Source organism: Corynebacterium glaucum (assembly GCF_030408855.1).
Taxonomy (GTDB): Bacteria; Actinomycetota; Actinomycetes; order Mycobacteriales; family Mycobacteriaceae; genus Corynebacterium; species Corynebacterium glaucum.
The window spans coordinates 114,257-170,630 of record NZ_CP047358.1 but is presented as its reverse complement, the minus strand read 5'-3'; the positions used below and the strand labels follow the sequence as shown (position 1 = coordinate 170,630).

51 protein-coding genes, 3 tRNA genes and 1 other RNA gene (2 of these 55 cut by a window edge) are annotated in these 56,374 nt (G+C 65.3%); 31 read left to right on the top strand and 24 right to left on the bottom strand.

Features of this window, described 5'->3' with window-relative positions; genetic code table 11:
- The 3 genes in view from CGLAUT_RS00810 to CGLAUT_RS00800 are tightly spaced (at most 39 nt apart) and all read right to left on the bottom strand, a layout consistent with a single transcriptional unit that may run on beyond the window.
- Positions 1–307, bottom strand: the 5' portion of a protein-coding gene (locus tag CGLAUT_RS00810; RefSeq protein WP_095659053.1) for a RidA family protein. It extends 164 nt beyond the left edge of the window; the window shows 307 of its 471 coding nt (coding positions 1–307); the start codon lies at positions 305–307; its stop codon lies off the left edge, out of view.
- A 3-nt stretch (positions 308–310) separates the two neighbouring features.
- The gene (gene sp36 / locus CGLAUT_RS00805) at positions 311–466 is read right to left on the bottom strand and encodes a Sp36 family protein (protein WP_095659052.1); all 156 of its coding nucleotides are present in this window, start codon (positions 464–466) and stop codon (positions 311–313) included.
- A gap of 39 nt (positions 467–505) precedes the next feature.
- Complete coding sequence (locus CGLAUT_RS00800) at positions 506–862, bottom strand: WhiB family transcriptional regulator (protein WP_095659051.1); 357 nt, start codon at positions 860–862, stop codon at positions 506–508.
- A gap of 216 nt (positions 863–1,078) precedes the next feature.
- Between CGLAUT_RS00800 and CGLAUT_RS00795 the strand changes: the two genes are divergently transcribed.
- On the top strand, positions 1,079–3,496 hold the full coding sequence (locus CGLAUT_RS00795) for a transglycosylase domain-containing protein (protein WP_290185702.1): 2,418 nt from the start codon (positions 1,079–1,081) through the stop codon (positions 3,494–3,496).
- 8 nt (positions 3,497–3,504) lie between these two features.
- Here the strand turns inward: CGLAUT_RS00795 and CGLAUT_RS00790 are convergent, their stop codons facing one another.
- Positions 3,505–3,957, bottom strand: coding sequence for a GatB/YqeY domain-containing protein (locus tag CGLAUT_RS00790; protein ID WP_290185701.1), 453 nt, complete (start codon positions 3,955–3,957; stop codon positions 3,505–3,507).
- Positions 3,958–3,993: 36 nt separating this feature from the next.
- Between CGLAUT_RS00790 and CGLAUT_RS00785 the strand changes: the two genes are divergently transcribed.
- Positions 3,994–4,884, top strand: coding sequence for a metallophosphoesterase (locus CGLAUT_RS00785; protein ID WP_290185699.1), 891 nt, complete (start codon positions 3,994–3,996; stop codon positions 4,882–4,884).
- A gap of 58 nt (positions 4,885–4,942) precedes the next feature.
- Positions 4,943–5,019: transfer RNA gene (locus CGLAUT_RS00780), tRNA-Pro, on the top strand.
- A gap of 77 nt (positions 5,020–5,096) precedes the next feature.
- Here the strand turns inward: CGLAUT_RS00780 and CGLAUT_RS00775 are convergent.
- On the bottom strand, positions 5,097–8,348 hold the full coding sequence (locus CGLAUT_RS00775) for an alkaline phosphatase (protein WP_290185697.1): 3,252 nt from the start codon (positions 8,346–8,348) through the stop codon (positions 5,097–5,099).
- 175 nt (positions 8,349–8,523) lie between these two features.
- Positions 8,524–9,120, bottom strand: a complete 597-nt coding sequence (locus CGLAUT_RS00770) for a YdhK family protein (protein ID WP_232507135.1) — start codon at positions 9,118–9,120, stop codon at positions 8,524–8,526.
- 153 nt (positions 9,121–9,273) lie between these two features.
- On the opposite strand from CGLAUT_RS00770, the gene CGLAUT_RS00765 reads away from it, so the two are divergent.
- Positions 9,274–10,080: a hypothetical protein gene (locus tag CGLAUT_RS00765; RefSeq protein ID WP_095659045.1), complete on the top strand. Its 807-nt coding sequence runs from the start codon at positions 9,274–9,276 to the stop codon at positions 10,078–10,080.
- Positions 10,081–10,551: 471 nt separating this feature from the next.
- Here the strand turns inward: CGLAUT_RS00765 and CGLAUT_RS00760 are convergent, their stop codons facing one another.
- Positions 10,552–11,988, bottom strand: coding sequence for a hypothetical protein (locus tag CGLAUT_RS00760; RefSeq protein ID WP_095659044.1), 1,437 nt, complete (start codon positions 11,986–11,988; stop codon positions 10,552–10,554).
- A gap of 129 nt (positions 11,989–12,117) precedes the next feature.
- On the opposite strand from CGLAUT_RS00760, the gene CGLAUT_RS00755 reads away from it, so the two are divergent.
- Genes CGLAUT_RS00755 through CGLAUT_RS00730 form a run of 6 tightly spaced genes read left to right on the top strand, consistent with a single transcriptional unit; the run spans position 12,118 to position 18,058 of the window.
- On the top strand, positions 12,118–15,042 hold the full coding sequence (locus CGLAUT_RS00755) for a DUF4040 family protein (RefSeq protein WP_290185694.1): 2,925 nt from the start codon (positions 12,118–12,120) through the stop codon (positions 15,040–15,042).
- A 7-nt stretch (positions 15,043–15,049) separates the two neighbouring features.
- On the top strand, positions 15,050–15,466 hold the full coding sequence (locus CGLAUT_RS00750; protein ID WP_290185692.1) for a cation:proton antiporter subunit C: 417 nt from the start codon (positions 15,050–15,052) through the stop codon (positions 15,464–15,466).
- Complete coding sequence (locus tag CGLAUT_RS00745) at positions 15,466–17,007, top strand: monovalent cation/H+ antiporter subunit D family protein (RefSeq protein WP_290185690.1); 1,542 nt, start codon at positions 15,466–15,468, stop codon at positions 17,005–17,007. Before CGLAUT_RS00750 ends, CGLAUT_RS00745 begins: the two co-directional genes overlap by 1 nt.
- The gene (locus CGLAUT_RS00740) at positions 17,007–17,441 is read left to right on the top strand and encodes a monovalent cation/H+ antiporter subunit E (protein ID WP_290185689.1); all 435 of its coding nucleotides are present in this window, start codon (positions 17,007–17,009) and stop codon (positions 17,439–17,441) included. The genes CGLAUT_RS00745 and CGLAUT_RS00740 overlap by 1 nt, the downstream gene beginning before the upstream one ends.
- Before the next feature lie 3 nt (positions 17,442–17,444).
- The gene (locus CGLAUT_RS00735) at positions 17,445–17,711 is read left to right on the top strand and encodes a cation:proton antiporter (protein ID WP_290185687.1); all 267 of its coding nucleotides are present in this window, start codon (positions 17,445–17,447) and stop codon (positions 17,709–17,711) included.
- Entirely contained in the window at positions 17,711–18,058 is a 348-nt protein-coding gene (locus CGLAUT_RS00730) for a Na+/H+ antiporter subunit G (protein ID WP_290185685.1), read from the top strand. The genes CGLAUT_RS00735 and CGLAUT_RS00730 overlap by 1 nt, the downstream gene beginning before the upstream one ends.
- Before the next feature lie 18 nt (positions 18,059–18,076).
- Here CGLAUT_RS00730 and CGLAUT_RS00725 read toward each other — a convergent pair whose 3' ends face one another.
- A complete protein-coding gene (locus CGLAUT_RS00725; protein ID WP_425551727.1) occupies positions 18,077–19,678 on the bottom strand; it encodes a catalase in 1,602 nt (533 codons plus the stop codon).
- Between the two features lie 104 nt (positions 19,679–19,782).
- Between CGLAUT_RS00725 and CGLAUT_RS00720 the strand changes: the two genes are divergently transcribed.
- Together CGLAUT_RS00720 and CGLAUT_RS00715 are read left to right on the top strand one after the other, a co-directional pair.
- The gene (locus CGLAUT_RS00720; protein WP_095659037.1) at positions 19,783–20,337 is read left to right on the top strand and encodes an RNA polymerase sigma factor; all 555 of its coding nucleotides are present in this window, start codon (positions 19,783–19,785) and stop codon (positions 20,335–20,337) included.
- Between the two features lie 97 nt (positions 20,338–20,434).
- Positions 20,435–21,937, top strand: coding sequence for a hypothetical protein (locus CGLAUT_RS00715; RefSeq protein WP_198304960.1), 1,503 nt, complete (start codon positions 20,435–20,437; stop codon positions 21,935–21,937).
- A 17-nt stretch (positions 21,938–21,954) separates the two neighbouring features.
- Here the strand turns inward: CGLAUT_RS00715 and CGLAUT_RS00710 are convergent, their stop codons facing one another.
- Positions 21,955–22,986, bottom strand: coding sequence for an aspartate-semialdehyde dehydrogenase (locus CGLAUT_RS00710; RefSeq protein WP_095659036.1), 1,032 nt, complete (start codon positions 22,984–22,986; stop codon positions 21,955–21,957).
- A 13-nt stretch (positions 22,987–22,999) separates the two neighbouring features.
- Positions 23,000–24,265 carry an aspartate kinase gene (locus CGLAUT_RS00705; protein WP_290185680.1) on the bottom strand — a complete coding sequence of 422 codons (1,266 nt, stop codon included), beginning with the start codon at positions 24,263–24,265 and terminating at the stop codon, positions 23,000–23,002.
- Positions 24,266–24,357: 92 nt separating this feature from the next.
- Between CGLAUT_RS00705 and CGLAUT_RS00700 the strand changes: the two genes are divergently transcribed.
- The 12 genes from CGLAUT_RS00700 to CGLAUT_RS00645 all read left to right on the top strand — a co-directional run bounded on the left by CGLAUT_RS00700 (position 24,358) and on the right by CGLAUT_RS00645 (position 37,763).
- Entirely contained in the window at positions 24,358–25,206 is an 849-nt protein-coding gene (locus CGLAUT_RS00700; RefSeq protein ID WP_095659034.1) for a DMT family transporter, read from the top strand.
- 69 nt (positions 25,207–25,275) lie between these two features.
- The gene (locus CGLAUT_RS00695; protein ID WP_095659033.1) at positions 25,276–26,247 is read left to right on the top strand and encodes an ABC transporter ATP-binding protein; all 972 of its coding nucleotides are present in this window, start codon (positions 25,276–25,278) and stop codon (positions 26,245–26,247) included.
- Complete coding sequence (locus CGLAUT_RS00690) at positions 26,244–27,071, top strand: ABC transporter permease (RefSeq protein ID WP_095659032.1); 828 nt, start codon at positions 26,244–26,246, stop codon at positions 27,069–27,071. Before CGLAUT_RS00695 ends, CGLAUT_RS00690 begins: the two co-directional genes overlap by 4 nt.
- Positions 27,072–27,092: 21 nt before the next feature.
- Positions 27,093–28,298: a sensor histidine kinase gene (locus CGLAUT_RS00685; RefSeq protein ID WP_095659031.1), complete on the top strand. Its 1,206-nt coding sequence runs from the start codon at positions 27,093–27,095 to the stop codon at positions 28,296–28,298.
- Complete coding sequence (locus CGLAUT_RS00680; RefSeq protein WP_095659030.1) at positions 28,295–28,945, top strand: response regulator transcription factor; 651 nt, start codon at positions 28,295–28,297, stop codon at positions 28,943–28,945. Before CGLAUT_RS00685 ends, CGLAUT_RS00680 begins: the two co-directional genes overlap by 4 nt.
- Before the next feature lie 89 nt (positions 28,946–29,034).
- Complete coding sequence (locus CGLAUT_RS00675; protein ID WP_095659029.1) at positions 29,035–30,141, top strand: HNH endonuclease signature motif containing protein; 1,107 nt, start codon at positions 29,035–29,037, stop codon at positions 30,139–30,141.
- 347 nt (positions 30,142–30,488) lie between these two features.
- Positions 30,489–32,330 (top strand): 2-isopropylmalate synthase, encoded by a 1,842-nt coding sequence (leuA, locus tag CGLAUT_RS00670; RefSeq protein WP_290185672.1) that lies wholly within the window; start codon positions 30,489–30,491, stop codon positions 32,328–32,330.
- A gap of 183 nt (positions 32,331–32,513) precedes the next feature.
- Positions 32,514–33,758, top strand: coding sequence for a hypothetical protein (locus CGLAUT_RS00665; protein ID WP_290185669.1), 1,245 nt, complete (start codon positions 32,514–32,516; stop codon positions 33,756–33,758).
- Between the two features lie 49 nt (positions 33,759–33,807).
- The gene (locus tag CGLAUT_RS00660) at positions 33,808–34,872 is read left to right on the top strand and encodes a DNA polymerase III subunit epsilon (protein WP_290185667.1); all 1,065 of its coding nucleotides are present in this window, start codon (positions 33,808–33,810) and stop codon (positions 34,870–34,872) included.
- 10 nt (positions 34,873–34,882) lie between these two features.
- Positions 34,883–36,163: a Mur ligase family protein gene (locus tag CGLAUT_RS00655; protein WP_290185665.1), complete on the top strand. Its 1,281-nt coding sequence runs from the start codon at positions 34,883–34,885 to the stop codon at positions 36,161–36,163.
- The gene (locus CGLAUT_RS00650) at positions 36,156–36,962 is read left to right on the top strand and encodes a type 1 glutamine amidotransferase (RefSeq protein WP_095659025.1); all 807 of its coding nucleotides are present in this window, start codon (positions 36,156–36,158) and stop codon (positions 36,960–36,962) included. The genes CGLAUT_RS00655 and CGLAUT_RS00650 overlap by 8 nt, the downstream gene beginning before the upstream one ends.
- 69 nt (positions 36,963–37,031) lie before the next feature.
- A complete protein-coding gene (locus CGLAUT_RS00645) occupies positions 37,032–37,763 on the top strand; it encodes a cyclase family protein (RefSeq protein ID WP_095659024.1) in 732 nt (243 codons plus the stop codon).
- On the opposite strand, the gene recR is transcribed toward CGLAUT_RS00645, so the two are convergent.
- From recR to ffs, 6 genes are all read right to left on the bottom strand, one after another.
- Positions 37,760–38,386 (bottom strand): recombination mediator RecR, encoded by a 627-nt coding sequence (recR, locus tag CGLAUT_RS00640; RefSeq protein ID WP_095659023.1) that lies wholly within the window; start codon positions 38,384–38,386, stop codon positions 37,760–37,762. The two genes, CGLAUT_RS00645 and recR, sit on opposite strands and share 4 nt — an antisense overlap.
- A 105-nt stretch (positions 38,387–38,491) precedes the next feature.
- Positions 38,492–38,851: a YbaB/EbfC family nucleoid-associated protein gene (locus tag CGLAUT_RS00635; RefSeq protein WP_095659022.1), complete on the bottom strand. Its 360-nt coding sequence runs from the start codon at positions 38,849–38,851 to the stop codon at positions 38,492–38,494.
- Between the two features lie 59 nt (positions 38,852–38,910).
- Positions 38,911–41,589, bottom strand: a complete 2,679-nt coding sequence (locus tag CGLAUT_RS00630; protein WP_290185662.1) for a DNA polymerase III subunit gamma and tau — start codon at positions 41,587–41,589, stop codon at positions 38,911–38,913.
- A gap of 3 nt (positions 41,590–41,592) precedes the next feature.
- Positions 41,593–42,135: a hypothetical protein gene (locus tag CGLAUT_RS00625; RefSeq protein ID WP_290185660.1), complete on the bottom strand. Its 543-nt coding sequence runs from the start codon at positions 42,133–42,135 to the stop codon at positions 41,593–41,595.
- Complete coding sequence (locus tag CGLAUT_RS00620) at positions 42,132–43,391, bottom strand: aspartate aminotransferase type Ic (protein WP_425551729.1); 1,260 nt, start codon at positions 43,389–43,391, stop codon at positions 42,132–42,134. Before CGLAUT_RS00620 ends, CGLAUT_RS00625 begins: the two co-directional genes overlap by 4 nt.
- Before the next feature lie 42 nt (positions 43,392–43,433).
- An RNA gene (ffs, locus tag CGLAUT_RS00615) (signal recognition particle sRNA small type) lies at positions 43,434–43,532 on the bottom strand.
- A 212-nt stretch (positions 43,533–43,744) separates the two neighbouring features.
- On the opposite strand from ffs, the gene CGLAUT_RS00610 reads away from it, so the two are divergent.
- The 5 genes from CGLAUT_RS00610 to CGLAUT_RS00590 all read left to right on the top strand — a co-directional run bounded on the left by CGLAUT_RS00610 (position 43,745) and on the right by CGLAUT_RS00590 (position 48,173).
- Positions 43,745–43,830 (top strand) — tRNA-Ser (locus CGLAUT_RS00610).
- Between the two features lie 93 nt (positions 43,831–43,923).
- Positions 43,924–45,315: a DUF6882 domain-containing protein gene (locus CGLAUT_RS00605; protein ID WP_290185656.1), complete on the top strand. Its 1,392-nt coding sequence runs from the start codon at positions 43,924–43,926 to the stop codon at positions 45,313–45,315.
- 11 nt (positions 45,316–45,326) lie between these two features.
- On the top strand, positions 45,327–45,824 hold the full coding sequence (locus CGLAUT_RS00600) for a ferritin (RefSeq protein WP_425551728.1): 498 nt from the start codon (positions 45,327–45,329) through the stop codon (positions 45,822–45,824).
- A 4-nt stretch (positions 45,825–45,828) separates the two neighbouring features.
- The gene (locus CGLAUT_RS00595) at positions 45,829–46,347 is read left to right on the top strand and encodes a hypothetical protein (protein ID WP_290185654.1); all 519 of its coding nucleotides are present in this window, start codon (positions 45,829–45,831) and stop codon (positions 46,345–46,347) included.
- Between the two features lie 107 nt (positions 46,348–46,454).
- Positions 46,455–48,173: an alkaline phosphatase D family protein gene (locus tag CGLAUT_RS00590; RefSeq protein WP_290185652.1), complete on the top strand. Its 1,719-nt coding sequence runs from the start codon at positions 46,455–46,457 to the stop codon at positions 48,171–48,173.
- Here the strand turns inward: CGLAUT_RS00590 and gluQRS are convergent.
- A complete protein-coding gene (gene gluQRS / locus CGLAUT_RS00585) occupies positions 48,170–49,117 on the bottom strand; it encodes a tRNA glutamyl-Q(34) synthetase GluQRS (RefSeq protein WP_290185650.1) in 948 nt (315 codons plus the stop codon). The two genes, CGLAUT_RS00590 and gluQRS, sit on opposite strands and share 4 nt — an antisense overlap.
- A 55-nt stretch (positions 49,118–49,172) precedes the next feature.
- Between gluQRS and CGLAUT_RS00580 the strand changes: the two genes are divergently transcribed.
- On the top strand, positions 49,173–49,841 hold the full coding sequence (locus CGLAUT_RS00580) for a queuosine precursor transporter (RefSeq protein WP_290185648.1): 669 nt from the start codon (positions 49,173–49,175) through the stop codon (positions 49,839–49,841).
- A gap of 46 nt (positions 49,842–49,887) precedes the next feature.
- On the opposite strand, the gene tgt is transcribed toward CGLAUT_RS00580, so the two are convergent.
- The 6 genes from tgt to CGLAUT_RS00550 all read right to left on the bottom strand — a co-directional run bounded on the left by tgt (position 49,888) and on the right by CGLAUT_RS00550 (position 55,140).
- On the bottom strand, positions 49,888–51,165 hold the full coding sequence (tgt, locus tag CGLAUT_RS00575; RefSeq protein WP_290185646.1) for a tRNA guanosine(34) transglycosylase Tgt: 1,278 nt from the start codon (positions 51,163–51,165) through the stop codon (positions 49,888–49,890).
- A complete protein-coding gene (locus CGLAUT_RS00570; protein WP_290185644.1) occupies positions 51,162–53,606 on the bottom strand; it encodes an MMPL family transporter in 2,445 nt (814 codons plus the stop codon). The genes tgt and CGLAUT_RS00570 overlap by 4 nt, the downstream gene beginning before the upstream one ends.
- Before the next feature lie 130 nt (positions 53,607–53,736).
- Positions 53,737–53,824 (bottom strand) — tRNA-Ser (locus tag CGLAUT_RS00565).
- A gap of 38 nt (positions 53,825–53,862) precedes the next feature.
- On the bottom strand, positions 53,863–54,087 hold the full coding sequence (locus CGLAUT_RS00560; protein WP_290185642.1) for a CsbD family protein: 225 nt from the start codon (positions 54,085–54,087) through the stop codon (positions 53,863–53,865).
- Positions 54,088–54,167: 80 nt separating this feature from the next.
- Positions 54,168–54,599, bottom strand: coding sequence for a nucleoside deaminase (locus CGLAUT_RS00555; RefSeq protein WP_095659009.1), 432 nt, complete (start codon positions 54,597–54,599; stop codon positions 54,168–54,170).
- Between the two features lie 58 nt (positions 54,600–54,657).
- Entirely contained in the window at positions 54,658–55,140 is a 483-nt protein-coding gene (locus CGLAUT_RS00550; RefSeq protein ID WP_095660953.1) for a tRNA adenosine deaminase-associated protein, read from the bottom strand.
- A gap of 56 nt (positions 55,141–55,196) precedes the next feature.
- On the opposite strand from CGLAUT_RS00550, the gene CGLAUT_RS00545 reads away from it, so the two are divergent.
- Complete coding sequence (locus CGLAUT_RS00545; protein ID WP_290185639.1) at positions 55,197–56,252, top strand: prephenate dehydrogenase; 1,056 nt, start codon at positions 55,197–55,199, stop codon at positions 56,250–56,252.
- Positions 56,253–56,270: 18 nt separating this feature from the next.
- Here the strand turns inward: CGLAUT_RS00545 and CGLAUT_RS00540 are convergent, their stop codons facing one another.
- Positions 56,271–56,374, bottom strand: partial view of an LPXTG cell wall anchor domain-containing protein gene (locus CGLAUT_RS00540; protein ID WP_290185637.1) — the final stretch only. 2,428 nt of this gene lie beyond the right edge of the window; only the last 104 of its 2,532 coding nucleotides appear in the window; the start codon falls outside the window, past its right edge — the gene reads right to left on this strand; its stop codon occupies positions 56,271–56,273.

The window sequence follows — 56,374 nt, the reverse complement described above, 5'->3', positions numbered from 1 at the left end:
AATCAGGGTCAGAGGCGACATAGCCGACCACTTTGAGCACTCGTGCAATCTCGTCGACACCGACTAAGGCATCAACGGCAGCGATTGCGTTCAGTGCGCAGTGGCGGGCGTAGGTGTACGCATCTTCCTGCGATACTGCGGCACCGACCTTGCCGGTGGCGGCGAGCTCACCGTCCACAAACGGCAGCTGGCCGGAGGTCCACACCTGGTTGCCGGTGCGCACTGCCGGGACGTACGCAGCGACCGGAGCGGCGACAGCCGGCAGCTCAATCCCCAGTTCAGCGAGACGATCGCTCCATTTGGCCATGGTTTAGCTCAACTCCCGCTTCATGTAGGCGACTACGTTGTCTGGGTTCGGGCCCGGGGTCACGGCAACTAGTTCCCATCCGTCCTCGCCCCAGGAATCAAGGATCTGCTTGGTTGCATGCGAAAGCAGCGGCACGGTGGCGTATTCCCATTTCGTCATGAGATCCACTGTACCGCTGCCCGGAGGTCGCGTCGGCGCTTAGAGGCCTTCGATCTCGCCTCCGGTGGCGAGGTGGGTAGCCCAGTCAGTGACGTGCGGGTTTTTACGCAGCACTGCGCGACGTTGACGTTCGGTCAAACCGCCCCACACCCCGAACTCGACCTTGTTGTCCAGCGCGTCCGCACGACACTCCACGAGCACCGGGCAACGGCGGCACACCGCTGCCGCCTTGCGCTGTTCCGCCCCGCGGACGAAGAGCGCATCCGGATCTCCGGAGCGACAGTGCGCCTGAGTGACCCACTCCCCCCGATCAAAAACCAGGTTGCCAGCTGCATCACACTTTTTGGGGGTGGTGCTGCGGGCATCAACGGCGGTCTGTCCCAGCGTGGCGGTCATGTCAGGCCCCTTTCAGGAGATATCTGCGAGATGCCGCAGATTCTTGCAGCGGGGCACTCCGTGAAATACTTGACAGGCCAGTACCTCAGCGCCCCACAACAACATGTGCGTTACGCGTGTAAGTGTATTCACAGGCAATATTCGCTGTCGAATGGATCACAAAATCGGGGGGAGTTACGTATTCCCCCTCACCGCAGCATGAATTACGGTAGTGACGTGTCTGCCCTGAGGTCACTTGCAAAACTCCTGGTCGCCATGGTTACGGCCGGGTTGATAATGGCGCTGTGCATCGCGCCCATAGTCGGCATCGGTGGCATGGCCGTTGCCCGCACAGATGAGACGATGCAGTCCAACCTTTCGGACATGTCCGGGGGTGATGTCCCAGGCGTCACCACCATCACGGACGCGGCCGGCAACCCGATGGCGTGGGTATACCACCAGCGCCGCTACGAAGTGGCCAGCGAGGAAATCTCCGACCACGTGAAGAACGCTCTGGTAGCTACCGAAGACCGCCGGTTCTACGAACACGAAGGTGTGGATATGCAGGGCTTCATCCGCGCCATGGTCACCAACGTGCTGGCCGGCGGGGTGGAGCAGGGCGCGTCCACGATCAACCAGCAGTACGTGAAGAACTACCTCTGGCTCATCGAGGCGGAGGATGACGAGGACGCGCGCGCCGCTACCGAGCAGTCCATCCCCCGCAAGCTGCGCGAGATGCGGATGGCCTCGGACCTGGATAAGACACTGACCAAGGACCAGATCCTCACCCGCTATCTCAACCTCGTTTCCTTTGGTAACCACGCCTACGGTATTGAGGCAGCTGCGCGCACCTACTTCGACAAGCCCGCCGCGGATCTCGACCCGGGGCAGGCCGCACTCCTCGTCGGCATCCTGCAGTCCTCCGAGTACCTGAACCCGTACACCAACCCCGACGGGGCAACTCAGCGCCGCAACACCGTGCTGAACAACATGGCGGCCGAGGGCTACATCAGCCAGCAGGAGGCTGACTCCATCGCAGGAGAGCCACTCGGTGTGCTCGAGGAACCCAATTTGCTTCCCGACGGTTGCCTCGGTGCCGGCGACCGCGGATTCTTCTGCGATTACGCGCTGAAATATCTTGCAGAAAAGGGCCTCACCCAGGAGGACCTCGAGCACGGTTCGTACACGATCACAACCACCCTCGACCCGGCGATCCAGGATGCGACCCAAACTGCGGTGCGCAACAACGTCTCGCCCGAGGCTGGCGGTGTTGCCGAAGTACTCAACGTGATCGCGCCGGGCACGGATTCGCGCGACATCGTCGCAATGGCGTCTTCGCGCTTCTACGGTCTCGACCTGGACCAAAGCCAGACGATCATGCCGCAGCCGACCTCGCTGGTGGGCAACGGCGCCGGATCGGTGTTCAAGATCTTCACCGCCGCCGCAGCGCTTGAGCAGGGCTACGGGTTGAACACCATGTTGGAGGTGCCCACCCGCTCGGTGGTCTACGGGATGGGCCATGGCGGCGCGGAAGGGTGCCCGCCCAACGCGTACTGCGTGGAGAACGCGGGCCGGTACGCTCCGCGAATGAGCCTGAGCGATGCGCTCGCGCAGTCCCCCAACACCACGTTCATCGAACTTGTTCAGCAGGTGGGTGTGGCCAACACCGTCGACATCGCGGTGCGCCTCGGCATGCGCTCGTACCAGGACGAGGGCACGTTTGGCGACGGCCGCTCCATCGCGACCGCAGCCAAAGAGGACAACATGGGCGCGTTCACGCTCGGGCCCACCCCAGTCAACGCGCTTGAGCTGTCCAACGTCGCAGCCACGCTTGCCTCTGAGGGCCGCTGGTGCGAACCGAACCCGGTGAAGAGCGTGACCGACAAGTACGGCCAGGAGGTCTACATCGAGCGGCCGGATTGCGAACAAGCAGTTGAGCCCGATATCGCAGCCGCTCTGGCCAACGGCATGTCGCACGACACCACCAAGGGCACCGCCGCGCGCGCTGCGAGCGCGAACGGGTGGCGCGCCCCCGTTGCGGCAAAGACGGGCACCACGGAGTCGCACCAGTCATCGGCGTTCCTCGGGTTCACCCGCGGGCTGGCTGCTGCGCCGTACATCTTCAACGACGGCACCCAAACCACCCCACTTTGCACCGGCCCCGTCCGCCAGTGCGCAAACGGCACGTTGTTCGGCGGCAACGAGGCCGCAGACACATGGTTCCAGGCTGCCCTCCGAGTTCCTGGTGCCGCTGAAGCGGGGCTGCCCGGGACACCGGAAGGCTACGACAAGGGCACCCGTCGCGGCGTGCTCGATGAAGCTATCGGCATGCAGTCGCAGGCCGCCAAGGCGAAGCTTGAAGGCGAGGGCTACACCGTCACCATCGTCACGGTGTACGGCGGTGGCGCACCCAAGGGCGAGGTTGTCTCGGTCACCCCAGCAGATCCGAACCTGGCCCGCGGATCCCTAGTCACCTTGAACGCCTCGGACGGCACGGGCACCCGCCCCGGCGGTACCACCACAAGCCCCCGCGTGGACAACGATGACAACGACAACTCCGGCTCCGAAAGCCCGGAGCCGAGCGGGATCGACACCGAAGAGCTGGAGCGCCAGCTCAACGAGATGGCGGAAGGCCTCCAGCAGTACTTCCGCTAGTTACGCTGCTAGTTCCCAAGGCGCGCCCGGACGGCACCGGAGAGGCGCTTGCCGTCGGCTCGGCCAGCAGCTTCTGCCGTGGCGGCCTTCATCACATCGCCCATCTGGGCCATGGAGGTGGCGCCGAGGCGGTCAACCACTCCGTCGACAAGCGAAGCAAGCTCTGCATCGGTGAGCTGCTGGGGCTGGTAGGCCTCGAGGATTGCTGCTTCGTTGAGTTCTGCTTCGGCGAGGTCCTCGCGCCCGTTGGACTGGTAAATCTCGGCCGACTCGCGGCGCTTCTTGATCTCGCGGGCGATGATCTTTTGAATCTCGTCGTCATCGACTTCATGCTTCGACCCCTCGGTCTCCGCGGTCTGGATGGCGGCGAGCAGCATGCGGATCGTGCCCGTGCGCTCCTTCTCCTTGGCCTTCATAGCCTCTTTGAGGTCGGCGCGGATCTGGTCTTTCAATGCACTCATGGGCCCCAAGCGTACTTGAGCGCTAAAGTCGGGTTAATGAAGAAATCTCGCGCACTTGCCATCACCGGAGCTCTAGGCTTATCGACGATCACTTGGGGCGCGCTGCAAACCCGCGACTTCCGAGTGGTGGATTACTCGCTCGAACTGCTCGAGCCGGGAACGCTGCAAGGCCGCGAGAGCTTTAACATCTTGCACGTTGCAGACCTGCACATGATTCCTGGCCAGCGCAAAAAAGTAGAGTTTGTCCAGGCGCTGGCGGAGCTCGAGCCCGACCTGGTGGTGAACACCGGCGACAACCTCTCCGACATGGATGGTGTGCCGTGGGTGCTGGATGCGCTGGGGCCGCTGCTGGATGTGCCCGGTGTGTTCGTATTTGGCACCAACGATTATTGGGCGCCGCAGCCGGTGAATCCGACGAAATACCTGCTGGACCAGAAGCGCGAACCGAGCTACGTGGACCTTCCCTGGGAGGGGATGCGTGCCGCGTTCATCGAGCGTGGCTGGCAGGATGCCACCCACCAGCGACTGGAGTTCAAGGCCTCCGGCCTCCGCCTCGCGGTTGCAGGTGTGGACGACCCGCACCACGAGCTGGACGAGTACTCGAAGATCGCGGGCAAGCCGAACCCAGATGCGGATCTGGCGCTCGGTCTGCTGCACGCACCATACCGGCGAGTGCTCGATGCCTTCGAGGCTGACGGCTACCAGCTCGCATTGTCGGGCCACACCCACGGCGGGCAGATCTGCCTGCCCGGCGGGCGCCCGCTAGTGACCAACGCAGACATCGACCGCGAGCGCGCTTCCGGCTTGCACCGTTACGGCGACATGTGGATGCACGTCTCGCCTGGTTTGGGCCAGTCGAAGTACGCGCCGGTGCGCTTCTTCTGCCCGCCCACAGCCGTGCGCCTCCGCATCACCGAACAGCGATAATCCCGCTGAACTGCCGTTTTGGCGGTTGTATCGGGCGGGAGTAGAGTGTTCCGAGTACCGGGATATGGCGCAGCTTGGTAGCGCGCTTCGTTCGGGACGAAGAGGTCGCAGGTTCAAATCCTGTTATCCCGACCAACACGGCAAAACCCGCCTGGCAGTCTGCCCGGCGGGTTTTTCGTGCGCGCTGCGCTCAAGCGCGCGCTGCACGTGGGTTAGAACTTCGGCAGGAATTGAGCCAGCAACGGCTGGATTTGATCCTGGAAGATGAATCCAATCGCACCGAGAACGGCAGTGATGGTGGCCAGCACGCCGACCACGAACAACGCTGGCTTATCAGAGCTGCCCTGGGAGCTGGTGTTGGCGCTCTTGTCAGTGCCCTTGCCAGCATCGTCGCCTGCCTGCTGAGTATCGCCGCTGCTCTTCGACGGATCAAGCTGCAGCGCGTTCATCACGGCATAGAAGATGTCAGTTTCATCGATCTGACCGGTGATGTTCGCCGCACCCGGACCGGAAGCCGCGATTCGCACCTGGGTACCGGTGTGCTCCTCGTAACCCGGCGTGCCCGGCTTGGAGGAGGACTCGAGCTCCGTGGTGTTGGAGTAGTTGATAGTCATCGGGCTGCCATCAGCGGTGAGCACCTTGGAGGTCAGGCCAGCGGTTTCAGTGTCGTTGTAGGTGATCTGCGTGGCGTGAGCGTGGTCCGCGGTTGCGATGATCAACGTCGGCTCGCCGGTCTTCTCTGCCCACTGCTGGACAACGGAGATCGCCTCGTCGAACTGACCGACCTCACCAAACAGACCGCACGGATCGGAATCGTGCGCTGCCTTGTCCGGCGATGCGGACTCAACCTGCAGGAGGAAGCCGTTGTCGTTCTGCAGCAACTCCAGTGCCTTGCCGGTCATGTTTGCCAGCGTCGGGGTCTCGTCAGTGAACTTCGGGTTTGCGGCGCAGACCTTGGAATCCGCGTTCGCGCCATCCTTCGTCGGTACGAGGCGGTCGAGGCGACGCGGCATGTTCCCGTCAGAGAAAAGGCCCAGGATCGGCTCGTCGCTGTTCTGAAGGGCAGCAAGCTCGGAGGCGTTGGAGACAACCTGGTAGCCGTTGTCCTTAGCGTTTTCGAGCACGGACTTGCCTGCAGTCCATTCGGTGCCCGCACCGAATCGGCCGCCCTGCTTCACGTCTGCATCAAAGTACTTCGCACCGCCGCCGAGGGTGACATCTGCACGCAGATCAACGATCTGCTCGGAGATCGAGCCGAGACCGCCATTCTCGCGCAGCTGCTTGTCCTGCGCCTGCTTGAGATCCTTGCCGCCCGACGGAGCGTAATCAGAGCGGGAAAGCGCGTGAGCGGCGAACGCAGCTGGGGTGGCGTCCTGCACCTCTGCGGTGGTGACGTTACCGATCTTCATGCCGTGAGCCTTAGCGATCTCACCCATGGTGGCAACGGGCTTGCCGTTGAGGTCAACGCCGATTGCACCGTCGTAGGTCTTCACGCCCGAGTTCCAGGCGGTGCCGGACGCAGCCGAATCCGTAACGTAATCCGGCAGTCCCGTCTCCCTATCGAGGGAGAAGGTGGTCTGGTAGCCGGTGTAGTCCAAGTTGTCCAGGCCCTCAAAGCGACCAGCGGAACCCTTGAGGTAGTTGCGGGCCGCAGTGATTTCGCTGTCGCCGGTACCGTCGGCGATCATCACGACAACGTTCTTCGCCTTGGTCTTGTCAATGCCCTGGCCGGTCTTGCCAAACTGAGCGCAGTCACCGACCGCCGGCGCGGTGCCAGGCTTCACCAGGTAGCACAACTCGTCGCTGCCCTTCGCCTCGTTGCGTACCGCGAGGGACTGCAGCTTGTTGCCGCTGGTGATGTCCCACGGCTTCTGACCACCCTCGGTCCCGCCGTTGAGACGCATTGCGTTCGCCATCACATAGAACGCATCGGTCTGATCCATCTGACCGTTGAGGTTTTCCGAGCCTGGGCCGAAGCCGGCGATGCGCACCTGAGTTCCGGTGTGCTGCATGGAAAAGCTCGGGTTGTCGAACGGGTCACCAATCTTCTTCGAGGCAAAGGTGTCGTTGCCATCTTTGTCCTGCCATGCCACGGTTCCGAAGGCCACGGACATGACATTGTCCTGGCCGTCGCGGGAATCCTTGGCAACCTTCAATCGGGTCACTGGGGAAACCGACGGCTGGCCGTCGGGGACGATTTCTGCGGTGTGAGCGTGGTCTGCGGTGACCACGACAAGAGTGTCACCGTCTGCCTTGGCAAAGTCGAGCGCAGCCTTAATCACTTCGTCGATCTGCTCAGTCTCGCCGATCATGCCGCAGGCATCGGCGTCGTGGTCAGCTTTGTCGATGGAGGCGGACTCAACCTGAAGGAAGAAGCCCTTCTCGGCGTTCTTGTCATCGAGCAACTCGATGGCCTTCTTAGTCATCTCCGCTGCGGTGGGTTCGTTGCCGTTATCCTGCGTTTTGCAGACCTCCGGCGTGGTGGTGCCATCGGTTTTCACTGGAACTGTCTTCTCGTAGCGACGAGTCATGTTGCCGTCATTGAAAAGGCCAAGAACCGGAGTGTCCTGGTTCGCTACGGTGATCCCAGCGAGGCCGTCCTTGTCGTCGATAAGCTGAAAGCCTTTAGCCTCAGCGTTCTCGCGAACGGTCTTGCCAGCCTCCCATTCCTTTCCACCGTCGTTCTTGTTGGTGAGGAACGGGTTGCGGTTTTCACCGCCTTCTACAACCTCAGTGTCAAAGTACTTGCGGCCGCCACCGAGCGTGACATCAGCGCGCGTGTCGATGATCTGCTCAGAGATCGAACCAAGACCGCCGTTTTCGCGGGCGTCCTCTTCACCGACGACCTTCTTTTCACCGGAAGGTGCGTAGTAAGAGCGGTTTCGCGAGTGGGTGCCCAGTGCACCCGGCGTGGCATCTTGAATTTCGGCGGTGGACACGTTGCCCGTGCGCATGCCGGAATTCTTCGCCATCTCGAGGAGGTTTTCGTGCGGGGTGCCTGCGATGTCCACGCCCAGCGCGCCGTTGTAGGACTTCGTACCGGTGGTCCAGCCCGTGCCCGATGCGGCAGAATCGGTAACGTACTGACGCTTTCCGTCCTTGCCGATAGCAAAGGTGGTGTAGGCGCCCGATGCCGTCAGGTTGTCGAGACCGTCAAAACGACCGTTAGCGCCCTTGAGGTAGTTGCGGGCGGCGGTGATCTCTTGATGGCCCATGCCGTCGCCAAGAATGAAGATGACGTTTCGCGCTTGGGCATCGGAGTTACCCGGGCCACCCTTGCCAAACTGCGCGCACTCGCCTGGTTGGGGTGCGCGAACGTTGCCATTGGAATCGATAGATATGCAGGAGTCCTTGCCGTTGAAGGACTGGTAGGGGGCGGTTTCTGCGGCCGCCATAGGCAGGGTTGCCAGGGTCAGCGCTGATGCGCTGGCGATGGAAGCTGCTGCCTTCAATGAGAAGCGCATGAAGCTATCCCTTCGGAGAGGTGGGAAAATTTAGTGGTTTTTCAACCAATCCTCACGCTATGCCCAGCCGCTTGCCAGTTCCTTAACTCTAGGTAAACACTCGGTTTATCACATAAACTCGCAGATCATCCCGTATATATTCCGTCGTGCCGATGAGAACGCTTTCCAATAAGGCTTATTTCGGCTGGATCTCGCTCTCCACGACCCACTTGTGGCGCTTCATGGTCATCTCGTCGGTGTCGATGTCCACCATGTACACCGTCTCATCAGTCGAGGATACGATCGTTGCCTCCGCGCCCTTCATCCCGCTCATGTGCTCGGCGTTCATGACAGCGGTCGCGCCGTCGGCAAGCCGCTCATCGCCGACGTTGTCCAACTCCTCGTGCACAACCCACTTGTGGTCGACCACCGGGTCGCCGCCGTCGGTCGGGGTGTAGGTGACCGCGTAGATGTAAGTCTTGAACGCGCCGGACACGGTTGCTGGCGCGCCGTCCATGCCCGGCATGTGGTCAGCAGTGAGGATGACCTCCTCCCCCACCGGGTACGTCGGGTTCTCGGCCTCCTCGATGCCGGCCGGTGCCGGGCCGCCATCTTCCGGGTGGTCGTGCTCGTGGCCGCCAGCGCCGTGGCCTTCATGGCCCTCATGACTGCTCTGCGATGCTGCAGTGGTCTCGTCTGCACTGTCGGTAGCGCTGTCCGTCGAGCAAGCGCTCACCGCGAAAACGGATGCGGCTGCACCAGCAACGAGGGCGACGGTTTTGAACGTGTTCAAGGGATCCTCCTTGGTCCTTTCTGGTTCGTTGGCTCTCATTCCAGGCTTACCAGAGGCCGGACACGCCGAACTTGTGTAACTCTTCACACCTGCGTAGCGCTAAGCAAAGTAGAACCGCCTCTATCAACGTTGATTCTGCAAAGGAAGCTTCCCATGTCCGCACGTCGCGCCGTCACCGCCATCGCCGCATGCGCCGTCGCCCTGACCACCATCACCACCCCCGCCCAAGCCGCCACCCTCGGCCCCAGGGGTAGCGACAACCACTGTCAGGTCACTCTCACCCCAGGAGAGAAAAAGTTCGCACAAAAGCTTTTCGACGACTCGAAAACGCTCGGCCCCTACGAGCGTTCGCGCGATCTCGTGAAAGCGATTGAGACTGTCTTCCCTGATGCGGCGAAGGTTGGCTCGACGCTGTTCGAGAATGCCACCGCCACCACGAAGCCGGAGATCTCGACCGAGCAGCGTGAAGCACTCAAGGCAGCAGGTTTGAACGACGACCTCATTTTTGACTACACCAGCGCTCGCCTATTGCTGAAAACGGTGGAGCCTACGACCGCCGTCACTCTCGAAGGCATCGACCTGGACAATCTTCGAGTGAGGGCTGGAACCGAGTCCCCGGTTCTGGATCCGATTCCGCTGAACAACGTGGGCAAGATGGACAAGGCCACCCTGGACAAGCTTGTCGCCGCGTGGGAGGCGACTCCGGCAGGCGACGCGCACAAGCGAAGCAACCAGATTGCGGCATCGGATCGCCAGGCAGCTGAGGCGTGTGCGCTTGGCACCAGCAAACAGGTTGTTTACCCGGAGATCAGCACCGCGCCGACTTTGGACCTCTCCTCGACGCTGAGCTCGAAGCAGAGCAACTTCGACGTGGTGGTCGGTGCGCTCATCACGATCATCGCTGCAATTGTCGGTGGTGCTCTCGCTCTACCGAACCTGGGCATCAAGCTGCCGTTCTAACAAACGCCGAACCCCTCCCCGACTCACCCAGATTGAGTGAGTTGAGGAGGGGTTCAGTTTGTTCAGCGCTGCGTTATAACCGCTGCGTTAGAACTTCGGCAGGAAGTTCTGGATCTGCGGTGCGACGAAGGCTGCGATGCCAGCGAGGGCTGCAAGCACTGCGATGACAATGCCAGCGATACCAGCCGGAGACAGGGAGCTTGCGTCCTTGTCGTCCTTCTTCGGCTCCTCCTTCTTGGAGTCATCCTGCTTCGGCGCGTCGGGCTGCTTGGTGTCGTCCTGCTTCGGCTTATCGGTCGTATCTGCCGACTGCGCGGTCCACCACTTGTCCAGGGTCAGGCGAGCGACGGTGGTGTTGTCGATGTAATCGCCACGGACCTGGTCCTTGTCGACAACGGCCGCCTTGATGTCGGGAGAGCTAGCTAAGGCTTAACAGGTTGATAACCAGGGGTTAACAACCTTAAAGCGGGGCTAGAGGTCGTGGCCGTCGCCGCGGCGCGTCCGAGCGTCGATTGCAGCCAGGCCAGCCGTCGCAAGTACCAGCGACAGGAGCAAGCTAGAGATCAGGGCGCTCAGCGAACCGTTGTTCCCGTTTGCAGAGAGCGCCGCCGTGGTCCAGTGCATCGGGGCAGCCGAGGAGGCCGTCAACCAAGCACCCGCCACCGGTGCAGCCGCAGCGGTGCGCCAAACCCAGCCGACTAGCCCGACCTGCACGAGTGCCAGCGCAGAGGCCACTCCGAACCCAGCCGGGGCACCGAATGCCGACGCCAGCGCAGCCGGGAGGCCGGCCGCCGCGAACGCGCCGAGCAGCAACGCAAGCCCCGCAATCGCGAGCTGGCCCGCATCGAAGCCCGCGCCGAGTACGACAACCAGGATCCAGCTGGCAAGCGCGAGCAGCACAGCACCGCCCGCGAACACAGCGAAGTTGCGGCGCGATAGAGCCATCGCTGCCCCAGCGAGGGCAACGCCGCCGAGTGTGAGTAACGCGGCGATGAGCATTGCGGCCACGGGCGACAGCGAAGACACCTGCACTTGTTCAGCCTCCGCACCCTGACCGTTCGCAGTTTGGCCATTTGCGGCAGCCGCCGGGGCCACCGGCAGCGCCGCGCGCACCGCGGAGACCTTCTCCGAGGACTTCTTCGCCATCTCGTCGATGCGCTCTGCACCCGCGGTCAGCTCCTCGATGCCGTCGACAATTTCACCGGAGTTCTCGTTCATCTCCTTGAGACCCTTGGCCAGTTCGGCGGCACCGTTCGTCGCCGTGTACACGCCATCGTGGTACGCGTAACCAGGCACTGAAAGCTGGTTCGCCAGCTCGCGTGAGCCGTCGCGAAGCTGGTTCATCTGCACCAGCGCATCCGGCGGAATTTCCGCGGTCACAGCCTGGGAGCGCAGCCCCTCCAGGGCCTTGCGCGCCTCAACCACGTCCCGGTCCTTGCTGCCTTTCGTCCCCTCCAGCGCACGGTCGATCGAGGCCACAACCTGGCCACGCACCGCGTCGAAGCCAGCCACCTGGTCGACGACACCGCCGATCGTGTCAGCAACCTGGGTCGCCCCCGTCGCCAGCTGGCCGGTGCCGGCCTGCAGTTGCACCATGCCGTTGGACAGTTCGCGGGAGCCGGTCTCTGCGCTGGACAGGGCGTCGACAAGCGATTGCTTCCCTTTATCGAACTCTCCGACCCCTTCGACAAGCTGCGACGTGCCTGCGGTGAGCAAGCTGAGCTGCGACGCGGCGTCGCTGGTCGCGCGACGAGCGTTGTCGAGGCCGTCCGGACCCCGCGAACCCTGCGGCGCACCGGCGGCTGCGGAAGCGTCGGCGTCGGCTCGTGTCCAGGTGGATGCGGGGCTCATTGGCAAGAGCGCACCCACGACAAGCGCGATTACGGCTACCCAGATCTGCCATTTCATGCCTGGTCATTAAAGTCGCGGCACCCTCGTTCCTTTGGTAGGCGCACCGGGATTGTGGACAATTGGTACGGTCTTACATGCCGATACGTCGGCAGTCCGACCTGTCCCACAATCAGTGAAGGTCTTTTTATGACGCTTCCTCTCGTGCTCGCGCTCGTCGGGGCGACGGTGGTGCTTTCACCAATCCTCGTTCGGGTGATGGACCGAGCTGCCGGCTACCCAATTGCTCTTACGCTTTTCGTTGCAGCGGCTTTGCTTGGCCGCGAATTTCCCGCTGTATCCAACGGCACCCCGCTGACGTGGGGGGTTCGTTGGGCTGAAGACATCCTCGGCCCGGGCACCGCGGTGAGCTTCGCGCTCCGGGCGGACGGCCTGGGCATCTTCTTCGCGCTGCTCGCGCTTGTCATCGGCGGTGTGGTGTTCACCTACTCCGCCGCCTACCTGCCAAAACGCAAGGGCAACATCAGCTTCTACACCATCATGACGGCGTTCACGTTGTCCGTGCTGTTGCTCGTGCTTGCCGACGACGCCGTGTTGCTGTTCATCGCGTGGGAGCTGGTCTCCATCGCGTCGTTCATGCTGATCGCCCGTTCGGGTTCCAGCGGCGAGGACGGCTCCTACCGCACGCTGATTTTGACGTTCTTCGGCGGCTTGACGCTGCTCGCGGCGCTGGCGACGGCGTCAATCGCCGCGGGCACCACCTCGCTCGAAGGCATCCTGGCCTCCGACGTGTGGGCGCAAGACCCGGGCCTGACCACCACGGTGGCGATCCTGATCGCCGTCTCCGGCTTCACCAAAGCCGCGCAGTTCCCCTTCCACTTCTGGCTTCCGGAAGCCATGGCGGCCGCCACCCCGGTCTCGGCGTTCCTGCACGCCGCAGCAGTGGTCAAGGCCGGCATCTACTTGCTCATCCGCTTCTCCACGATTTTCGACGGCACCCCCGCCTGGAACGGGCTGCTGCTGATCATGGGCCTCTTTACGGCCCTGATGAGTGCCACCTTCGCCATCACGAAGACAGACCTGAAGCACCTGACTGCCTACTCCACCGTGTCCCACCTGGGCTGGATCGTGGCCGCCATCGGTGTCGGCGGGACCGTGGGCATTGCCGCGGCGCTGGTGCACACGCTGGCGCACGCGCTGTTCAAGTCGTCGCTGTTCATGCTCATCGGCGTGATCGACCACGAGACCGGCACCCGCGACATGCGCCGCCTGGGCAAGCTCTACGACAAGATGCCGTTCACCTTCGCCTCCGTGTGCGTTGCGGCCGCGTCGATGGCCGCGGTGCCGCCGCTGTTCGGCTTCATTTCCAAGGAGGCCATCTTGGAGGCGTTCCACGAGACGCCGTACGGGATGGTGCTGCTGGTGATTGCGGGCATCGCCGCGTTCCTCACCTTCGTCTACTCCGCCAAGATCGTCTTCGGCGCGTTTGTCGACGGCCCGAAGGACATGTCGGGCGTCCACGAAGCACCGGTTCGCTTCTGGCTCCCGGCTGCTTTGCCGGGCCTGATGTCGCTGGTGCTGCCGTTCATGCTGGTCACCGTGGATAACCCGATTACCGCCGGTGTCCACGCAGTCACCGGCGACGGGGACTACCACTCCCACCTCGCGCTGTGGCACGGCGTGACCGCCCCGTTCATCGTCTCCATGCTGGTGCTCGTCGCCGGCGTGCTGTTTGTCCTTTTCGCGCGCAAGAGCGTCTGGGCGGCGCTGGAGAACAAGGAGCTGCTGCCGGCCACCGGCAACGACGTGCTGCGCGGCACCGTCGGCGTCCTCGCCGCGGCGGGCAAGGGCATGGGCGCGCTTGCCGACGGCTTCAACCCGACGCGCCACCTCTTCCCGCCGGTCGCCCTGGCACTGCTGCTGGGCCTGTGCACGCTGCTGCTTACCGACGGCGTGGACGGCGTCACCCCAGCCCCGCGCCCCGAAGGCATCGACGTGTGGTGGGACCTCATCCCGTTCGCCATCATCGCGGCATCCGTGGTGGGCATGGTGCTCACCCGCTCGCGCCTGGCGTCGGCGATCCTGCTGGGCACCGTCGGCGTGGGCATGAGCTTGCAAATGCTCATGCTGGGTGCACCAGACGTGGCACTGACCCAGTTCCTGGTGGAGGCGCTCACCGTCGTGGTGATCATGGTGGTGCTGCGCTACCAGCCGCGCATGTTCCCGGAGACGCCCACGCCTCGCAAGATCTCCGCGGCCATCTCCGCGCTCATTGCCGGCGTGGTCACCTTCGCCGGTGTGTACACGCTCACGGGCCGCCGCGGCCGCTCCGAGCTGGCCGAGTGGTACCTCACCGAAGGCGGCGACATGACCAGCGCCGACAACATCGTTGCGGTGATCATCGTCGAGTTCCGTGGCTTCGATACCCTGGGCGAGCTCTCCGTCCTGGGCATGGCCGCGGTGGTCATCGCCGCAGTGGTCGGCTCCATGCCGCGCCACACCTTCGAAGCCGGCACCCGCCCGCGCCCGTTCGGCCAGTCGCAGTACAACTCGATTCCGCTGCGCAAGGGCTTGAAGCTGATCTGGCCGGTGCTCATCGTCTTGTCGGTGCTCATCTTCTTCCGCGGCCACACCGCGCCGGGCGGCGGCTTCGTCGCCGCCCTGGTGCTGGCGACCGGCTTCGCGCTGAGCTACCTCGCTGAGGGCGCGGACAACGACGTCGTCGGCGATGAAACCCCGATCAAGCTCACCGGCTGGGGCATCATCATCGCCATCACCTCAGGCTTCCTCGGCTTCATCGAGGGCGGCTTCATGTACGCCATCCACGGCGAAATCTTCGGCGAGCACATGACCACGTCGCTCATCTTCGACTTCGGCATCTACCTCGCCGTGCTGGGCATGGTCACCTCCGCGATCAACGCGCTCGGCGGCTACCTCCGCCCGGGCAAGGACATCTCGGATCTGACCTACACCCGCGACCATGATGCGAACCCGCTGCCGGACGTTCCAACTCCGGAACTGCCCGACAACCCGGCGGACCCCTACCCCGCCCCGATCAACCCGGCGCCAGATCGCACGCTGGCCGGCGCCCCTGCAGACGGAAAGGAACGGTAAGCACCCCATGGTTATGGCACTCACCATCGCAGTCCTCATGGCCGGCGCCGTGTACCTGATCATGCAGCGCGGCATGGTCCGCATCATCTTCGGCATGTCGCTGTTCGGCCACGCATCAAACCTCACCCTGCTGGCCGCCGGCGTCGGCGCGTGGCGCGGCGAGGCATTTCCCTCGCGCACCCCGTTCGAGGACCTCTCGGACCCGCTGCCGCAGGCTTTCGTGCTCACCGCCATCGTGATCGCGATGGCAACCACGACAATCCTGCTCATGCTTTCAGCTCTCGGTAAGCACGACGACACGTCCGAGCACAAGCTTGACGACGACCGGACCTACGACCCAACCCAACTCAGCCCGTCAGCCCTGTCGACCGCCGGCCGAAACGCCCGAGTCAAGACCTTCACCGCAGAGGGGGCGGCCGAGTAATGCAAACCAGCGCAATCCTCCCCGTCTTCGTCGCCCTGCCGCTCATCGTCGCGGCTATCGCGGCCCTCATCCCATCGAAGCGGTTCAACGACATCCTCGCCCTGCTCATCCCGGCGATCAACCTCGCCGGCGGCATCTGGCTCTACAGCTACACCGCGCAGCACGGCACCGTTAGCCACGTCATCGGCCTCTACCAAGGCGGCGTGGGTATCTCCTTTGCGGCGGACCGGTTCTCCGCGATCATGATCGTGACCACGATGATCGTGGCGCTGACCTCGAACTGGTTCGCCATCGTGGCGGGCGAGACCAAGGCCCGCTTCTACACGCCGTTGACACTGGTGCTCATCACCGGTGTTTCCGGCGCGCTGCTCACGGCGGATCTGTTCAACTTCTTCGTCATGATCGAGGTCATGCTCCTACCGTCTTACGGCTTGATCGCTATGAGCGGTACCCGCAACCGTCTCCTGTCCGCCCGCGCCTTCGTGCTGGTGAACCTGCTGGCGTCGACGATGCTGGTGATGGGCGTGGGTTATCTTTACGCCGTCACCGGTGCGGTCAACCTGGCGTCGCTGCAGGGCATCGCCGCCGGCAATGGCCCGGCCACGGTTGCTACCGGCATCGTGGTGATCGCGGTGGCCTCCAAGGCCGGTGTCTTCCCGGTGCACACGTGGTTGCCAAGAACGTATCCGTCGACAAGCGCTGCGGTGATGGGCCTCTTCTCGGGACTGCATACGAAGGTCGCGGTCTACATGATCATGCGTATCTGGGTGATCATGTTCGACATGGACCCGCGGTGGAACACCCTGATCATTGTGATCATGGTGATCTCCATGATCATCGGCGGCTATGCCGGCCTGGCGGAGCACACCATCCGCCGCGTGCTGGCGTACCAGATGGTCAACGGCATGCCGTTCATCCTCATCGTGCTGGCGTTCACGCAAGACAATGCCCGCTACGCTCTCGCCGCCGGCGTGATGTACGCGCTGCACCACATGATCACCGTTGGCGCGCTCGTGCTGAACTCCGGTGCGATCGAGGAAACGTACGGCACCGGCACGATGTCGAAGCTTTCGGGCATCGCCCGGCGCGACCCGTGGACGGCCGCGGTGTTCGTCGCCGGCGCGTTCTCCATCGTGGGCTTCCCGCCGTTCTCCGGCATCTTCGGCAAGGTGACCATCATGCTGGCGGCGGCCGCCCCGGGCGACTGGCGCTCCTGGGTGGCCATCACCGCAATCATCGTGGCGTCCTTCGGTGCGCTGCTGTCCATGATGCGCGTGTGGAAGAAGGTCTTCTGGGGCCGCCCGATGCAGAAGTACCCGGAGAACCTGCGCATCCGCACCGCGTTCATGCTGCCGTCGGCTGCGCTGATGATCTTGTCGCTGCTGATGTTCGTCTTCGCCGGCCACATGTGGGGCTTTGTCACCTCGGCGGTGGACGACCTGCTCAACGTCGAGGCGTACACCACCGCCGTGCTGGGCAGCGACCCGGTGGGCATCCCGGACCCGCAGCAACCTGCCGCTGACATGGAAGGTGCGAAGTAATGAACATCGGACACTGGATCGGCTACACCTTCTGGATCATCAAAGAGATCTTCGTCGCCGGCTGGGACGCCATCGTCGCGGCGTTCAAGCCGAACCCCGGCATGAAACCGATCGTGATCTACTACCCACTGCGCCTGACGGGCGAGTGGGAGATCTTCTGGTTCTCCAGCTCCATCACCGCCACCCCCGGCACCCTGTCCATGGGCCTGCGCCACCAGATCGGCCCGAAGGGCTCTGACATCCTCCTCGTCCAGGCCGCCTTCGGCGACGATCCTGAGGATGTCATCGCCTCGCTGGCGGACATGGAGGAGCACGTGAACCCCGCGCTGAAGGACGCCCCGATCGATCCCGCGGCGGTGCAGTGGGAGCCGTACACGGATCTCGGACCCGACCGGCCCGACTACGCAGTGGCACCGGATGAAAGGAATGACTAGGCCATGTTTGAAACCATTGTGATGGCGTGCCTGGCCGTGATGGCGGTCTGCCTGCTCGTCGTGCTCGTCGCGCTCATCTTGACCAAAGACGAGTTGTCCCGCGCCGTTATGGCAGACGTGATCTTCTACGCCATGGTGGTGATCTTCCTCGTGTGGTCGCTGCAGAAGGAAACGATGATCGGCTACGAAATTCCGATCCTCGCCGCACTCGTCTGCGGTGTCATCCCCACCATTGCCATGGCCCGCATCATCTCGAGAGGACGCCGCTAATGACCATCGCCGAGATCATCGTTGCCATACTCGTGGTCATCGCCACCATCTGCGTGGTCGCGACCATGCTGCTGCAGCTCCGCGCCCCCGACGCACTCACCCGGGTCAACCTGCTCGGCCCGCTAGTGGTCATCGCGTTCCCAATCATGATCGTGGCCAAGCTCATCTACTCCTGGTCCACCACTGGCTTCGACCTGAACGACTTCATCCGCGCGATCATCGCCGTCTTCGGCGTATGGATCATCGGCTCGGTCGCCTCTTACATCATGGGCCGCTCCATCTACGGCGTCACCGTAACCGACAAGCGGCCGGCACCCCCCGAGTACCAGGTGCCGGGCACCGTGTAGCTTTCGCTTATCGACGGCTTACGGGTTGGCCGAGGATGCTTCCTTGTCGTCCTGAGACGAGTCCGCGCGCTTGCGGCCGAGCTCCGAACGGAGCTTCTGCTCCAAATCGTCGGAGATCATGCCCCAGTACTTGAACGTGCGCTCCTCGACATCCTTGTTCTTAATCGCCAGCATCTTGTTGGTGACGTTGTCGATGAAGCGCTGCTTTGCAGCGTCGTCGAAGACGTTCTCGTACAGGTCGCGCGCCTGCGAAGCATCGTCATCAAGCTCATGCTTCACGTACGCCGCGCGCACCAGATCCGTGCCGTGCGGGTCCGGGTTAACGTAGAGGTTCTCCGCCTGGCCGTAGTCCTGCATCGAGGAGGAGTCCTCGCCGTTGTCCAGGTAGCCCATGCCCTTGTCGGTGCGGTTCGGGGAGTAGTTCGGCTCGCCCTCGTTGTTGAAGAAGTACGCCATCGGGCCGCGCTCGGCGTAGGTGTTCACGTCCACGATCGGACGGTTGACCGGCAGGTCGCGGTAATTCGGACCAATGCGGTAGCGCTGCTGATCCGAGTAGGCGAACACGCGCTGCTGCAGCATGCGGTCCGGGGACAGGCCCACGCCCGGCACCAGGTTCGACGGGTCTAGGGCGAGCTGCTCAATCTGCGCGTGGAAGTTCTTCGGGTTGCGGTTGAGCACGAAGTATCCGACGTCGACTAGCGGGTAGTCCTTCTGGCTCCACACCTTGGTCAGGTCGAACGGGTTGTACTTGTAGGTCTCCGCGTCCTCGAACGGCATGATCTGGACCTTGACGTCCCAGATCGGGTAGTCGCCGCGCTCGATGGCCTGGAAAAGGTCCTCGCGGTGCAGGTCCGGGTCGGTGCCGGCCTTCTCGGTGGCCTCGGCATCGGTGAGGGTCTCCCAGCCCTGGCGGGTCTTGAAGTGGTACTTCACCCACACCGGGGTGCCCTCTTCGTTGATCCACTGGAAGGTGTGGGAGCCGAAGCCGTCTTGGTGGCGGGTGGACTTCGGAGTGCCGCGGTCGCCCAGCAGGTAGGTCACCTGGTGCAGGGTCTCCGGGGTGCGGGACCAGAAGTCGAACTGCATCTCGTCGGAGCGCAGACCGGAACGCGGGTCGCGCTTCTGGGAGTGGATGAAGTCGGCGAACTTCAGGCCGTCACGCATGAAGAAGATCGGGGTGTTGTTGCCCACGATGTCGTAGTTGCCGTCCTCGGTGTAAAAACGCAGCGCGAAGCCGTGGACGTCGCGCCAGGTATCCGGGGAGCCGGCCTCGCCCGCGACGGTGGAGAAGCGGCCCACCATCGGGGTCACGGTGCCCTTCTGGAACAGCTTCGCCTTGGTGTACTTCGACACATCCTCGGTGATGTGCAGCTCACCGAACGCGCCGTGCCCCTTCGCGTGCGGGATGCGCTCCGGCACGTTCTCGCGGTTGAAGTGCGCGAGCTTCTCAATCAGGTGGATGTCGTTGAGCACGCTCGCGCCCTGGCGCCCCTGCACCACGGAGTGGTTTTCCGAAGCAACCGGGACGCCGCCGAGCGTGGTGGTTTTGCCGTCACCCGGCGCACGCTCGCCGCGCTGCAGGATGTTCTCGGTGTTCTCTACCTTGTGTTCTTCAGCCACGATGTGGTCCTTTCGTTGAAGTCGTTTACCAGTCTACGCCCGATTCCCACACCCACCGCTGACTCACGGTTTTCGCAGGCTATCGGCTGCTAGGGTTACGGTTCGTGAGCAGGCTTGACGACGACTACGTCACCGACCTCGCCCTCAAGGCCGGTCGAGGCGACGCCGTTGCGCTCACCGAATTCATCGCGCGCACCCAAGACGACGTGTGGCGCCTGCTCGCGCATCTCGCCGGCCGCGAATCCGCCGACGACCTCACCCAGGAAACCTATCTGCGGGTACTCAAAGCCCTTCCTCGGTTTGCCGCGAGGTCGTCGGCACGCACTTGGCTCCTCTCACTTGCGCGGCGCACGTGGGCGGACTCGGTGCGCCACGACCTTGCGCGGCCACAGAGCGCCGCCGCGGGGTACGGCGACGTGGAATACCGCAGCGTCACCGAGACAGCGCCGAGCTCGGACGACGCAAGCGTGTGGTCCGAAATGATGGACGCACGGGCCTTGCTGGATTCGCTGGCCCCGGAGCGTCGAGAAGCATTGGTGCTCACCCAAGTGCTTGGGTACTCCTACGAGGAAGCCGCAAAGATTGCGGGCGTGCGTGTGGGCACGATCCGGTCCCGGGTCGCGCGAGCCCGGCGCGACCTCGTCGCCGGCGACGAGTGAAGGCGGTTCGACGACAATGGGCCTTTAGGTGACAACTGTTATAGGGTGATTTACCGGTTTGTATCCATTCCCTTCCCAGAAAATTTGCACTCTTACCATGTGGAAAAACGCCTTACTCATCTCGTTTGCTTTCATCGGCACCGTCGTCGGCGCCGGCTTCGCCTCGGGCCAGGAGGCCCTCCTCTACTTCTCGGCCTTTGGCACGCAGGGCATGTGGGGCGCAGTCCTCGGCTCCACGCTAATGGTCATCGCCGGAGTGACCATCTTGCAGCTCGGTTCGTACTACCAGGCGAACGAGCACATGGAAGTGCTCGGAGCGATTTCCAGCAAGGTGATGTCCTGGATCTTGGACATCGCCACAATTGTCACGCTGTTCTCCATCGGCTTCGTCATGTTCGCCGGCGCTGGCGCAAACCTGAACCAGCAGTTCGGGCTGCCGGTGTGGATCGGCGCGGTGCTCATGCTCGCGCTGACCATCGGGTTCGGCATGCTTGACGTGGACAAGGTCACGGGCGCAATCGGGTTCCTCACGCCGTTTCTGCTCTTCTTTGTCATCTTCGGCTGCGGCTGGACCATCGTGCACGCAGCGCCGGATTGGGACGCCGTCAACGCAGCTGCCGCGCAGGTGGACACCACCTTGCCCAACTGGTGGATCTCAGCGCTGAACTACACCGGCCTGAACGTGATGTGCGTGGTTTCCATGGCGTTGGTGATTGGCGGCAACACCCTGAACACCCGCGCCGCCGGCCTGGGTGGCCTGCTGGGCGGCATGGGTTACCTTGTCATGCTGATGCTGCTGGCGTTCTCGCTGCTGCTCAAGATTGATCTTGTTTCCGGCAACGACATGCCTCTTCTGACCCTGATCACGGACATCAACCCGACCCTCGGCCTGATCATGTCGTTGGTCATCTTCGGCATGATTTTCGCTACCTCGCTGGGCATGTTTTTCGCCCTTGGCAAGCGCCTCGCGCGCGGCCGCGAGGACAAGTTCCGCATCATCTACATCGCAGCCTGCCTCATCGGCTTCGCGCTGTCTTTCGTTGGTTTCCAGAAGCTGGTTTCTACCGTGTACCCGATCCTGGGCTACCTAGGAATCCTGCTCATTGTCGTGGTATCCGCTGCCTGGCTGCGCGGCCTGCCGAAACTGCGCAAGGAACAGAAGCGCCGCGCTCGTGCGATGGAACTCACCCGGGCCAAGCTGGACCCGCGCGAGCGCTTTACCAAAAACGACGAGCGCGAGCTGGAGTACGTCACCTCCATGTCCGTGGTGGACGACGAAGAGCTCGCCGAGGCGCTTGAAGACGAAGTGATCGCCGAGCTCAGCGCCGACGACGAGATCGATTTCGACCCCGAAGACAAGGACCAAGCCCCCGTTGTCTTCGTCTCCTACACCGAGCCAGTCACCCAGGACCAGTACCAGCCGGACCGGCCGTGGGAGGACACCACTATCGACGAACTGATCGCCGCGGATCAGGCCGAGGAAGCGGAGTCGGACGAGGGCGCATTACCCGCAGACACCGGGACAGACACAGAAGCAGACGCGGACGAAAGCCCCACCGCGGGCTCCACTCGCGTGGAGAACCCGCGCAGCGAGCGCTAGACGCGCGCGGCTGCAGGCTAAACCAGCAGTTCCGCGATCTGGATCGTGTTCAGCGCGGCACCCTTGCGCAGGTTGTCGCCAGACACGACGAACACCAGGCCGCGGTTGCCGTCGACCACCTGATCCTGGCGGATGCGGCCGACCAGGGACTCGTCGATACCCGTGGCGGCGAGCGGCGTCGGGACGTCGACGACCTTCACACCCGGGGCATTCTCGAGGATCTCGGTGGCCTGCTCCGGCGTGATCTCGCGCTCGAACTCCGCGTGCACCACCATCGTGTGGCCGGTGAACACCGGAATACGCACGCACGTACCCGAGACTTTGAGTTCCGGCAGGCCGAGAATTTTGCGCGACTCGTTGCGCAGCTTCTGCTCCTCATCGGTTTCCAAGGTGCCGTCGTCAAGCAAATTGCCCGCGAGCGGCAGTGCATTGAACGCGATGGGTGCTTTGTACGGGCCCAAGCTGGCGGGGCTGACCAACGAACCGTCGCGGGCAAGCTCTGCGGACTGGGCGCCGACCTCTGCGACCTGCTCCGCGAGCGCGTTCACACCCGCGAGGCCCGAGCCGGACACCGCCTGGTAAGAGGCGACGCGCATGGTGGTCAGGCCAGCTGCGTCGTGCAGCGCCTTAACCACCGGCATGATCGCCATCGTGGTGCAGTTCGGGTTGGCGATGATGCCCTTAGCCAGGTTCTGAGCCGAATCCGGGTTCACTTCGGAGACGATGAGGGGAACTTCGTCGTCCTTGCGCCATGCGGAGGAATTGTCGACGACCTTCGCGCCAGCGGCCGCGAACACCGGGGCCCACTCACGCGACGTGGAGCCGCCCGCGGAGAACAAAGCGATGTCGACGTCCGCGACAGACTCTTCGGTGACCTGGGTCAGGTCCTCGACCTCGACGGGTTCGCCGCGGAACTCAATCACCGTGCCCGCAGAGCGCGGGGAGGCGAAGAAACGGACCTTGTCGGCGGGAAACTCACGCTCGACGAGAATGTCGCGCATCACACGGCCGACCTGGCCGGTGGCGCCCACAACTGCAAGGGTGGTCATAGTCATTTTCTCCTTAGCGGCCGGTGCCGGCGTAGACAATGGCTGGTTCGTCGCCGCCGAGCTCGAACTTGGTGTGGAGGGCACGCGCAGCCTCCGCCAGATCGTCCTGGCGCACGACGGCGGTGATGCGGATCTCGGAGGTGTTCATCATGTCGATGTTGATGCCCGCGTCGCGCAGCGCCTCAGTGAAATCCGCGGTCACGCCCGGGTGCGACTTCATGCCAGCGCCGACCAGTGAGACTTTTCCTACCTGGTCGTTGTAGGCGATGTCTTCCCAGCCCTCGGCGTCCTTCATCGCGCCGAGCATCTCCAGCGCCCGGTCACCGTCGGCGGTGGGCAGGGTGAAGGTGATGTCGGTGGTGTTGTCCTCGATCGAGGAGATGTTCTGCAGCACCATGTCGATGTTGATCTCGGCGTCCGCGAGCGCGCGGAACACCTTCGCCGCCTCGCCCGGCACGTCCTTGATGCCCAGGATGGTGATCTTGCCTTCCGAGTTGTCGGTGGCCACACCGGTGAGAACTGCTTCTTCCACGGGGATATCCTCCAATGCTCCGGCAATCAGCGTGCCGGGGTCGTTGCTGTAGCTCGAGCGCACCCGCATGGGCACGTTCCATGCGCGGGCGTACTCCACGCTGCGCAGCACCAAGATCTTCGAGCCGCTCGCCGCCAGCTCCAGCATCTCTTCGAAGCAGAGCTGGTCGAGCTTGCGGGCGTCGCTGACAATGCGCGGGTCCGCGGTGTAGACGCCGTCGACGTCGGAGTAGATCTCGCACACGTCCGCCTTCATCGCGGCCGCCAGCGCCACTGCGGTGGTGTCGGAGCCGCCGCGGCCCAGCGTGGTCACGTCTTTGGTGTCCCGGTTCACGCCCTGGAACCCGGCAACAATGGCCACCTTGCCCTGGTCCACGGCCTCCTGCACGCGGCCCGGGGTGACTTCGATGATGCGCGCGTTGCTGTGGCGCTCGGTGGTGATCACGCCGGCCTGCGACCCGGTGAACGACTGCACGTCCGCACCTTGTGCGGCCACCGCCATCGCCACCAGCGAGTTCGAGATGCGCTCGCCGGCGGTGAGCAGCATGTCCATCTCGCGAGCGGGCGGGTTGGGGTTGACCTGCGCAGCGAGGTCGAGCAGTTCATCGGTGGTGTCACCCATTGCGGAGCACACCACCACCACGTCGTTGCCCGCCTGCTTTGTCGCCACGACCCGCTCCGCTACCGCGCGAATGCGCTCAGCGCTTTCCAGCGAGGATCCGCCGTACTTCTGCACGATCAGGGCCATGTGGTCAACACACCTTTCTGGATGAAACAACGCTGTAAAAGTTTAGCGTCTCTTCACTCTGGTCACACAGCAGCCCGCTAATATCATGCGCCGTGCACAGCAACCTCCTCGCGAGCGCCTTCGCGCTGATCTCCGCCGTACTCATCGCGGTGGGCACGGTGTGGCGCCACCGCATTCTGCGCGCCGGCCAGTCGCGCTCGGAGGCGAACACCGCGCCGCTGAAGTCGCTGAGCAACCTCAACTGGTGGCTGTCCATGGGCATCGCGTTTGTGGCCTATGTGTTCCAGGCGGCGGCGCTCGCGTTCGGTTCGTTGCTGGTAGTGCAGCCGATTCTCGTGCTGTCGCTCATGCTCACGCTGCTGTTGTCTTCGCGCGTGGAGCGGATGCCCATGTCGCGCGCGGAGGGGTTGTGGGCGGTCGTGCTCACCGCGTCGGTCGCGGTTGTGGTGGTCGTCGGTCACCCGCTGCCCGGCACCCGCGAGGTCGCCGCGCGGGAGTGGGTTGCGGTCATCGTCCTCGGCATCTTGGTCACGGCAGGAGCGTTCGCGTTTGCTTCTCGACGCCCCGCCGCCACCAAAGCCCTCACCTACGGCCTCACCTGCGGCGCGATTTATGGGTACCTCGCGGTCTTTGCCAAGGTCGCCATGGACGTGCTGACCCACCGCGGGTGGCTCGCCATGCTAGCTAGCTGGCAGTTCTGGGCCGTGATCGCTACCGCCGTCGCCGGCATTGTGGTGCAGCAGTACGCCTTCGGCGCCGGCGATCTGGCCACTTCGCTGCCCGCCAACAAAGTCGCCGAGCCGATGGTCGCCCTCGCGCTGGGGTACACGCTGCTCGGGGAGGAATTTGACGTTGGGGGTTGGGGATTGGCGTTGATGGGGGCGTCGATAAGCATCATGCTTCTTTCGGCTGTGAAACTGACGCGGGCCTCCCTGCGATGACTTTTGTCACGGCAGATTGCTGACATCCGCCTCTACCAGCGCCGACGCCCACCCGGCACGCTTGGAGGCATGGAAAACGCAATCGAAGTGAGGAATCTGAAGCGCGATTACGGCGGCTTCACCGCGGTGGACGGCGTGAGCTTGCACGTCAAACGCGGCGAGGTCTACGGGCTGCTGGGCACAAACGGCGCCGGTAAAACATCCACGCTGGAGGTGATGGAGGGCCTCGCGCGTCCGACCGCGGGCGAGGTGCGCGTGCTCGGCGGCGACCCGGTCGCGGATCGCGCGCGGGTGCGCCCGTACACCGGCATCATGCTCCAATCCGGCGGCCTCCCGCAGGCACTCACGGTGGAGGAAACCCTCACCATGTGGGCTGGTACATGCTCGGAGCCATTGCTTATCGACGACATCTTGCGCGACGTCCAACTCGACCACCGACGCAATGTGAAGGTGGGGTCCTTATCCGGCGGCGAGCAGCGGCGCCTGGATCTGGCTTGCGCGCTGGTGGGCGACCCGGCGGTGTTGTTCCTCGACGAGCCGACCACCGGCCTGGACCCCGAGTCGCGCCGGCGCGTGTGGGAGCTGCTCGGCGGGCTCAAGGACCGCGGCGTGACCATGGTGCTTACCACCCACTACCTCGAAGAAGCCGAGCGACTGTGCGACCGCATCGCGATCATGCACCGCGGCCGCATTGAGATGGAGGGCACCAAGGCGGAGCTGACCGACACGGTGGCGTCCGAGATCGCATTTTCGCTTCACGACGCCGCGCCGGGTTCGCCCGACCTGCCCCCACTGCCCGACCTCCCCGGCACCACCACGCACCGCGCCGGCGGGCGCGTCACTATCTCGACCTCGCGCCTGCAAGACGACACCTTCGCGGTGCTGCGCTGGGCGGACCAGCACGGTTTGGCGCTTGACGAGTTCGCCGCCCGCCCCGCGAGCCTCGAGCAGGTGTTCCACAACATCGCCGGCGCTGGAGCCGGCACTGGAACCGGCACTGAAGCCAGCACTGACACCCCCACCGGAAAGGAAGCAGCATGACTTCTGTACAGACCTCTCCCTCCCCGACTGCGTTGCCTGAGCGTGGCGGTGGGGCGTCGATAAGCAGACTGCGAGCGTTGGGCCGAGCTGAATGGCTGCAATTCACGCGCAACCGACTGCTGGTGATCCTGGCGCTGCTGTTTCCTGCGGTGCTGCCGCTGTTCGTGTGGGTGGTGGGTGATCAATCGGTGGGTTCGACCGCGGCCGCCGCGGAGATTTTCATCCTTTTTGCGCTGGCTTTTGGGTTATATTATCCGGCGCTTTCAATGGCGGTGACCAGGCGTGATGAGAAAGTGCTCAAGCGGCTGCGCACCGGCGAGTCGCGCGATTGGGAAATTCTCACCGCGATCTGTGTGCCTCTTGCGGTGGCAATGCTCGGGCTTACCGTGGTCATTGTGGTGGCGTTTTCGACGATGTCGATGTTCATACCGATCGAGCCGCCGGTGCCGCACGTGTGGCCGGTGAACCCGCTGTTGATGCTCGCGGTGATGGTCCTGGGCATCGCGGTTTCCCATGGGCTGGCACTGCTCACCAGCACGTTCACGGCGAATGCGGAGAACGCGCAGATCACCTCCATGCCGGTACTGATACTCATGATCCTGTCGCAGTCCACCTTCCGCGAGCTCATGCCCGAAGGCGTGGCCAATGTCCTGGATCGCACCCCGTTTGCGCTCGCGATTGACTTGTTCCGCGAGGGCTGGATCGGTGAGAGCTTCAGCGCAACGCTTGCCGACTCCTGGGTGCAGCTGCTCATCCTTGCCGCGTGGGCTGTGGTGCTGATCTGGGGCGGGTACAAGTACATGCGCTGGGAGACGCATCGCTAGGCGCTACTGTTAAGGGCCACCATGTCAATACCCCCGACTCCGCCTGCACCGCCAGCACCGCCAGCACCTGCGCCCCGCCCGGCCAAGCGAACGACCTGGCGCAACATGGACTACTCGGCACGCTTCTTGGCAGTGAACCGGTGGTCCATAGTCGGAGCGCCGTGGTTTGTCATCTCGGTGATCGCGTTCAATTCGGTTGTTCGAGCCCCACACTGGGGACCAGCGCTGTTCGCAGGCGTCGCAGTCGCGTTCGTGTCCTGCGCCGCCGGGTCGGTTGCCCTGCACACCAACCCGAAACTGCGGCTCGAACCGCACCCACACGGCGAAGCGTGGCTGCGGATCGGCCTCGTGGTGCAGCTGGCAGCGCTGGCCGTGAGCTGCGCGGTCGCCGCGCTGGCACCGGGGACGTACACCTGGGGTGCCGGGACGGCCGCGCTTGGCATCTACTTCATTATTCTCATCGCCTACCTACCGTTTGTGCGTCACAGCGTTGCCTTTTCGGCAGCATTGATCGTGGCCGCCGCGGTGACTGTCGCCACCGTCGCTGGCGGAAACTTCGCGGTTGTGCTGGTGGCATACAGCGTGGCGTTCGGAGCGATGGCGCCCATGACCTTGTGGTACTCCCGCGCGATGATTGAAACGGAGCGCGCCCGCCAGCTTGAAGCGAAGCTTTCCGTCGCCGAGGAGCGCCTGCGCCTCTCTCAGGACCTGCACGACACGATGGGCCAGCACCTCGCAGCGATGACCATCAAGACACAGCTCGCTCAAGCCCTTGCCGCACGAAATGACCCGCGCCTGACCGACGAGCTCACCGAGCTCCACCAGCTCACCCAGACCGCGGCCGCCGACATGCGCCACGTGGTCAACCGCTATCGCACCCCCGACCTCGCCACGGAGCTCGCCGGCGCGAAGCAGGTGCTCACCGACGCCGGCGCCACCGTCACCATCACCGGCACCAGCGCCGACGTGCCCGCCCACCTGCGCGAGACCGCCGCCTGGTTCGTTCGGGAGGCCGCCACCAACGTGCTGCGCCACTCCCAAGCCACGCAGGTCACCATCGAGGTCACTCCGGAAGCCATCACCGTCACCAACGACCACCCGGAACCCTCCGATCGCCCCGGCGCCGGGCTCGAGGGCCTGCGCCACCGCGCCGCAGCACACTCCGCGCACCTCACGGTCGAGCAGTCCCCCAACAGCTTCACGGTCGCGCTTAAGGTAGGCGCATGATCACCGTCGCTTTGCTTGACGACGAAACCTTGGTCGCCAACTCCCTCGCCACCCTGATCAGCCTGGAGGACGACATCGACGTCGTCCACGTCGCCTACTCGGCTCACGAATTCCTCACCTGGTGGTCCACGGTTTCGGACAACCCCGAAACCCGCCCCGACGTGGTGGTCACGGATTTGCAGCTGAGCAGTGATCACAAAGGCGATTCCAACAGCGACGTGGATGGTGCCGGCATGGACGGCGTTGCCGTGGCTGCGCGGATCGATGCCGGGGTTGTGGTGGTGACGAGTCACGCGCGGCCGGGCGTCGTTAAGCGAGCGCTTGCTGCTGGTGTGCTGGGGGTGCTGCCGAAGACTTCCTCTGCCGAGGACTTTGCGGCGGCGATTCGCGCGGCGCACGCGGGCAAGCGGCACATCGACCCCGAGCTGGCGGCCGCGACCATTGCTGCGGGCGACTCGCCGCTGACCGAGCGCGAAGCCGAGGTGCTGTTGCTGGCGGGGCGCGGCGGCTCGATCGACGCGATCGCCGAGGCCGCACACCTCGCGCCCGGCACGACGCGGAACTACGTGTCTTCCGCAATTGCCAAAACGGGAGCGGCGAACCGCTTCGAGGCCTACACCATCGCGCTTGAGCGCGGGTGGCTCTAGCGGGTGCGGGCCGGTTCCATCTGACCTGCACATTATGATGCGCGTGCGAGGGGTTCCGGCGGGGCGCGCGGCGGGTTAGCGTTCGGAGCATGACTTCGTTTGCTTCGTTCCTTCAGGCCATGTCCGGCAGTGTTCTGGACACGCTGGCCGGGTTCGACAAGCAAGCAGCACTCGACGCCGGAATCGAGCCCGGCAAGGTTCGGGATTGGGCCAAGCTTTACGACGTCTACGTCGCCCCCACCACCGCCCACCGCCAGCAAGCCCGCGCGGTGGATCTCGTGCGTCGCGGCACGTTTTCCCTGGACCAGCTGGCGTTGATCGAGCGGCGGCTGGACGCGGTGGGGGCGCGGGAGCGAACACGCACCCGCCTCGACGTGCTGGAGGAGCTGGCGGCGGCGCGGCCGGGATCGTACCAATCGTTCGCGCGAATGCTGAAGCGGCTGGTGCCGGTGGAGCAGGTGGCGCCGAGCGACGGGGCGTCGTTTAGCCGCTCGCGCATGGGCAAGCGAACGGTGACTGTGACTGCCGACGAGCGCGACATCGCGGACCTTGAGCATGCCGTGACCCGCGGGATTGACCCGGATCGGCCGGCCGGCCCGCAGCTGGCAGCCAACTTTGTGCGGATCATGCGCGGTGATGGCTCGCAGGCTGGCGTGCCGTGCGCGGCGCCGCAGCCGCTGGTGCTGGTGCCCGCGCCGGAGCTGGCGAAGGTGCTGAACGACGAAGCTGACCCGAACGAGGTCCGCTTCGGGCTCACCGACGGCACGACCATCACGGGTGCCGAGTACCTGGCCCGCTACTTTTCCAACCCGGCGTACGGGGTGCGAGTGGCGGTGTTTCACGCAGAGGACGGCGCGGTGAACCTGTACCGCGGCGAGCGTTGCGCGAACGAGAAGCAGCGCGTGCTGGCGCGCGCCGCGAACCCGGTGTGCCCGGTGCCGGACTGCCGCCACGGCGCCGACTCTTGCGAAGCGCACCACATCGTCGCGTGGAAACACGGCGGCGAGACAAACATGCGCAACCTGGCGATGCTGTGCCGGTACCACAACCGCACCAACGACGATGACACGCACCGGAAGCGGCGCGGCCGGATAGAAAACGTGCGCGGGGCGCCGACCTGGGTGTCGCCGCGGGGATACGCAGTGCCCAACAACTACCACCCGTACGGCGCGATGCAGACGCTGTTCGGCCGGTAGCTCGGCCCGTAGCTCGACCGGCGGTTCGCCCGCGCGCATTTGCCCGCGCGAAATCGGCCGCGCGAAATCGGCCGCGCGCATTTGCCCGCGCCGAGAATTTTTGGCAATCCTTGTGCCGCAGCCGCGCCAGTTGTGTAGGCTGCGTCACATGTCGCAGCGAGCGCTTCTCCTTCTACGCCGCGGCGGGAATTAGGCTCTGATCAACCCCGATCAACCACACGGCCGGCACCCCGTCGCGGATGTAGTGCTTGCCGGCCGTGGCCTAAACTTTGCTCCAGAAGTGAGCACCGCGTCGAAGGATGTCGAAGGACGTCGAAAGACGTAGAAGGACATAAAAGGACTCTGCAATGACTAACCCCAACTCCAACGACTTTTTCGCGCCCCGTGAGATCGTGACCCCCAATGGGCCACGCAACGAGGGCCAACCGAGCTGGAACAAGCAGCGCGGCTCGCAAATGCCGGTAGACCGCTACCAGCCGTTCGCCGTCGAGGTTGAAGACATCACGCTGCCGGATCGCACCTGGCCGGACAAGAAGATCACGGTCGCTCCGCAGTGGTGCGCGGTGGACCTGCGCGACGGAAACCAAGCGCTGATCGACCCGATGAGCCCGGAACGCAAGCGTCGCATGTTCAACCTGCTCGTGGAGATGGGCTTCAAAGAGATCGAGGTCGGCTTCCCGTCCGCCTCGCAGACCGACTTCGACTTCGTGCGCGAGATCATCGAAAACAACATGATCCCGGACGACGTCACCATCCAGGTGCTGGTCCAGGCGCGCGAGCACCTGATCCGCCGCACCTTCGAGGCGTGCGCGGGCGCAAAGAACGTCATCGTGCACTTCTACAATTCGACGTCGAAGCTGCAGCGCGAAGTGGTGTTCCGCAAGGATCGCGAGGCGATCAAGAAGCTCGCCACCGACGCTGGGGAGCTCATCTTGAACATTGCCGACGACTACCCCGATACGAATTGGCGCTGGGAGTACTCTCCTGAATCCTTCACCGGTACGGAGCTGGATTTCGCGCTTGAGGTCTGTGACGCAGTCGTCGACACTATGGGTGCAACCCCTGACAACCTGATCATTTTGAACCTGCCGTCGACGGTGGAAATGATCACCCCGAACGTGTATGCCGACTCGATCGAGTGGATGCACCGCAACCTGGCGAAGCGCGACTCCGTGATCATCTCGCTGCACCCGCACAACGACCGCGGCACGGGCGTGGCGGCGGCCGAGCAGGGATACATGGCTGGTGCGGACCGCATCGAGGGCTGCTTGTTCGGCAACGGCGAACGCACCGGCAACGTCGACTTGGTTACGCTCGCACTGAACATGCTCACCCAGGGCGTTGACCCGCAGCTCGACTTCTCCGATATCCAGAAGATCCGCCAGACGGTGGAATACTGCAACCAGCTGCGCGTGCCAGAGCGCCACCCGTACGGTGGCGACCTGGTGTTCACCGCGTTTTCCGGCTCGCACCAGGACGCGATTAACAAGGGGCTTGATGCGCTGGCGCAGAAGGTGCGCCCGGGCGCGTCGTCGACCGACGTGAAGTGGGAGGAACTGCGCGAGACCGTCTGGGAGGTGCCGTACCTGCCGATCGATCCGAAGGACGTCGGCCGCACCTACGAGGCGGTGATTCGCGTGAACTCGCAGTCCGGCAAGGGCGGCGTGGCCTACATCATGAAGACCGACCACGGCATCAACATGCCCAAGGCGATGCAGCCGGAGTTCTCCGCGGTGGTGCAGAACATCACAGACACCGAGGGCGGCGAGGTCAACTCCAAGAACATGTGGGACATCTTCGCCTCCACCTACCTGGACCTGGATTCTCCGCTCGAACTGGTCGACTACGAGGTCACCGGCGCGGTTGCCGACGATGACGATGCGGCAGTGCGCGCCACCGTCACCTTCAACGGCGAGGAGCAGCAGATCAACGGCACCGGCAATGGTCCGATCGCCGCGTTCGCGAACGCGCTGGAGTCGCTCGGAATCGACTTCGAGGTGCAGGACTACTCCCAACGTGCGCGCACCGCGGGCGACGACGCCGACGCGGCCTGCTACATCTACGCCGACATCGACGGCGCCTCCGCATGGGGCGTGGGCATCGCAGGTTCGACGACGCGCGCGTCGCTGATGGCGATCGTCTCCGCGGTGAACCGCGGGCTGACCGAGGGCAAGGCTGGCGGCATCTAGCCGCGGGGGTGGCGCCCCGGGGGCAGGAATGACAAATAGGCGATCCGAATCCGACCTATTCGTCTCGCTCCTGCCAAGGAACAGTTGTAATGTAAACGCGGATAAGTAACTACACATGGCCATGGGAGGTGACGACGCATCCGCGCTACGCCGTATGTGATTCCAGACCATGGCCTGGGGGCTGTGCGCAGTGTCTCCGCCATTGACCTGGATCGGGTGATCGTCGCCTACCTCCTCGAGTCCGCCGGCAGCAAGGTCGTTGACCTGCCCGCGACGCTCCTGCCGCGCGCCAACAGCGCAGGGTTTGTCATCGAGAGTGACAATGTCGTGCTCGGAGCAGTCAGCACTGACGACGCCCGTGAGTACCCCGAGCTCTACCAAATCATTAACACCGGCCTGGTCCCCCAGGTCACGGTGCGTGCGACGCGCCTCGATGCGGTCAACTCCGAACTCTCCGTACGCCTCCCGCGCCCCGGCCTGCTGCTGCCGGAGAACCAGCCGCCGAGCGAGCCGTGGGTGTTCCTCGAGCCAGGCCGCCCCACCGACGTCTTCTACACCGAGGACGCGCCCGAGGCGCTGGAGATGGGCCGCAAGCACGTCCTTACCACGGTCGGGTTCGACGACGTAGATGACGTTGTGGTCCGGCTCGACGGCCACGAGGTCGCCCACCTCGATCCGGCCACCAGCGCCGCGCTGGAACCGACATTGCGTGCGCTCGAGCGCCGCGGCCTCACCGCCGTCGCGCGCGGCTACCACGCGCCAGTCGGCGGGCAACCACAGCTGACCATCACCGTCGGCCCGGTGGATGTCGATTTCGTCGATGAGTTCCCCGCCATTTCCCCGCTCCCGGGCCTCGACGCACTGACCCGCCCCGGTTTCCTCGCCGACCCCTCAGTTACCTCCTCGTTCTCCCCCATCAAGCCGGTCGCCGAGCCTGTCGAAGTGCCCAGCGAGCAGCAGTACGAGGCCGACGAGGAAGCCGCCGCGGCCGCATTCGCCGCCGAGACCGAGGACACCGCGCCCACCGACGTGCGCAACCACCGCACCAACCTCATTATCGGCGCAGTGATCACGGTTGCCGCGCTCGCGCTCATCGTCGCCGGTGCCCTCGTGCTCGGACAGCAGACGCAAACTGACGACGACAATTCGGTGACCGTGATCAACCGCGACGAGTCCAGCGACCCGTCGACCACCGCCCCGCCCGCAACGGTCCCGCCCGCCTCCGTTCCGCCGGCCAACGCCCCGGCGACTGGTGCCCCGGCCGCTCCCCTCGGGACTGCTCCGCTGACGGCGCCTCCGACGGCGCCTCCGTCGGTGCCAGCAACAGCTCCGCCCAACGTCCCGCCCAACGTGCCGCCCACGGCTGCACCACCCGCTGCGCCTGCGAGCGCCCCGGCAGGGGCTGCGGGGGTGCCGGTAGGGCGGTAGCAAGGGGGCGTCGATAAGCGAAAAGCCCCTGGCAGCTAAGATGCGAACAATGACCGCCCCGAACGAGCCAGCCCACCCGTATGTGGTGCTGAACGCGCAGACAACCGGGATTCACCCGGGGACTGGGCGCCTGCTCACGCTCGATGCGGTGACGTTCAACGAGGCCGGCGAGATCGGCGAGGAATTCCACCAGGTGTTCAACCCTGGTTGCGACCCCGGGCCGCGCCACATCCACGGGCTCGAGGTCGGCGACTTCGCGCAGGCACCCCGGTTTGCTCGCTCGTTGCGCACCCTGAACAAGCTTATCGACGGCAGGGTGCTCGTCCTTTATGACTCCCCACGCGATTGGGGGTTCGTGGTTTCCGAGGCGCGGCGGGCGATGAACGCGGCGGCCCGAGCGAACCGTTCCCGGCGCGGGAAGGGCAACCGGCGGCGCCAGCGGGTCGGGCACGTGCCGCGGCCGTCGAGCATGGTGGACGTGCTGGGCAGTGCGCGGCTGCAGGGGTTTGTGCCGGTGGATGCGCGGCTGCAGGCGGTGGCGCCGGCGCTGGGTGTCGGGGAGCCGAGCAACGCGGGTGCGGGTGCGGGTGCGAGTGATGCGGCGGCGAACGGCGCCGGTGCGAGGGCGGACCGCCACGAACTCGAGCAGGCGCGCATGCGGGCGAACACCTTGATGCTGATGCAGCTGTTCCTGCAGCTACGCGGTGCGGGTGCGCTGACGGAGCTGGATCCCAGCGAGCTCACCGCCGACGCGTTCGGGCTGCAACGGAGCCACGTGCGCGTCGACGCGCAAAAAGCGGGCGCGGCGGCCGAGAACCCCGGCGTGTACGCCGTAGACGCGGGCCTGCATAAGGGCATGGAAGTGGTGGTCACCGATGACGTGGCCGTGCGCCCCGACACCCTCATTGACGCCGCGGTGCGCGCTGGGCTGACCTACTCCGAGAAGTTGTCACGCCAGACCTCGCTGGTGGTTTCGGACGCGCAGGTCAAAGGCGTGGAGCTGCGTGGCAAGGCGATGCACGCGCACCGCAAAGACATCCCAATTCTCTCCGCCGAAGAATTCACGCGAGCCGTTGCCGAAATGGAGTCCGGTTCCGGCGCACGGCCGGAGTAACGTAGGCCGCATGACCGAGCAAGGACGTCTCGCCCGCATTCGATCTTCGCTAGCCGTGACCGCGGCGCGTGCCGCTACTGCCGCCTCGCGCGCGACCGGCCGCGGCGCTGGCGGCATGATCGGCGGCCTAGTTGCCGGCGCTATCGACCCGGACATCATGGATTCCCTGGGCCGCGGCCGCCCCGCGGTGCTGGTCACCGGCACCAACGGCAAGTCGACCACCACCCGGATGCTCGCCAGCGCAATGCGCACCACCCACACCGTGGCCACCAACGATGGTGGCGACAACATGGATGCCGGCATCATTTCGGCGCTTATGGCAGGTGGTGACGCCAGCCATATTGTCCTAGAGGTGGACGAGCTGCACGTGCCGGCCGTCGCCAAGCGTCTTGCTCCTGAAGCCCTGGTCCTGCTGAACCTTTCGCGCGACCAGCTTGACCGTGTGGGTGAGATCAACTCGATCGAGCGCGCGCTGCGCCAGGCCGTGATGGAGCATCCGGAGGCGACGATCGTTGCGAATTGCGATGATGTGCTGATCACCTCGTGTGCCTGGGACCACCCGAACGTGGTGTGGGTCGCGGCGGGCAGCGGCTGGGCCGGCGATTCGGTGACCAACCCGCGCTCCGGCGGCCACGTCGTGCGCACCGACGACGGCGACTGGTACGCGCTCGAGCCGCTTGTCGACGGCACCGACTTCCGCCGTCCCACCCCCGACTGGTGGGTCGATAACGACGGGCTCCACACCCCCGACGGCCAGACGGTCCCGCTCAGCTTGAAACTGCCGGGCCAGGCGAACCGCGGCAACGCCGCCCAGGCGATCGCGTGCGCCGTCGAGGCGTTCGGCGTGCCACTGGAGAAGGCGGTGGCCGCGGCGGAGGAGATCGACAACGTCGCCGGCCGCTACTCCACTGTGCACCTCGGCGACCACGAGATCCACCTCCTGCTGGCCAAGAACCCGGCCGGTTGGCAGGAGGCGCTTAGCATGCTGGACCGCGAAGCGGACGGCGTGGTCATCGGTGTGAACGCGCAGCAGGGCGACGGCGAGGATGTCTCCTGGCTGTGGGACGTCGCCTTCGAGGATTTCGGCGAGACGAAAGTCATCGCCGCCGGTGAGCGCGGCACCGATCTCGCGGTGCGCCTCCTCTACGCGGGCATTGACCACCAGCTCATCCACGACCCCGTTGACGCGATCCGCGCCTGCCCGCCGGGCCGCGTGGAGGTGCTCGCAAACTACACCGCGTTCCGCGACCTGAAGAAGGCGCTGACCAAGCAGGAGGATTACCGTGGCTAAGCCGACCCGCACGCTCACCATTGGCCTGATCCTGCCGGACATCCTGGGCACCTACGGCGACGACGGCAACGCGCTCGTCCTGCGCCAGCGTGCCCGCATGCGCGGCATCCGCGCCGAAGTCCGCAAAGTGACGCTCACCGACGAAATCCCCGCGGATTGCGACATCTACACCCTCGGCGGCGGCGAGGACTCCGCCCAGGTCATCGCAGCCGCGCGCCTCGCCGCTTCCCCAGGCCTGCAGGCCGCGGCCGCCGACGGCACCCCCATCTTTGCCGTCTGCGCCGGCATGCAGATCCTCGGCCACAGCTTCTTCGCGCACGGCACGGAGGCACAGGGCATTTCGCTTATCGACGCCACCACGCAGCCCCTTTCCAAACGCGCCATCGGGGAAATCGCGTCCAAACCCTCCCGCGTGGGCATCACCGCGGAGCTTACGGAGCCGCTCACCGGTTTCGAGAACCATATGGGCGCCACCACCCTGGGCCCCGACGCGCAGCCGCTGGCGACGGTCACCCGCGGCACCGGCAATGGCGCGAGCGCTGCCGTCCGTAACAACGGCGCAAGCGAAGGGGGCGAAAGGGGCGCAGAGGGCGCAACCAATAGCGCCACCAGTGGCACCCGGATCGAGGGCGTCGTGCAAGGCAGCGTCATTGCCACCTACATGCACGGCCCGGCGTTGGCCCGCAACCCGCAGCTCGCGGACCTGCTGCTCGCCAAGGCAATGGGCTGCACCATCGAAGATCTCGAGCCGCTCGAGCTGCCGACCATCGACCGGTTGCGCATGGAACGCCTGAACTAGCGGCGCGGGCGGTGGCGGTGCGCAGCGAAGGCAGCGCCGGTGGCGTCAACAGCGCTAGCATGCAGAAGCATGTACGTGCACTTGAGCCACATCCTTGAACCCAACGGCCCCGCCTACCCCGGCACCCCGAAACTCGAGACCACCCAACGCACGGTGATCGGTGAAGACGGCGATGCGAACAGCTTTCTCAGCACCCTGCCAAATCACTTCGGCACGCACATGGACGCGCCGCGCCACTTTGTTCCCGACGGCGTGACCATCGCAGAACTTGGCCCTGAACGGTTCAACTTTGACGGGGATGAGGTGCTGCTGGTGGACGTGCCGTCGAAAAGCAAGCCCAAATCGATCCTGACCGTTGAGGACATCGAACCCTACGCAAGCGAGTTTGACGGCATTCGGCTGCTGCTGATCCGGACCGGCTTCGAGCGCTACCGCAGCGAGAACCCGCAGGTCTACCAGGAGGAAGGGCCGTGCCTCGACCCGGAGCTGTGCAAATGGCTGGCGACGGAAACGCACGTGCAATGCATCGGGCTGGATTGGATTTCAGTCGGCGCGCCGTGGAACGACCTGGGCACCGAAGCGCACCGCCAGCTGCTGGGCGCGTACCGCGACAACTTCATCACCGCGATCGAGGACCTGTCGCTGGCGCCGGTCGGCGACAAGTGGATCGACTTTGTCACGCTTGGTCCGCTGCGGGTGGCGGGCGTGGATTCGTCGCAGGTCAGCGTGACGGCGTTCCTCAACGACATGGACTTTCTGATCGAGGACGCCGTGGACGAAGCGACTGAGGGCGGGTTCTAGAGCTTCAACCGGCCGCTGAGGGCGCGGGAGAGCGTGAGTTCGTCGACAAACTCCAAGTCCCCGCCCAGCGGCATGCCGGATGCGAGGCGCGAAACGGTGAGATCCGGGAAGTCCTTGAGCAGCCGGGCGATGTAGGACGCGGTCGCCTCGCCTTCGGTGTCCGGGTCAGTGGCGAGGATGACCTCCGCGATCTCCGGGATTTCCCCGTCCGCGAGGTCCGGTTGCACCCCGCCGATGCGCTGCAGCAGCGACGCAATCGCCAGGTCCTTCGGCCCGATGTTCGCCAGCGGGTCCAACGCACCGCCGAGCACGTGGTAGCGGCCGCTGAACTCGCCGGTGCGTTCAATGACCTGGATGTCCTTCGCATCCTCCACCACGCACACTAGCGACTTGTCGCGCCCGGAATCCGCGCAGATGCGGCACACCTCTTCGCGCGAGACGTTGTTGCAGATGCGGCAGAACGTCACACCGTCACGCACCGCTTCAAGCGCCGCGCGCAACCGGTCGATGTCGTCCGGCTCGGTCTGCAGCAGGTGGAACGCGATGCGCTGCGCCGACTTCGGGCCGACACCGGGCAGACGCGAGAACTCATCGATGAGGTCTTGCAGCGGGCCTTCAAACATCGCGCTCCTTTGAGGGGTGTGCAGGGTGCCCAGGGTTACTGGTGCATAAAGAAAACGCCCGGCGCGTGGCCAGGCGCGTTGAGGCAGTGAAGTTCGGGGCAGCGCCTAGATGATGCCGCCGAACGGCACCTCGCCCGGGCCAGCCTGCGGGCCACCGGCAGCGCCGGTCAGCGGGCCGATCTTCTCCTGCGCGAGCTGGCCAGCCTTGGTGTGCGCGTCGCGGTACGCAGCCAGGATCAGGTCCTGCAGTGTCTCAACATCCTCCGGGTCGACAGCCTCCGGTTTGATCTTCAGCTCGGTGATCTCGGCACCGCCGGTCATGGTCACGGAGACCAGCTCGCCGCCGGCGGTACCAACCACGGTGGTGTTCAGCAGCTCTTGCTGCGCCTGCTGCAGCGCCGCCTGCACCTCAGCGGCCTGACGGATCAGTTCCTGCATATCTGCCGGCATGTTTGGCTGGGTCATGGTGGGATCCACCCTTTCTTTATCGCTAATACAACCTCTGCCCAGTGTACCCGCTTGCTCTACAGCGGTTTCGCGCCGAGCTCGCTCGCCAGCAGCTCCATCGCCACCTGCGTCGCGTCGCGGCGATCGCGCTCCCCTTCCTCGGCTTCAGCCTGGTCAGCCATGTCGCGCTCCTCGTCCTCTTGGGAGTAGGGCTTTGCTTCGCTTATCGACGCCCCACCGCTCCCCCCTTCATCCCCATTCCAGGGGTCGTACGGGGGTTCGTCGTCAATGGGCTCCGGTGGGGGCGGGATTTCTTCACTGTCCCGCTTTGCTTTAGCCGCGGCTTGCTGGCTGGCTGCCTGCGCCGCTGCTTGGGCTGCCGACCGCCAGTCGTTGGGCGCGGGTGACTTCGCCGGTGCAGGTGCCGGCGCAGGGTCGTCAGGCTGATCCGCGCCCTCCGCGTCACCCGAGTTGGCCGCAGCATTCCCGCCGCGCGCAGTGCGCCCACCGCTCTCAGTGCGCCCGGCGACTTCGGGTTTGCCCGGGTTCCACACTGCCTTGCGCTCGGGCGCGCGGACGTTCGCGGCGGCCGGATCAGTGCCGACCACACACCGCACCCCAATCTGCGCACCCAGCTTCTCCGAGAGCACCGCGACGATGTCTGCGTTGTTGTTTTCGGCGTTGATGCGGCCCGCCAGCGCCCCAGTGTTGTGGCCGAGCACCAAGGTCGCGCCGTCAAAGCCGAGCGGGCGTGCCTCGGTGAGCATGATCTCGGCGACCTTGTTCCGCGCGCCCACCGACTGACGAAGCGTCGTCCAATCCCGCTCTATGCGGTGGAACAGCGCATCCCCATCGAACTCGCCGACATCCCCGGTCGCTTCTCCCACATCTGCACCCGCATCCTGAGCAGCCGGGGCCTCGGTCGCGGAAGGCGCCTCCGTGGATTCTCCGCCGGTGGATTCTCCGTCAGTGGATGCTTCGCCTGTGGATGCTTCGCCTGTGGTCGCGGTCTCGTCAGCTGGAGCCATGTTCTCCGCCGCAGCCGCGCCGTCAGCTGTTTGCGGAGTGTGTTCGACATCTCCGAGCTCCTCGCTGGGTGCCGATGCAGGCGACTGCGCGGGTGTCGGTTCAGCCCGATCCGGTGTCGGAGCGTCCTTGTAGGTGTCGTCGATCGCTTGAGCCCGATCGTCGGGCTCGGCTTGCCCTCCCGACTCGGCGTGCGTTGCCAGCTCGGCGTGCGTTGCCAGCTCGGCGTGCGTTGCTGGCTCTGCGGGTGCGGCAGGCGCGACCGGTGGAGTCATCGCCGGGGCGGGCGCGGGCTCAGAACGGGACGGTTCCGGCGCGGGAGGTTGCCCCGGCTCGAAGTCGGGCTGCGGCTCCGGTTCCGGTTCCGGTGTGGGTTTCGCCGCCGTCGATGTGGCTGGCGCGGTCTGCTGCGGCAGTGCGGTCTGCTGCGGCGCCTGAGCGGCGGGTGTTGAAGAACTGCGCACCCCGCGACCTGCGGCCGCTGCAGCCGCTGCCGCCGCAGCGGCGGCCGCCGCCCCGCCTGAGCCGCGAGTGACTGCGGAGCCGGAATGGGTGGCGGTGCCAGCGGAAGAGCTGACAGCGGGAGAGCTGACAGCGGCCCCGGTCGCGCTGGTGTCGGCGCCGGCGCCGGCGCCCGAGGGGAGCGTAAGCAGGTGGGCCATCATCACCTCGAGCAGCAGCCGCGGCGAGGTCGCGCCGCGTAGATCGGAGACGCGGTCGTTGACCTCGGTCGCCAGATCTGCGAGCTGAGCGGGGCTAAAACGCGCGGCTTCAGCGCGCAGGATTTCGGCGCGGTCGACGGGGGCGTCGACAAGGCCTTGCCCGAACGCATCTGGCACGGTGCGGATGATCAGCAAGTCACGCAGTCGATCCAACAGGTCGGTGGCAAAACGGCGCGGCTCGTGGCCGGACTCCATGACGGCGTCAATGGTGTGGAAGGTGGCGGAAGCGTCGCCGTCGGCGATCGCGTCCACTGCCGCGTCCAACAGCGACAGGTCCGTCACACCCAACAGCGGCAGCGCCAGCTCGTAGGTCAGTCCGTCCGCCCCCGCGCCGGAAAGCAGTTGGTCCAGGATCGACAGCGTGTCGCGCGGCGACCCGCCGCCAGCGCGAATCACCAGCGGGTGGACGTTCTCGTCGACGTACACGCCCTCCTCCGCCACCACGCGCTCGAGCAGCTCGCGCATCGCGGCCGGCGCCAGCAGGCGGAACGGGTAGTTGTGCGTGCGCGAACGGATCGTGCCCAGGATCTTCTCCGGCTCGGTCGTCGCGAACACAAAGATCAGGTGCTCCGGCGGCTCCTCCACAATCTTCAGCAGCGCGTTGTTGCCGGCGGCGGAGATCATGTGCGCCTCGTCGATGATGAACACGCGGTAGCGCGAATCCGCCGGCGCGAACATCGCACGCTCGCGCAGCTCACGCATGTCGTCCACACCGCCGTGCGATGCCGCGTCCAACTCCATCACGTCCAGGTTGCCCGGCCCGCCCGGCGCCAGCGCCACGCACGACGCGCACACCCCGCACGGCGTCGACGTCGGCCCCTCCACACAGTTCAGCGACCGCGCCAGAATGCGCGCCGACGACGTCTTGCCGCACCCGCGCGGCCCCGAAAACAGGTACGCATGCGCGATCCGGCCGTTATCCAGCGCTGTCGACAGCGGGCGTGTCACCTGCTCCTGGCCAACCAGCTCGCCAAACGTCGCCGGCCGATACTTCCTGTACAGCGCCACCTATTAGCCCCTGAACCAATCCGTAATGTCCACGCTGCGCCGCCGCAGCTGCTGCTTCAAAATCTCCACGCCCTGCTCAGACGCAATCCGATACTCCGTATCCGTCAGCGCCACCAGCTCCAGCAGCACGGTCAGCTTCCCCTCCTCAGGGTGCACGGGCGTGCCCTTGTAAAACAGGTCCGGCTCGCGCAAGAACCCGTGCCCCACGGTCGCGCCCGGCGGCAGCTCGACATTGGAAAACAGGTTCTCCAAAAGCACCCCAGGCTGCGCAGGAATCCCGAAGGAGTTGATGATCCGGGTCGCTTCAATTGCGGTTTGCGCGAGCAATTGCTTATCGACGCCACCTTTGACCGCCAATTCACACCCCACGAGTGTGCTCGGATCCGCCTCCAGGCGGAGCCCAGTATCAACCGTGGAGAACCCGACCGTCACAGCAACGGGGAGGTCTTGGTGTGTGCTGGTGGCGACGGCGGAGTCGTCGACAAGCGAAAGCTCAATGCCCGGGAAAATGGTGTCGATCCATGCAAGGAGCTCGTTACCTGTCACTGGGCACCTCGGTGCTCGATGGCGGCGAGAAGCACGCAGGTGGCGACGCCGTCCATCGCCTCGGTGACCTCGTCCAGCGGCGGCAGCGACGGGGCAAGCCGGATGTTGCGGTTGTCCGGGTCGGTGCCGTGCGGGAACGCGGAGCCGGCCTTGGTGAGGTTGATGCCCGCCTCTTTCGCCAGCTCCCACACGCGGGTCGCGGTACCGGGCACGACGTCGAGGGAGATGAAGTAGCCGCCCTTCGGCTCGGTCCACTCCGCGACGCCGTAGCCGCCGAGCCGCTCGCCCAGAATGCCGATCACGGCCTCGAACTTCGGCGCCAGCGAGCCGGCGTGCTTGCGCATCAGCGCACGCGCCCCTTCCGCGTCGCCGAACAGCGCGGCGTGCGCAAGCTGGTTCTCCTTGTTCGGTCCGATGCCGCGCACGCCCGCGATCGAGCGGTACCAGTCGAGGTTCTCCTTCGACGACGCGAAAAACGCCACACCCGCGCCCGCGTGCGTGATCTTGGACGTCGAGCTCATGTACCAGAAACGGTTCGGGTTGCCCTTCTCCGCCGCGATTTCGATGACGTTCGGGTTCTCCGGCAGTTCGTCGGTGAACGCGTGCACCGCGTAGGCGTTGTCCCACACGATGCGGAAGTCCGGCGCGCCGGTCTCCATCGCCGCGAGGCGCTCAGCCGTCTCGCGAGAGTAGGTCACGCCGGTGGGGTTGGAGAAGATCGGCACGCACCACATACCCTTCACGTTCGGGTCGCGTGCAAGGTCTTCGACGACGTCCATGTCAGGGCCGTCGGCAAGCATTGGGACGTTGACCATCTCGAACCCGAACTGTTCGGTGATGGTGAAGTGGCGGTCGTAGCCCGGCACCGGGCAGAGCCACTTCGCACCCGGCTCCTTGCTCCACGGCTGCGGCGAGTCGTTCGTGCCGAACGCGAACGCGAAGGAGATGAGGTCGAACATGATGTTCAGCGAGGACGCGTCGCCGGCGATGAGGTTCTCCGCGTCGACGCCGATAAGCTCCGCCCACAGCTCGCGGATGTCCACGATGCCGTCGACCCCGCCGTAGTTGCGCACGTCCACGCCGTCTTTCGCGCGGTAGTTGTCCGTCCCGGGCAGCGCGAGCAAATCCTGGGAGAAGTCCAGCTGCTCGCTCGACGGCTTGCCGCGGGTGAGGTCCAAGTTCAGGTTCTTCGCCTTCAGCTCGGCGTACCGTTCGCGGACGTCTTTGGCCAACGCCTCACATTCCTGCGGGTTCATCTCGTTTAAAGGGGTAGCCATGATGCTCAATCGTACCCGTGAATACAAAGGGGACCCCACGCACCTGCCAGAGCTCGCTGACCCTTGCTGCGTTCCCGCCCTGGGGGAGTTCACAAGATAAGCACCGCGTGGGATCCTGGCCCTCACTGTAGCCGGATCGCCCAGGTGGCACAAAAAGGGGCCGCCAGTTGCCGCATGCTTATCGACGGCCCCACGCCCCCCTCTGTCACGCTGTACCTTCTCGCTGGCGCACACCGTGTCTTGCCGTTTTGTGGCTCGCGGTGGCAATGCACTACAGTATTGCCAGCGATGCAATCGGCGCCGCTTTTCAAGCGGTGCTGCACGTGTCAGCTGGAGGATTCGACTAGCGGCCTATGTCACACGCCTGGAACGCGTGCGGGTAGCAATACCCTCGTGGGTTCAAATCCCACATCCTCCGCAAAATTCGAAACAGGCCCCGCACACTTGGGCCCCCGGTTTTGGTGACCGGCCCGGTGCGGGGCCTGTTTTGTTTCCCGCTACGCTGACACGCATGAGTTTTGCGCCTGGCTACCCTGCGCCGTCGCCCGCGCTGCTGCGCGAGGGCCGCTTGTCCCTATTTACCCGGTTCCTGGCGGCGTCGAACTTCTACGGGCGCCTCGCGCAACCGGTGAACTACCGGGTGGTGCACCAATATGGCCCGACACCGGGCGGCGACATCGCGATCAACCTGCAGGTGACAAGCTCGGTCGGCGTCAGCGAGATCCACCCGGGCATCATCGTGGCGACCATCAGCGGCGGCCATATCCGACTTGTCTCGCAGAACCAGGCCGGCTCCAACGGCAACCCGATCCCCGAGTTCACCCGCCCGGCGCCGTTCCAGGAACCGCTGGCCACGCCATTTCTTCAGGCGCTGCAGACGCGCCACGGCGGCAACCCGATCATCGTGCTGCCCAACACGCTGCCGAACACGCTGCCGAACACGCTGCCGAACATCCATGCCGAGCAGCTGGTCATCGTGGTTCTGCCGAACCTGATGAAGACCGGTGAGCCGGTGGGCTCCGTGGTGCGCCGCACTATCGCGCACACGGTCATGCCGCCGAACGCGGACGAGCTGGAGGCGGTGAGCACGCTGGCCAAGCAACTCGGCGAGCACCTCGTGGGCTCCCAGACCGTCGCCCCGGGAATGCATGAGCTGCGCTTGAGCGACGGCTCGCTGATCGAAGTGCTCAACCGCCCCGGCGCCGGCCCGGCAGGAGCGCACGCGTCGGCAGTGATGAGCGCCCGGCGCGACACCGAAGAAAACGAACCCATCCGGGTGACCAACGAGTCGTGGTTCATGTTCAACGAGCACCGCGCGTACTGCAATAGCATCATCGCCGGCATCACCTTCTCGGATGATTTGCGTCAGGCGGAGGTGAGGTTCGTTGATGGGGGCGTCGATAAGCTTGTGCCGCAAATTGCCGGCTACCTGCTGCCGAATGGGACCTTCCGGTGGGGCTGGACGTACGACCAGGGCCAGCCGAACCCTTCCCTGGAGTTCATCCGGGGTGTGCACGACATGGGCGTGCGCGAGCGCATCGTATCGCTGACGCGCGGGGAGCTACCGACCGTGGTGCTCGAGCAGTACCAGCTCATGCCGTACATCGCGCACATGCAGCGCGGCACGCACCTGTACTACCTCAACCTGCCTGGCGGTGAGACCGCAGTGATTGTGCTGCACTCGCCGCGGTTCAACCTGCCGCCAATCACCGTGCCCGGCGTGCGCGCGGCCCTGGCAGCCCCGCCGCTGCCGCCGCGCGTGGACGTGCACCGCGCGCTGCGCGCCTACGCACACCACCGCCAGCTGACCCTAAGCAAGAGCAGCAAACGCCCCAGCCTGACCCTGCCGAGCGGTGAGGTGGTGCAGCTCAGCGTCACCGGGGGCCAGGTCGCGGTGCTGTAAAATCCGGGCACATGATTGATCCCCGCCTCAAAGAAGCCATCACCCAGCAGGTCACCGAGGAATACGCCGCCGCCTACGTGTACCGCTACCTGGCCAACGAGATGGACGCGCTGTCCTTCCCGGGCCTGTGCGCGTGGTTCACCGCGCAGGCGCAGGAGGAAACGGAGCACGCGCAGAAGTTTGCCAAGCACCTCATCGACCGCGGCGAGCGCGTGCAGCCGCGCACGATTGCGATCGACGCGCCGGAGATCAGCGGCCCGCTCGACGCGTTCCGCGCCGCGCTCGTGCACGAGCAGAAGGTTTCGGAGCAGATCCGCGAAATCACCCGCATCGCGGACGAGGTCGGCGACTTAGAGTCCCGCGCGCTGCTCAACTGGTTCCTCAACGAGCAGATCGAAGAGGAAGCCACGGTCGGAGAGATCGTCGATCAGCTTCAGCTCGTCGGTTCCGACGGTTCGGGGCTTCTGCGTATCGACGCCGCCCTGTCCACCCGCACCACGCTCTCCTAGCGCCTTGCGTGGATTCCTCGAAGCTGCGGCGCTGGCGGCGGCTGGGATCGCCATCTGCATCACGCTGAGTGCCACGCTGGCCGGGTGTGGCGGATTCGGGGATGGGGATGGGGATGGCGGTGAAGTGGCCGTCGATAAGCGACCTGGGGCTGGGGCCTCTGCCCTTGCCGACAGTGACCCCGAGCGGCGGGCCGCTGACCGCGACCACCCCGATCTGATTCCGCCCGGCACCTACTTTTACCGCGAGGACGAGGCGAGCGACCTGGATACGGTGCGGGTCACGGTGAACGAGAACTGGTGCAATTTCACCTACTCGCCGGGCGGAGCGCAGGTGTTTACCACCGCGTGCACGCTGCTGCCGGAGCGGCAGCAAGCGATTGTGGCCGGCGACGTCTACGACCGCGACGGGGAGCTGATGGCGGCCGACGGGGAGTTCCTGTTTGCCTACGAGAACGCGACCTCTGCGGGGTTTGAACTGCACGTCAATGAAGACGAATACGTGCGCCTCAACCGCCGCGGGTAAACCGCCCGCTTGAATTAGGTAAACAACGGCCAAACACGCGGCGAAACCTGCACCAACTTTGTGTCCTGCACTCGCGCTCCAAGCATGAGTGTCCGACCATATGGGGCGTGAGACGAAGCGAGGCCGCCGCAACGAGCCGTTCCGTATCCCGTCGTAACTTCCTCCGCACCGCTGCGGTCACTTCTGGCACCGTCGGCGCGGGCTTCGCCGCGCAGGCGTGGGCGCAAAGCTCCCAGCCCGCGCCGTCGGCCTCCCCGCTCGCGGAACCCGAGCTGCCGCCGCTGCCGTTCGTGCACGGCGTCGCCTCCGGCGACCCGCTGCCGGATTCGGTGGTGCTGTGGACGCGCGTGACCCCGGACGATGCCGCGTGGCCCGGCTCCGGTGGCGGCGCCCCGACCCCGGTGCGCTGGGACGTGGCGACCGACCCGGAGTTTCTCACGATTGTGCAGCACGGCGAGTCCTTGTCACACCCTGATGCCGACCATACGGTGCACATCGACGTGCACGGGCTGGCGGCGGACAGCGTCTACTTCTACCGCTTCGTGGTCACCGACGGCCCGCACGCCGGCGCGACCTCGCCGACCGGCCGCACCAAGACTGCGCCCGCGCCCGGCGCGCCCGTGAAACGCCAGCGCTGGGCAGTCGCGTCCTGCGCGAACTACGAGGCCGGCTTCTTCTCCGCCTACGCCGACATGGCAGAGCGCGGCTGGGCCGGCGACATCGACCTGACCGTCTTCCTCGGCGACTACATCTACGAGTACGCCCAGTACGGGTACTCCGGCTTCGGCCCGGTGCGCCTGCACCACCCGGCGCACGAGATCGTGTCGCTGGCCGACTACCGCACCCGCTACGGCCGCTACCGCACCGACCAAGCGCTGAAGAACGCGCACGCGGCGATGCCGTGGATCGTGGTGTGGGACGACCACGAGGTGGCCAACAACAACTGGCGCGACGGCGCGGACAACCACGACGCGTCGGAAGGCGATTTCTACGCCCGCCGCGACGCCGCGATCCGCGCCTACTACGAGTGGATGCCGGTGCGCACCACCCAGACTAGCACCGAGGGCCACATCTACCGCACGTTCACGTTCGGCGACCTCGTCGAGCTCACGGTCATGGACCTGCGCACCTACCGCGACGTCGAGTTCTGGCGCGGCGGCTCACGCCAGCCCGGCGACGCCCGCACCATGCTCGGCTCGGAGCAGTACAACTGGCTCATCAACACGCTGGAGCGCTCGAAGACCAAATGGAATGCCCTGGGCAACTCGGTGATGTTCTCGCCAATGCGCCTCGGCACCGTCATGCAGAACCCGGCGACCCGCCCGATCGCGAAGGCGTTGAGCTCCAACATCCTCTCCTCTCAGGCCGACATCCCCGCGATCGATGAGCTCCCCCTCAACGGTGACCAGTGGGACGGCTACGACAGCGAGCGCCGCCGCCTCCTGGATGCCCTCGGCCGCCTGGGCAAGAACCCGATCTTCCTCACCGGCGACATCCACACCGAGTGGAGCCACACCATCCCCTACGGCGACACCCAGATCGGCTGCGAGGTGGTGTGCTCTTCCATCACCGCCCCGAACGTCACCGATTCGCTCGGTCTCCCCGCCGGCCACCCGCTGATGCGCACCGCCACCGGCTACATGTTCGCCGCGAACCCGAACCTGCGCCACTGCGCGCTGGACACGCACGGCTACACCATTGTCACCATCGCGGATGCGGACGTGTTCATGGAGTGGCTGCGCGTCGACGATATCCTCGCCCCCCTCTCTCCCGTCCGCACTGCGGCCATGCTGAACTGGCGCAAGGGCGTCGGCTTCACGGCCTAGGCCGAGCCAAACACGTACGGCTCCCGCGGCAAGGCCAGCGGGTCGAAGCTCTTCAGCAGGTTCGTCGCCCCAGGGCACCCAAGAGAAGCAGCAAGCTTATCGACGGCCCGTTGCACGCCCTCCCCACCAGCCACCTCGCCGGCCATTTCGCCGGCCATTTCGCCGGCCATTTCCCGCAGCGTGACCGCGCCGTAGCGCTTCGCCAGGCGTTTGCCCTCGGCGTTGACCACCAGCGGCACGTGTACGTACTCCGGCTGCTGGTAGCCAAGCAGGTGCGCCAGGTACGCCTGGGCGGGCGCCGAGGCGAGCAGGTCGTCGCCGCGGACGACTTGGTCGATGCCGAAGTCGCCGTCGTCGACAACCACGGCCAAGTTGTACGCCCAATCCCCCGCCTGCGCCTGGTTCAAGTTGCCGCCGCGGCGCAGGATCACGTCGTCGACCGCGCCGGTGTACTCGCCGTGGTAGAAATCCGACACCGTCCACTCCCGCGCTTCAGCCCGCAGGCGGATGGCCGGCAGGCGACCTTCTGCGGATAGTTCGAGGCGTCGTAAAGCGCGATGCTCCTCCGAGAGATCGCGGCACGTGCCCGGGTACATGCCTGGCTGGGCATGGGGCGCGGAGGCGGCCTCGCGGATGTCGCGGCGGGTGCAGTAGCACTCGTAGGTGGGCAGCTGCGCGAGCGCGGCGGCGTAGGCGGCGGAGCGGTCGGACTGGTAGATCACCGGCTCGTCCCACTCAATGCCAATCACCGCGAGGTCCTCCAGCTGGCGGCGCGCGGACTCGACGGAGCTGCGTTCGGAGTCGATGTCCTCGACGCGCATGTAGAACGCGCGGCCGGTCTGGCGGGCGAACAGCCACGCGAGCAGCGCCGTGCGCAGGTTGCCGAAGTGGAGGTCGCCGCTGGGGCTCGGCGCGTAGCGGCCCGCGCCGCGGTGGTCATTCACAAGGATCCGCCTTTCCAGCCAGTAACAAGCATGCGTCTAGTCAGTTCTGCGTGCCATGATATTGCGCGTGACTCACCCCGTTTCCCGCTCGCCGTTTTCGTACCTGCTCACGTTCTTCTGCGCGGTGTTCCTCATCTCGAACATCACGGCGCAAAAGGGCGTGACGCTCGGCCCGCTGATCACCGACGGCGCCTTCTTTCTCTTCCCCATCTCCTACGTCATCGGTGACGTCATCGCCGAGGTCTACGGGTTCAAGACCGCGCGCCGCGCCGTGTTCACCGGTTTCGGCGTCGCGGTGCTGGCAGTGCTGACGTTCTATGTCGCGATCTGGCTGCCAGCCGCAGATTTCTACGACATGCAGGAGCCGTTCGCAGCGGTGCTTGGGCTCTTGCCGCGCATCGTGGTGGCGTCGCTCGCGGGCTACGTCGTCGGCCAGCTGCTCAACGCGTGGGTGTTGCAGAAGATGAAGGACCGTCTCGGCCGCGGCAATCTATGGGCGCGCCTGATCGGCTCCACCATCGTCGGCGAGTTCGCCGACACGCTGCTGTTCTGCTCCATCGCCGCCGGCGTCATCGGCATCACCACCGCCGGCGAGTTCGTGAACTACGTCGCCGTCGGCTTCTTCTGGAAGACGATCATGGAGGTCGTGCTCCTGCCGATCACCTACCCCACCATCGCGTGGGTGCGCCGGCAGGAGGAGCAGCTCAGCGCCACCACGGCCTAAGGGCTTTTGCTTGTCGACGCCCCCGGGATGCCCTGAATCAGGCCGTTTACCCCAGGCCGCGACGCTGAGTCTTGGCCCCCGCGTAGTAGCGCCCCATGAATTCGTCGCGGTACGCCTCGTAGTCGCCGGCGTCGATGGCGCGGCGGATGTTGTCCACCAGGCGCACCATGAACTCCAGGTTGTGGATCGTGCACAGCGTGCCGGCGAGGAACTCCTTCGCTTTGAGCAGGTGGTGGATGTAGGCGCGCGAGTAGTTCTGGCTGACGTAGCCACCGAACTCCTCATCGATACCGGCGAAGTCGCGCTTGAAGCGCGCGCCGGTGAGGTTCATGCGCCCGTCGAGGGTGTACACGCCGCCGCGGCGCGCGAGCCGGGTCGGCGCGACGCAGTCGAAGGTGTCGGCTCCAGCCTCGACCGCGGTGAAGATGTCGTCAGGCTCGGAGATGCCGAGCAGGTGCCGCGGCTTGTCCACGGGAAGCTCATCGGTCACCCACCCCACGATGGTGCCCAGGTTCTCTTTCTCCAGCGCACCGCCGATCCCGAACCCGCCGAAACCCCGCTTGCCCTCGGCGCGAGCTTGCTCGTCCAGCTCAAGCAAGCTGCGCGCCGCTTGTCGACGAAGATCCTCGTACTGCGCTCCCTGCACCACGCCCCAGAGCGACTGTTCCGGGCGATCCGGGTGGGTCACTTTGCGCTCGCGTGTGAGCCGGTCATGATCGTCGAGGCACCGCTTCGCCCAGCGGCGGGTGCGCTCCACGGAGTGCTCCTGGTACTGGCGCGTATCCACCAGCGTGGTCAGCTCGTCAAATGCGAAGATGATGTCCGCGCCGAGCTGGTGCTGGATCTGCATCGACTTTTCCGGGGTGAAGCGGTGGGAGGAGCCGTCGATAAAAGACTTGAAGTCGACACCGTCGTCGTCCACGCGGGCCATGCGGTCCTTGTTCGCCGCGCGGATGTCGGCGTCGGTGAGCCCCGCGACATCCATGGCCAGCACCTTCTGGAAGCCGACACCCTGGCTCATCACCTGGAAGCCGCCCGAATCGGTGTAGGTCGGCCCATTCCAGTTCTCAAACGCTGCCACGCCACCTGCCTCATCCACGATGTCGGCGCCGGGCTGCAGGTAGAGGTGGTAGGCGTTGGACAAGATCGCCTGGGCTTCGGTGAGGCGGATCTGCTCCGGCGTAAGTGTCTTGACCGTGGCTTTGGTGGCCACGGGGATGAAGGCTGGCGTGTGAATATCGCCGTGGGGGGTGTGGATCGTCCCTGTGCGACCGTGTTTGCCGGGGGCGTCGTAAAGCTCTTTGCTCAATGTGAACGCGGTCATGCGGGCTGCAACTCCTGGTGATTCTGGTGATCCTGGTGATCCTCGAACTGCTCCTCAAGCTCTGTGCCCTCAACGTCGACTTCCGGCAGGATGCGGTCCAGCCACTTGGGCATCCACCAGGTGGAGCGGCCGAGGAGAAACATGGTGGCGGGGACGAGGCCCATGCGGATGAAAAACGCATCGAAGAAGACCGCGACGCCGAGCGCGAAGCCGAAGATCTGAATGAACGGCAACGGCTGGTTGATAAACGCAATGAACACCGCGATCATGATGATCGCCGCCGCCGTGACCACACGTGCGCCCTGGCGGAAGCCCTCGACGGTGGCCTCCTCGACGGCGCGAAGCTCTGCGTCTGATTCGGCGCCATCCTGGCCGCCATCCTGGCCGCGGAGCTTGAGGTAGTGCTCGCGCATGCGGGTAACCAGGAAGACCTGGTAATCCATGGCGAGGCCGAAGGTCACGCCGATCATGAAGATGGGCAGGAACGACAGGATCGGACCTGGGGTGTTGACCAAGCCGAAGAGGCCCTCCTGCCAGACCAGGACCGTGAAGCCGAAGGCCGCGCCGACCGACAGGAGGAAGCCGAGGCCGGCGACAAGCGGGACCATGATGGAGCGGAAGACAACCATGAGCAGGATGATCGCGAGGCCGACGACGATGCCCAGGTAGAGCGGCATAGCCTCAGCAAGTTCTTCGGTGATGTCCATCTGGACCGCGGTCAGGCCGGTCAGGCCGATGGTCACACCGGTGGCATCCTCGACCTGGAGGTTGTTCTCTCGCAGGCCGTGGGCGATGTCGAGGGTATACGGGTCATCGGGGGCGCCATCCGGGGTGGCAAGGATCTGGGCGGCGGTGAAGTCGTCGTTGACCGAGATGATCTGGGCGTGCACCACGCCGTTCACGGAGTTCGCCTGACCGACGGTGTAGAGGAACGACGCGAGCGCAGCCTGCTCGGCGCGCCCGCCCGCCTGCTCCTCCGGGATGGCAGCCATGTACGGCTGGAGGATCTCGGCATCAGGGTTCACACCGTGCGCATCGACGACGATCAGCAGCGGCGCGTTGACACCCGGCCCGAAGCCTTCGGCCAAGAGGTCGGCGGCCTTGCGCTGAGTGGTGTCCTTGTTGGAGTTGGTGTCGGCGGGCAGCGCCATCTCGAGGCCCAGCACCGGGTAGGACATCGCGCCCAGGCCTAGCACCACCACGGCCATGACTACGGCCGGGAAGCGGCGCACGAAGTTCACCCACGAGCGGCCCATAGAGCGCTTATCCAGGTCCTTCGCCGGACGGTCGCCAGGACCGGGGTGGCCGGCCACGCCCGGGATCTTGCCGGCGAACGCCTTGTCACTCCACACACCGAGCAGGGCGGGCAGCATCGTCAGCGCCACCAGCACCGAGACAAACACAGTGAACGCCGCGGCGATGCCCATCCACGACAAGAACTCGATGCCGGCCAACACCAGCGCGACCAGCGCCACAAACACGGTGGTACCAGCAAACACCACCGAGGAACCAGCGGTGCCCACCGCCATGCCGGCCGCCTCGGGCCCCGGCAGCGACGCCCGCTCCTGCCTAAAGCGCGACAGAATGAACAGCGCGTAGTCGATGCCCACGGCCAAGCCGATCATCACAGCCAGCACCGGGGTCACATCGTTCAGGTCGACCCAGTGGGTGGTGGTCAGCACCGCCATCGCACCGATGCCCACTCCAACTACCGCAGTAATGATGGGCATTGTCGACGCCGCAAGCGACCCAAACGTCACCAGCAGCACCAAAAACGCGATGCCGATGCCGATCAGCTCGGAGGTGGTGTTGACCTCGATCGGGTCGCCGAAACCGGCACCGCCCGCCTCCACTTCAAGGCCCGCGGCGCGCCCGATCTCCATCGCGTCGCGCACGACTTGGCGCTCTTCGTCGGTGACCACGAAGTTCGATTCGGCACCGAACTCGAACGTGGTGTAGCCGATGCGCGCGTCGTCGGAAAGCATGCGCACGTTGTAGGCATCCTTTTGCGCCGCTTCCTCCGGCAGGCCGAGTTCGGTCATCTGCTCCACGAGCATGCGCTGCAGCTCGGCGCTCACCGTCACCGGGTTGCCGAAGCGGTCGGTGCCGCGGATGTCAGGGAGGTTGTCTTCGATGTACGCCACTGTTTCATCTATGGCGGCCATGTAGGCGTCGTTAGTGAGCTGCTCCCCTTCCGGCGCGGCGAACACCAGGTTCACGCCTGGCGCCGTGGCCACATCGCCCTCGCCCGGGAAGTTGCTGTCCAGCGTGTCCAGCGCCTCAATCGCCGGCGTGCCGGAGATGGCGAACTCGGAGGTGAACGGCCGCATCAGCGACACCGCCGCACCCGCCGACGCCACCAGGATGATCAGCCACGCAACAATCACGCGCCACTTGTGCAGGTACGACCAGCGTCCCAGCTTGTACAGCAGTTTCGCCACAAAGATCCTTCACGTTTGGCCACGTTTGGCACCGGCAAGTTACCCGGCCCATCCTATCCGCCGCGCGCCCGATCCCGAATTGGCAAACAAAAACCGGCGCCCGCCCCGCGATGGGGGTGGCGCCGGAATCTGGCGGTAGCGGCGGGATTTGAACCCGCGGAGGTTTTACCCTCACTCGCTTTCGAGGCGAGTACCTTCGGCCGCTCGGACACGCTACCGCTAGCTACAGTAACGGTTGCGTCTCCGGTGAGCCAAATTAGCGCTCGTCAGCCTCGTGCTCTTCGCGCTTGTCCTCGACCTTGCCAGCAACCTCGTTGAACTTGTCCTTCACAGCGTCGCCAGCGTCGGACAGGCCTTCCTTGATGTTGCCCGCCAGGTTGTCGGCCTTGCCCTCGTTCTCGAGGGACTCGTTGCCGGTCAGGTTGCCAGCGGCTTCCTTTGCCTTGCCCTTGAGCTGGTCGCCCTTGCCTTCGAATGCCATGGTGTTCTCCTTTTTGTTCGAACTGGTACTAACCACACCGAGTGTAGGCCCAATCACACTTCGCGACTATAACGATTCTGTCACGGCCTCAAACGGCCGAAGAACTCGCTCATCAGCGCAGCGGTCTCCGCCTCAAGCACGCCCCCGCGCACCTCAACCTGGTGCAGGTGGTGCGGGTCGCGCAGCGCGTCCAGCACCGACCCCACCGCCCCGGTCTTCGGCTCGTACGCCCCGAACACCAACGATCGCACCCTCGCACCCAAGATCGCTCCCGCGCACATCGTGCACGGCTCCAGGGTTACCACCAGCTCGCAGCCGTCCAGCCGCCAGGAGCCCAGGGTCGCCGCGGCTTGCCGGATCGCTTCCACCTCAGCGTGGGCTGTCGGATCGCAGTTTGCTTCTCGACGATTCACCCCACGCCCTACCACCTCCCCACCGGGAGCGAACACAATCGCGCCCACCGGCACGTCCTCGGCCGGTGTGCCGCGTGCCAGCTCGATGGCATCGTGCATGCGCGTTTCGGCGGCGCGCCGCCCTGCGTCAGGCAGGGCCGCGTCGGGCAGGGCCGCGCTACTCGAGGGTGTCCGCGAGTGCATCGGCGAAGCCGAGCTCGGTGGCGATGGTTTCGGCCAGCTCGTCGGGCGCGGGGTCGTCGTCAAGCAAAATGCTCAACCTTTCCTCCGAGAGACCGAGGTCTTCGAAGATGGCGAAGTCGCCCTCGGCCCAGCCGTCGACATCGTCGAGCTCGTCGGGGTCGATGTCGGGGACGTCCGCGCCGATTTCTTCGAGGATGTCGGCGGCGAAGTCGTCGTCAACCGCCATGGTGGCGTCGGAGATGAGCAGGCGGATGCGGCTCGGGCCCGGGCGGACGATGACCAGGTAGTCCTCCTCGACGTTGAGGATCGCGAACGCCGCGCCCTCGCTGCGCAACGCGCGCACTGCGGTGACGGAGGTGGCGAGGTCGGTGAAGTCGTCGTCGAACTCGCGCACCACCCACGCGCCGCCCGCTTGGGCGACCGTGACCGCGTATCCGTCCTGGAAGTCCTGGCTCATGGTCACACAGCGTAGTCCCAGCCGGGCGGTTGTGTGGTGGGGTTAGACTTTGGCGAATGAACCATCTGGGAAGCGAACTGGGAAGCGTCTGCATCATCGGCAACGGCCTGATCGGCGGTTCGCTCTTGCGCGACCTCGCCGCCCGTGGCGTGCGGGTCTTCGGCTCCACTCACTCTGAAGCCGCGGCAGCACGAGCGGTTGCGGAAGGGTTCGAGGTAAGCAGTTCGCTTATCGACGTCCTGTCGCGCGCCGAATCCGAACTCGCCCTGATCGTGGTGGCAGTGCCGTTTGATGCGGTGGCGTCGGTGTTGGACGCGATCGCCGAGCACGCGCCGTCGTGCGGGGTGACCGACGTGGTGTCGGTGAAGGCGCCGGTGCAGGAACTGGTGGCGCAGCGCGGGATGCGCGAGCGGTACGTGGGCGGCCACCCGATGGCCGGCACCGCGGAATCCGGATGGGCCGCCACGCAGACCGGACTCTTCCAAGGAGCGGCGTGGGTGGTTGCGTACGACTACGCACGCGAGTGTGCGGAGGCTGGTCCGAGCGCAGGTCAAGGCGCAGGTGGGCGCGTGCCCGACTCGTGGGTGCGGGTGTTCGGCCAGGTGTGCCGGATGGTGGCGCTGGTGGGCGCCGAGGCGGTGCCGGTGACCGCGCGCAAGCACGACGAGACGGTGGCGCGGATCTCGCACCTGCCGCACGTAATTGCCGAGGCGCTCGCGGTCACCGGCGACCGGGGCGGCCCGATGGCGCAGTCGCTGGCGGCCGGGTCCTTCGCAGGCGCAACCCGGGTCGCAGGTACGCGGCCGGCGCTAGTGGGCAATATGTGCGAGACTAACGCCACACCGCTCGTCGAGGTCCTCGACGAATACATCGCCTTGCTCAACGACGCCCGCGCTACCCTTGCAGGCAACCCGCCGTCCATGCAGGCGCTAGCGGAGGCAGGCCACACCGCGCATGAGCGGATGTCGGCACGCTCCGGGGCGCGTCGCGAATCGGTGTCGCCGGTGGCAGTGTCCTCGCGCCCGGTGATGCGGGTCCACCCCGGAGCCCCAGGGTGGGTGGCCCAGCTCGAGCAGATCGAGGCGCTGGGCGGGCGCGTCGAGGTCTTCTAGGGGTGGTTTAGAGGTGGTCTAGTTTTCGCGGCGGCGGCTGATCACCAGGTACGCCCCGCCGAGCAGCATTGCCAAGATTCCGAGCACGATGACGGTGGTCATCGGAGTGCCCGTGTTGGCCA

Excerpts from the sequence above, each read along its gene's own strand:
- CGLAUT_RS00695 (WP_095659033.1), top strand. The coding sequence starts at position 25,276 with ATGGAAAACGCAATCGAAGTGAGGAATCTGAAGCGCGATTACGGCGGC.
- CGLAUT_RS00715 (WP_198304960.1), top strand. The coding sequence starts at position 20,435 with ATGTGGAAAAACGCCTTACTCATCTCGTTTGCTTTCATCGGCACCGTC.
- CGLAUT_RS00800 (WP_095659051.1), bottom strand. The coding sequence starts at position 862 with ATGACCGCCACGCTGGGACAGACCGCCGTTGATGCCCGCAGCACCACC.
- CGLAUT_RS00685 (WP_095659031.1), top strand. The coding sequence starts at position 27,093 with ATGTCAATACCCCCGACTCCGCCTGCACCGCCAGCACCGCCAGCACCT.
- CGLAUT_RS00790 (WP_290185701.1), bottom strand. The coding sequence starts at position 3,957 with ATGAGTGCATTGAAAGACCAGATCCGCGCCGACCTCAAAGAGGCTATG.
- CGLAUT_RS00765 (WP_095659045.1), top strand. The coding sequence starts at position 9,274 with ATGTCCGCACGTCGCGCCGTCACCGCCATCGCCGCATGCGCCGTCGCC.
- CGLAUT_RS00635 (WP_095659022.1), bottom strand. The coding sequence starts at position 38,851 with ATGACCCAGCCAAACATGCCGGCAGATATGCAGGAACTGATCCGTCAG.
- CGLAUT_RS00705 (WP_290185680.1), bottom strand. The coding sequence starts at position 24,265 with ATGGCCCTGATCGTGCAGAAGTACGGCGGATCCTCGCTGGAAAGCGCT.
- CGLAUT_RS00605 (WP_290185656.1), top strand. The coding sequence starts at position 43,924 with ATGAGTTTTGCGCCTGGCTACCCTGCGCCGTCGCCCGCGCTGCTGCGC.
- recR (WP_095659023.1), bottom strand. The coding sequence starts at position 38,386 with ATGTTTGAAGGCCCGCTGCAAGACCTCATCGATGAGTTCTCGCGTCTG.
- CGLAUT_RS00710 (WP_095659036.1), bottom strand. The coding sequence starts at position 22,986 with ATGACCACCCTTGCAGTTGTGGGCGCCACCGGCCAGGTCGGCCGTGTG.
- CGLAUT_RS00555 (WP_095659009.1), bottom strand. The coding sequence starts at position 54,599 with ATGCACGATGCCATCGAGCTGGCACGCGGCACACCGGCCGAGGACGTG.
- CGLAUT_RS00690 (WP_095659032.1), top strand. The coding sequence starts at position 26,244 with ATGACTTCTGTACAGACCTCTCCCTCCCCGACTGCGTTGCCTGAGCGT.
- leuA (WP_290185672.1), top strand. The coding sequence starts at position 30,489 with ATGACTAACCCCAACTCCAACGACTTTTTCGCGCCCCGTGAGATCGTG.
- CGLAUT_RS00560 (WP_290185642.1), bottom strand. The coding sequence starts at position 54,087 with ATGGCATTCGAAGGCAAGGGCGACCAGCTCAAGGGCAAGGCAAAGGAA.
- CGLAUT_RS00760 (WP_095659044.1), bottom strand. The coding sequence starts at position 11,988 with ATGAAATGGCAGATCTGGGTAGCCGTAATCGCGCTTGTCGTGGGTGCG.
- CGLAUT_RS00620 (WP_425551729.1), bottom strand. The coding sequence starts at position 43,391 with ATGAACCCGCAGGAATGTGAGGCGTTGGCCAAAGACGTCCGCGAACGG.
- CGLAUT_RS00645 (WP_095659024.1), top strand. The coding sequence starts at position 37,032 with ATGTACGTGCACTTGAGCCACATCCTTGAACCCAACGGCCCCGCCTAC.
- CGLAUT_RS00550 (WP_095660953.1), bottom strand. The coding sequence starts at position 55,140 with ATGAGCCAGGACTTCCAGGACGGATACGCGGTCACGGTCGCCCAAGCG.
- CGLAUT_RS00660 (WP_290185667.1), top strand. The coding sequence starts at position 33,808 with ATGACCGCCCCGAACGAGCCAGCCCACCCGTATGTGGTGCTGAACGCG.
- CGLAUT_RS00680 (WP_095659030.1), top strand. The coding sequence starts at position 28,295 with ATGATCACCGTCGCTTTGCTTGACGACGAAACCTTGGTCGCCAACTCC.
- CGLAUT_RS00755 (WP_290185694.1), top strand. The coding sequence starts at position 12,118 with ATGACGCTTCCTCTCGTGCTCGCGCTCGTCGGGGCGACGGTGGTGCTT.
- CGLAUT_RS00745 (WP_290185690.1), top strand. The coding sequence starts at position 15,466 with ATGCAAACCAGCGCAATCCTCCCCGTCTTCGTCGCCCTGCCGCTCATC.
- sp36 (WP_095659052.1), bottom strand. The coding sequence starts at position 466 with ATGACGAAATGGGAATACGCCACCGTGCCGCTGCTTTCGCATGCAACC.
- CGLAUT_RS00655 (WP_290185665.1), top strand. The coding sequence starts at position 34,883 with ATGACCGAGCAAGGACGTCTCGCCCGCATTCGATCTTCGCTAGCCGTG.
- CGLAUT_RS00785 (WP_290185699.1), top strand. The coding sequence starts at position 3,994 with ATGAAGAAATCTCGCGCACTTGCCATCACCGGAGCTCTAGGCTTATCG.
- CGLAUT_RS00735 (WP_290185687.1), top strand. The coding sequence starts at position 17,445 with ATGTTTGAAACCATTGTGATGGCGTGCCTGGCCGTGATGGCGGTCTGC.
- CGLAUT_RS00730 (WP_290185685.1), top strand. The coding sequence starts at position 17,711 with ATGACCATCGCCGAGATCATCGTTGCCATACTCGTGGTCATCGCCACC.
- tgt (WP_290185646.1), bottom strand. The coding sequence starts at position 51,165 with ATGACCGCGTTCACATTGAGCAAAGAGCTTTACGACGCCCCCGGCAAA.
- CGLAUT_RS00740 (WP_290185689.1), top strand. The coding sequence starts at position 17,007 with ATGAACATCGGACACTGGATCGGCTACACCTTCTGGATCATCAAAGAG.
- CGLAUT_RS00600 (WP_425551728.1), top strand. The coding sequence starts at position 45,327 with ATGATTGATCCCCGCCTCAAAGAAGCCATCACCCAGCAGGTCACCGAG.
- CGLAUT_RS00775 (WP_290185697.1), bottom strand. The coding sequence starts at position 8,348 with ATGCGCTTCTCATTGAAGGCAGCAGCTTCCATCGCCAGCGCATCAGCG.
- CGLAUT_RS00675 (WP_095659029.1), top strand. The coding sequence starts at position 29,035 with ATGACTTCGTTTGCTTCGTTCCTTCAGGCCATGTCCGGCAGTGTTCTG.
- CGLAUT_RS00545 (WP_290185639.1), top strand. The coding sequence starts at position 55,197 with ATGAACCATCTGGGAAGCGAACTGGGAAGCGTCTGCATCATCGGCAAC.
- CGLAUT_RS00750 (WP_290185692.1), top strand. The coding sequence starts at position 15,050 with ATGGTTATGGCACTCACCATCGCAGTCCTCATGGCCGGCGCCGTGTAC.
- CGLAUT_RS00580 (WP_290185648.1), top strand. The coding sequence starts at position 49,173 with ATGATATTGCGCGTGACTCACCCCGTTTCCCGCTCGCCGTTTTCGTAC.